General features: G+C 65.1%; 57 protein-coding genes, 2 tRNA genes and 1 pseudogene (1 of these 60 running past the window's edge). 5 read left to right on the top strand and 55 right to left on the bottom strand.

What is annotated here, in order from left to right; genetic code table 11:
• Positions 1 to 412 precede the first annotated feature (412 nt).
• The 31 genes and pseudogenes from rplQ to rpsL all read right to left on the bottom strand — a co-directional run bounded on the left by rplQ (position 413) and on the right by rpsL (position 18,949).
• A complete protein-coding gene (gene rplQ, locus L2D01_06375) occupies positions 413 to 826 on the bottom strand; it encodes a 50S ribosomal protein L17 (protein ID WBQ11403.1) in 414 nt (137 codons plus the stop codon).
• Positions 827 to 874: 48 nt separating this feature from the next.
• Positions 875 to 1,858 (bottom strand): DNA-directed RNA polymerase subunit alpha, encoded by a 984-nt coding sequence (locus L2D01_06370; protein ID WBQ11623.1) that lies wholly within the window; start codon positions 1,856 to 1,858, stop codon positions 875 to 877.
• Positions 1,859 to 2,002: 144 nt separating this feature from the next.
• A complete protein-coding gene (gene rpsK, locus L2D01_06365) occupies positions 2,003 to 2,392 on the bottom strand; it encodes a 30S ribosomal protein S11 (GenBank protein ID WBQ11402.1) in 390 nt (129 codons plus the stop codon).
• Between the two features lie 12 nt (positions 2,393 to 2,404).
• Positions 2,405 to 2,773, bottom strand: coding sequence for a 30S ribosomal protein S13 (rpsM, locus tag L2D01_06360; protein ID WBQ11401.1), 369 nt, complete (start codon positions 2,771 to 2,773; stop codon positions 2,405 to 2,407).
• A gap of 198 nt (positions 2,774 to 2,971) precedes the next feature.
• Positions 2,972 to 3,535 (bottom strand): adenylate kinase, encoded by a 564-nt coding sequence (locus tag L2D01_06355; protein ID WBQ11400.1) that lies wholly within the window; start codon positions 3,533 to 3,535, stop codon positions 2,972 to 2,974.
• Positions 3,532 to 4,851, bottom strand: coding sequence for a preprotein translocase subunit SecY (gene secY / locus L2D01_06350; protein ID WBQ11622.1), 1,320 nt, complete (start codon positions 4,849 to 4,851; stop codon positions 3,532 to 3,534). The genes L2D01_06355 and secY overlap by 4 nt, the downstream gene beginning before the upstream one ends.
• Positions 4,852 to 4,953: 102 nt before the next feature.
• Complete coding sequence (gene rplO, locus L2D01_06345) at positions 4,954 to 5,445, bottom strand: 50S ribosomal protein L15 (protein ID WBQ11399.1); 492 nt, start codon at positions 5,443 to 5,445, stop codon at positions 4,954 to 4,956.
• A gap of 30 nt (positions 5,446 to 5,475) precedes the next feature.
• A complete protein-coding gene (gene rpmD / locus L2D01_06340; GenBank protein ID WBQ11398.1) occupies positions 5,476 to 5,661 on the bottom strand; it encodes a 50S ribosomal protein L30 in 186 nt (61 codons plus the stop codon).
• Positions 5,662 to 5,673: 12 nt separating this feature from the next.
• Complete coding sequence (gene rpsE, locus L2D01_06335; protein ID WBQ11397.1) at positions 5,674 to 6,258, bottom strand: 30S ribosomal protein S5; 585 nt, start codon at positions 6,256 to 6,258, stop codon at positions 5,674 to 5,676.
• 13 nt (positions 6,259 to 6,271) lie between these two features.
• The gene (rplR, locus tag L2D01_06330) at positions 6,272 to 6,625 is read right to left on the bottom strand and encodes a 50S ribosomal protein L18 (GenBank protein ID WBQ11621.1); all 354 of its coding nucleotides are present in this window, start codon (positions 6,623 to 6,625) and stop codon (positions 6,272 to 6,274) included.
• A gap of 10 nt (positions 6,626 to 6,635) precedes the next feature.
• Positions 6,636 to 7,169 carry a 50S ribosomal protein L6 gene (rplF, locus tag L2D01_06325; GenBank protein ID WBQ11396.1) on the bottom strand — a complete coding sequence of 178 codons (534 nt, stop codon included), beginning with the start codon at positions 7,167 to 7,169 and terminating at the stop codon, positions 6,636 to 6,638.
• A gap of 15 nt (positions 7,170 to 7,184) precedes the next feature.
• Positions 7,185 to 7,583: a 30S ribosomal protein S8 gene (rpsH, locus tag L2D01_06320; protein ID WBQ11395.1), complete on the bottom strand. Its 399-nt coding sequence runs from the start codon at positions 7,581 to 7,583 to the stop codon at positions 7,185 to 7,187.
• Positions 7,584 to 7,595: 12 nt separating this feature from the next.
• A complete protein-coding gene (rpsN, locus tag L2D01_06315) occupies positions 7,596 to 7,901 on the bottom strand; it encodes a 30S ribosomal protein S14 (GenBank protein WBQ11394.1) in 306 nt (101 codons plus the stop codon).
• 50 nt (positions 7,902 to 7,951) lie between these two features.
• Positions 7,952 to 8,512, bottom strand: coding sequence for a 50S ribosomal protein L5 (rplE, locus tag L2D01_06310; GenBank protein ID WBQ11393.1), 561 nt, complete (start codon positions 8,510 to 8,512; stop codon positions 7,952 to 7,954).
• Positions 8,505 to 8,822, bottom strand: a complete 318-nt coding sequence (rplX, locus tag L2D01_06305; protein WBQ11392.1) for a 50S ribosomal protein L24 — start codon at positions 8,820 to 8,822, stop codon at positions 8,505 to 8,507. Before rplX ends, rplE begins: the two co-directional genes overlap by 8 nt.
• Before the next feature lie 2 nt (positions 8,823 to 8,824).
• Positions 8,825 to 9,193 (bottom strand): 50S ribosomal protein L14, encoded by a 369-nt coding sequence (rplN, locus tag L2D01_06300; protein ID WBQ11391.1) that lies wholly within the window; start codon positions 9,191 to 9,193, stop codon positions 8,825 to 8,827.
• A 43-nt stretch (positions 9,194 to 9,236) separates the two neighbouring features.
• Entirely contained in the window at positions 9,237 to 9,473 is a 237-nt protein-coding gene (gene rpsQ, locus L2D01_06295; GenBank protein ID WBQ11390.1) for a 30S ribosomal protein S17, read from the bottom strand.
• 4 nt (positions 9,474 to 9,477) lie between these two features.
• Positions 9,478 to 9,699, bottom strand: a complete 222-nt coding sequence (rpmC, locus tag L2D01_06290; protein ID WBQ11389.1) for a 50S ribosomal protein L29 — start codon at positions 9,697 to 9,699, stop codon at positions 9,478 to 9,480.
• Positions 9,700 to 9,711: 12 nt separating this feature from the next.
• On the bottom strand, positions 9,712 to 10,125 hold the full coding sequence (rplP, locus tag L2D01_06285; protein WBQ11388.1) for a 50S ribosomal protein L16: 414 nt from the start codon (positions 10,123 to 10,125) through the stop codon (positions 9,712 to 9,714).
• Positions 10,126 to 10,149: 24 nt separating this feature from the next.
• Positions 10,150 to 10,854, bottom strand: a complete 705-nt coding sequence (rpsC, locus tag L2D01_06280) for a 30S ribosomal protein S3 (protein WBQ11387.1) — start codon at positions 10,852 to 10,854, stop codon at positions 10,150 to 10,152.
• Positions 10,854 to 11,234, bottom strand: coding sequence for a 50S ribosomal protein L22 (gene rplV, locus L2D01_06275; protein ID WBQ11386.1), 381 nt, complete (start codon positions 11,232 to 11,234; stop codon positions 10,854 to 10,856). The genes rpsC and rplV overlap by 1 nt, the downstream gene beginning before the upstream one ends.
• Before the next feature lie 2 nt (positions 11,235 to 11,236).
• The gene (gene rpsS, locus L2D01_06270; protein WBQ11385.1) at positions 11,237 to 11,515 is read right to left on the bottom strand and encodes a 30S ribosomal protein S19; all 279 of its coding nucleotides are present in this window, start codon (positions 11,513 to 11,515) and stop codon (positions 11,237 to 11,239) included.
• 12 nt (positions 11,516 to 11,527) lie between these two features.
• Complete coding sequence (gene rplB, locus L2D01_06265) at positions 11,528 to 12,364, bottom strand: 50S ribosomal protein L2 (protein ID WBQ11384.1); 837 nt, start codon at positions 12,362 to 12,364, stop codon at positions 11,528 to 11,530.
• A gap of 24 nt (positions 12,365 to 12,388) precedes the next feature.
• Positions 12,389 to 12,682, bottom strand: coding sequence for a 50S ribosomal protein L23 (locus L2D01_06260; GenBank protein ID WBQ11383.1), 294 nt, complete (start codon positions 12,680 to 12,682; stop codon positions 12,389 to 12,391).
• Positions 12,682 to 13,320: a 50S ribosomal protein L4 gene (gene rplD / locus L2D01_06255; protein ID WBQ11382.1), complete on the bottom strand. Its 639-nt coding sequence runs from the start codon at positions 13,318 to 13,320 to the stop codon at positions 12,682 to 12,684. Before rplD ends, L2D01_06260 begins: the two co-directional genes overlap by 1 nt.
• Before the next feature lie 173 nt (positions 13,321 to 13,493).
• A pseudogene (gene rplC / locus L2D01_06250) lies at positions 13,494 to 14,141 on the bottom strand (50S ribosomal protein L3).
• 4 nt (positions 14,142 to 14,145) lie between these two features.
• A complete protein-coding gene (gene rpsJ, locus L2D01_06245) occupies positions 14,146 to 14,460 on the bottom strand; it encodes a 30S ribosomal protein S10 (GenBank protein ID WBQ11381.1) in 315 nt (104 codons plus the stop codon).
• 296 nt (positions 14,461 to 14,756) lie between these two features.
• A complete protein-coding gene (gene tuf, locus L2D01_06240; protein ID WBQ11380.1) occupies positions 14,757 to 15,932 on the bottom strand; it encodes an elongation factor Tu in 1,176 nt (391 codons plus the stop codon).
• A gap of 46 nt (positions 15,933 to 15,978) precedes the next feature.
• The gene (gene fusA / locus L2D01_06235) at positions 15,979 to 18,054 is read right to left on the bottom strand and encodes an elongation factor G (protein ID WBQ11379.1); all 2,076 of its coding nucleotides are present in this window, start codon (positions 18,052 to 18,054) and stop codon (positions 15,979 to 15,981) included.
• Positions 18,055 to 18,094: 40 nt separating this feature from the next.
• Positions 18,095 to 18,565 (bottom strand): 30S ribosomal protein S7, encoded by a 471-nt coding sequence (gene rpsG, locus L2D01_06230; GenBank protein ID WBQ11378.1) that lies wholly within the window; start codon positions 18,563 to 18,565, stop codon positions 18,095 to 18,097.
• Positions 18,566 to 18,577: 12 nt separating this feature from the next.
• The gene (rpsL, locus tag L2D01_06225; protein WBQ11377.1) at positions 18,578 to 18,949 is read right to left on the bottom strand and encodes a 30S ribosomal protein S12; all 372 of its coding nucleotides are present in this window, start codon (positions 18,947 to 18,949) and stop codon (positions 18,578 to 18,580) included.
• Positions 18,950 to 19,326: 377 nt separating this feature from the next.
• Here rpsL and L2D01_06220 point away from each other — a divergent pair, with 377 nt between their 5' ends.
• Positions 19,327 to 21,249, top strand: a complete 1,923-nt coding sequence (locus tag L2D01_06220) for a DUF3422 family protein (protein WBQ11376.1) — start codon at positions 19,327 to 19,329, stop codon at positions 21,247 to 21,249.
• A 76-nt stretch (positions 21,250 to 21,325) separates the two neighbouring features.
• Here the strand turns inward: L2D01_06220 and rpoC are convergent, their stop codons facing one another.
• The 16 genes from rpoC to L2D01_06140 form a co-directional block, all read right to left on the bottom strand.
• Positions 21,326 to 25,540: a DNA-directed RNA polymerase subunit beta' gene (gene rpoC / locus L2D01_06215; protein ID WBQ11375.1), complete on the bottom strand. Its 4,215-nt coding sequence runs from the start codon at positions 25,538 to 25,540 to the stop codon at positions 21,326 to 21,328.
• A gap of 93 nt (positions 25,541 to 25,633) precedes the next feature.
• Complete coding sequence (gene rpoB, locus L2D01_06210) at positions 25,634 to 29,713, bottom strand: DNA-directed RNA polymerase subunit beta (protein WBQ11374.1); 4,080 nt, start codon at positions 29,711 to 29,713, stop codon at positions 25,634 to 25,636.
• Positions 29,714 to 29,971: 258 nt separating this feature from the next.
• Positions 29,972 to 30,346: a 50S ribosomal protein L7/L12 gene (gene rplL / locus L2D01_06205; GenBank protein ID WBQ11373.1), complete on the bottom strand. Its 375-nt coding sequence runs from the start codon at positions 30,344 to 30,346 to the stop codon at positions 29,972 to 29,974.
• Between the two features lie 57 nt (positions 30,347 to 30,403).
• Positions 30,404 to 30,922, bottom strand: a complete 519-nt coding sequence (gene rplJ, locus L2D01_06200) for a 50S ribosomal protein L10 (protein WBQ11372.1) — start codon at positions 30,920 to 30,922, stop codon at positions 30,404 to 30,406.
• Between the two features lie 330 nt (positions 30,923 to 31,252).
• Positions 31,253 to 31,969: a 50S ribosomal protein L1 gene (gene rplA / locus L2D01_06195; protein WBQ11371.1), complete on the bottom strand. Its 717-nt coding sequence runs from the start codon at positions 31,967 to 31,969 to the stop codon at positions 31,253 to 31,255.
• A gap of 5 nt (positions 31,970 to 31,974) precedes the next feature.
• Entirely contained in the window at positions 31,975 to 32,406 is a 432-nt protein-coding gene (gene rplK / locus L2D01_06190; GenBank protein ID WBQ11370.1) for a 50S ribosomal protein L11, read from the bottom strand.
• Positions 32,407 to 32,533: 127 nt separating this feature from the next.
• Positions 32,534 to 33,067, bottom strand: coding sequence for a transcription termination/antitermination protein NusG (gene nusG / locus L2D01_06185; GenBank protein WBQ11369.1), 534 nt, complete (start codon positions 33,065 to 33,067; stop codon positions 32,534 to 32,536).
• Positions 33,068 to 33,073: 6 nt separating this feature from the next.
• Positions 33,074 to 33,364, bottom strand: a complete 291-nt coding sequence (secE, locus tag L2D01_06180) for a preprotein translocase subunit SecE (GenBank protein WBQ11368.1) — start codon at positions 33,362 to 33,364, stop codon at positions 33,074 to 33,076.
• Positions 33,365 to 33,419: 55 nt separating this feature from the next.
• Positions 33,420 to 33,495, bottom strand: a tRNA-Trp gene (locus tag L2D01_06175).
• 113 nt (positions 33,496 to 33,608) lie between these two features.
• A complete protein-coding gene (locus L2D01_06170; protein WBQ11367.1) occupies positions 33,609 to 35,111 on the bottom strand; it encodes a sulfotransferase in 1,503 nt (500 codons plus the stop codon).
• Positions 35,112 to 35,274: 163 nt separating this feature from the next.
• Positions 35,275 to 38,139: a TonB-dependent receptor gene (locus L2D01_06165; protein ID WBQ11366.1), complete on the bottom strand. Its 2,865-nt coding sequence runs from the start codon at positions 38,137 to 38,139 to the stop codon at positions 35,275 to 35,277.
• A 379-nt stretch (positions 38,140 to 38,518) separates the two neighbouring features.
• Positions 38,519 to 39,406 carry a methyltransferase domain-containing protein gene (locus L2D01_06160; GenBank protein ID WBQ11365.1) on the bottom strand — a complete coding sequence of 296 codons (888 nt, stop codon included), beginning with the start codon at positions 39,404 to 39,406 and terminating at the stop codon, positions 38,519 to 38,521.
• Between the two features lie 137 nt (positions 39,407 to 39,543).
• Entirely contained in the window at positions 39,544 to 40,719 is a 1,176-nt protein-coding gene (tuf, locus tag L2D01_06155; GenBank protein ID WBQ11364.1) for an elongation factor Tu, read from the bottom strand.
• Positions 40,720 to 40,864: 145 nt separating this feature from the next.
• A complete protein-coding gene (locus L2D01_06150; GenBank protein ID WBQ11363.1) occupies positions 40,865 to 42,262 on the bottom strand; it encodes a putative 2OG-Fe(II) oxygenase in 1,398 nt (465 codons plus the stop codon).
• Positions 42,263 to 42,364: 102 nt separating this feature from the next.
• Positions 42,365 to 42,438: transfer RNA gene (locus L2D01_06145), tRNA-Gly, on the bottom strand.
• A 61-nt stretch (positions 42,439 to 42,499) separates the two neighbouring features.
• Positions 42,500 to 43,270, bottom strand: a complete 771-nt coding sequence (locus L2D01_06140) for a ubiquinone biosynthesis protein COQ4 (GenBank protein WBQ11362.1) — start codon at positions 43,268 to 43,270, stop codon at positions 42,500 to 42,502.
• Positions 43,271 to 43,547: 277 nt separating this feature from the next.
• On the opposite strand from L2D01_06140, the gene bfr reads away from it, so the two are divergent.
• Positions 43,548 to 44,027 carry a bacterioferritin gene (gene bfr / locus L2D01_06135; GenBank protein WBQ11361.1) on the top strand — a complete coding sequence of 160 codons (480 nt, stop codon included), beginning with the start codon at positions 43,548 to 43,550 and terminating at the stop codon, positions 44,025 to 44,027.
• A gap of 49 nt (positions 44,028 to 44,076) precedes the next feature.
• On the opposite strand, the gene gor is transcribed toward bfr, so the two are convergent.
• From gor to L2D01_06110, 5 genes are all read right to left on the bottom strand, one after another.
• Positions 44,077 to 45,468, bottom strand: coding sequence for a glutathione-disulfide reductase (gene gor, locus L2D01_06130; GenBank protein ID WBQ11360.1), 1,392 nt, complete (start codon positions 45,466 to 45,468; stop codon positions 44,077 to 44,079).
• 91 nt (positions 45,469 to 45,559) lie between these two features.
• A complete protein-coding gene (locus L2D01_06125) occupies positions 45,560 to 47,065 on the bottom strand; it encodes a DEAD/DEAH box helicase (protein WBQ11359.1) in 1,506 nt (501 codons plus the stop codon).
• Positions 47,066 to 47,734: 669 nt separating this feature from the next.
• Complete coding sequence (locus L2D01_06120) at positions 47,735 to 48,199, bottom strand: hypothetical protein (GenBank protein WBQ11358.1); 465 nt, start codon at positions 48,197 to 48,199, stop codon at positions 47,735 to 47,737.
• A gap of 306 nt (positions 48,200 to 48,505) precedes the next feature.
• Positions 48,506 to 49,150, bottom strand: coding sequence for a peroxiredoxin (locus L2D01_06115; GenBank protein ID WBQ11357.1), 645 nt, complete (start codon positions 49,148 to 49,150; stop codon positions 48,506 to 48,508).
• Between the two features lie 124 nt (positions 49,151 to 49,274).
• Complete coding sequence (locus L2D01_06110; GenBank protein ID WBQ11356.1) at positions 49,275 to 49,757, bottom strand: Rrf2 family transcriptional regulator; 483 nt, start codon at positions 49,755 to 49,757, stop codon at positions 49,275 to 49,277.
• Positions 49,758 to 49,868: 111 nt separating this feature from the next.
• Here L2D01_06110 and L2D01_06105 point away from each other — a divergent pair, with 111 nt between their 5' ends.
• Together L2D01_06105 and L2D01_06100 are read left to right on the top strand one after the other, a co-directional pair.
• Positions 49,869 to 50,156 (top strand): hypothetical protein, encoded by a 288-nt coding sequence (locus L2D01_06105; protein ID WBQ11355.1) that lies wholly within the window; start codon positions 49,869 to 49,871, stop codon positions 50,154 to 50,156.
• 92 nt (positions 50,157 to 50,248) lie between these two features.
• Complete coding sequence (locus L2D01_06100) at positions 50,249 to 51,940, top strand: FAD-dependent oxidoreductase (protein WBQ11354.1); 1,692 nt, start codon at positions 50,249 to 50,251, stop codon at positions 51,938 to 51,940.
• A 5-nt stretch (positions 51,941 to 51,945) separates the two neighbouring features.
• On the opposite strand, the gene L2D01_06095 is transcribed toward L2D01_06100, so the two are convergent.
• The 3 genes from L2D01_06095 to L2D01_06085 form a co-directional block, all read right to left on the bottom strand.
• Positions 51,946 to 52,977, bottom strand: a complete 1,032-nt coding sequence (locus L2D01_06095; GenBank protein WBQ11353.1) for an endonuclease/exonuclease/phosphatase family protein — start codon at positions 52,975 to 52,977, stop codon at positions 51,946 to 51,948.
• Between the two features lie 122 nt (positions 52,978 to 53,099).
• On the bottom strand, positions 53,100 to 54,953 hold the full coding sequence (locus L2D01_06090) for a RiPP maturation radical SAM C-methyltransferase (GenBank protein WBQ11352.1): 1,854 nt from the start codon (positions 54,951 to 54,953) through the stop codon (positions 53,100 to 53,102).
• Between the two features lie 3 nt (positions 54,954 to 54,956).
• Positions 54,957 to 55,220, bottom strand: a complete 264-nt coding sequence (locus L2D01_06085; protein ID WBQ11351.1) for a hypothetical protein — start codon at positions 55,218 to 55,220, stop codon at positions 54,957 to 54,959.
• 329 nt (positions 55,221 to 55,549) lie between these two features.
• On the opposite strand from L2D01_06085, the gene L2D01_06080 reads away from it, so the two are divergent.
• A protein-coding gene (locus L2D01_06080) for a tryptophan-rich sensory protein (GenBank protein WBQ11350.1) crosses the window boundary here: on the top strand, positions 55,550 to 55,648 show its beginning. It continues 378 nt past the right edge of the window; only the first 99 of its 477 coding nucleotides appear in the window; its start codon is at positions 55,550 to 55,552; its stop codon lies off the right edge, out of view.

Below are 55,648 nucleotides of genomic sequence, written 5' to 3'. Positions count from 1 at the left end.
GCCTGAACAGGGTGTGAAAGATGACCGATTAGGTCAGGCGGTGAAAAGACGACGCCATAGCCATGCATGTCTCCTCCCCCCGCTTGCGTGCAGGGCAGTCGTATTTGGACCGGAGCTGCCGGATTTCGGTGAAGGCGGCGCCATCCGTTCTCCCTCCCCCTTGGGGGAGGGCCGGGGTGGGGGGCATGCAGTCTCAGCCATCGCCACGTCACCCGTCACCGCCTCACACCCCACCCCCGTCAGACGCCTTCGGCGTCTGACCCCCTCAAGGGGAGGGAGAAAGCGTGCATGCCTCAAATGCCAGAGCCCTGCCCCGCAAGCGGGCGGAGAAAGCGCCCAACACACGCCCGAAGCAAAAAGGCCGCCCGGAACGCCCGGACGGCCTTTTCAATACATCGTTCTGAGAGGCAGCCTAGTCTGACAGCGCTTCTTCGAGGCGGGCGCGGTCGATGGCGCCTTTGGCTTCGGGATCGCGGTCGACCAGCTCGATCACGGCCAGCGGGGCGTTGTCGCCGTGGCGGAAGCCGGCTTTCAGGACGCGGGTATACCCGCCCTGACGCTCCTGGTAGCGCGGCCCCAGGGTCGCGAACAGCTTGGCCACCTGATCCTTGTTGCGGATCTTGGCGATCGCCTGACGGCGCGCGTGCAGATCGCCGCGCTTGGCCAGGGTGATGAGCTTGTCCATGATGGGCTTCAGCTCTTTGGCCTTGGGCAGCGTGGTGACGATCTGCTCATGCTCGATGAGCGAGGACGCCATATTGGCGAACATGGCGCGGCGGTGGCTCGCGGTCCGGTTCAGTTTGCGGTGGGCGACGCCGTGGCGCATGATACTTCTCCTTAAGTCCGGTCAAGGGACGCCTCGCGGCGCTTCTGACTAGATCTGATCCTCGTATTTTTTGGCGAGATCGTCGATATTTTCAGGCGGCCAGTTGGGCGCCTCCATGCCCAGGTGCAGTCCCATCTGGGCCAGGACTTCCTTGATCTCGTTGAGCGACTTGCGGCCGAAGTTCGGGGTGCGGAGCATTTCCGCCTCGGACTTCTGGATGAGGTCGCCGATATAGACGATGTTGTCGTTCTTCAGGCAGTTGGCCGAACGCACCGACAATTCCAGCTCGTCGACCTTCTTGAGAAGGGCCGGGTTGAAATCGAGATCCGGCTTGTCGGTCCCTTCGGTGCGGCCCTGATTGGGCTCTTCGAAGTTCACGAACGCCTGCAGCTGGTCCTGAAGGATGCGCGCGGCGTAGGCCAGGGCGTCTTCGGGGCGCAGGGCGCCGTTTGTTTCGACTTCCAGGATCAGCTTGTCATAGTCCAGCACCTGGCCTTCACGCGTGTTCTCCACGCGGTAGGCGACGCGCTTGACCGGGCTGTACAGCGCATCCACGCCGATGAGGCCGATGGGCGCATCTTCAGAGCGGTTGCTCTCGGCCGGCACATAGCCCTTGCCGGTATTGACCGTCAGGACCATGCGCACTTCAGCGTCATCATCGAGGGTGCAGATCACCAGGTCCTTGTTGATCACGACGATATCGCCGGTCTCTTCAATATCGCCGGCCTTGACCTCGCCCGGGCCCTTTTTCTTCAGGGTCAGGCGCTTGGGGCCCTCGCCCTGCATGCGCAGAGCAACCTGCTTCAGGTTCAGCACGATGTCGGTGACATCCTCGCGCACGCCCTTGATGGAGGAGAACTCGTGCAGGACGTTATCGATCTGAACCGCCGTCACCGCCGCGCCCTGCAACGAGGACAACAGCACGCGCCGCAGCGCATTGCCCAGCGTCGTGCCGAAGCCGCGCTCGAGCGGTTCGGCCACCAGCTTGGCGTGACGCGACGGGTCGAAGCCGGACTGGATTTCCGGCTTCATCGGGCGGATCAGTTCCTGCCAGTTTTTCTCAATCACGGACAACACCCCTTTAAGGTGGAGGGCGCGCCAGCTTCCCAAAGAAGCCGCGCGCCCGAAATCAGCGGTCTTGTCAGCGCGCGGGAATCGCGCGCTGAGCCCCAGGCATTAGACCCGGCGGCGCTTGGGCGGACGGCAGCCATTGTGCGGGATCGGGGTCACGTCGTGGATCGTCGTGATCACCAGGCCCACAGACTGCAGCGCGCGCAGCGCGGATTCACGGCCCGAACCCGGACCGGAAACCTTCACTTCCAGCGTCTTCACGCCGTGCTCCTGCGCCTTGCGGCCCGCATCTTCAGCGGCGACCTGCGCGGCGTAGGGGGTCGATTTGCGCGAACCCTTGAACCCCATGGTCCCCGCCGAGGACCAGGAGATCGTATTGCCCTGGGCGTCGGTGATGGTGATCATGGTGTTGTTGAAGCTGGCGTTCACATGCGCCACGCCAGCGGTAATATTCTTGCGCTCGCGGCGGCGTACGCGGGACGGTTCCTTGGCCATGGCCCTCGTTCCTTATTTCTTCTTGCCAGCGATCGGCTTGGCGGGACCTTTACGCGTGCGCGCATTGGTATGGGTGCGCTGACCGCGAACAGGCAGGCCGCGCCGGTGGCGCAGGCCGCGATAGCAGCCGAGATCCATCAGGCGCTTGACGTTGACTGCCACCTCACGGCGCAGATCGCCTTCGACCATATGATCCGCGTCGATCGTTTCGCGGATCTGGAGCACTTCAGCGTCGGTCAGCTGATTGACCCGCTTCTCGGGGGCGATGCCCACCTTGTCGCAGATCTCGGCAGCCTTGGTTGCGCCGATGCCATGGATATAGCGCAGCGCGATGGTCACGCGCTTGTTGGTCGGAATGTTGACGCCGGCGATCCGTGCCACGACGCTCTCCTTGTCCTCATCAGCCCACGCCCGCGAAGGAAGCCGCACCGCGCAGCCACAACGGTGACGGCGGATGCGGTATCTGCCCCTGCGAGCGAAGGGCGGTTCTTATAGGCGCCGCACCGGTTTCGTCAACCGGGATGAGCGGCGCCGCCTCAGTTTCCACCACGCCGGGGCGGTTCCCCGGCGCAGCCTTTGTTATTGGTCCAGCACCTCGGCGATGCGCGCTGCAACAGCGTCCATCGACCCGGCCCCGTCCACATCGACCAGCTTGCCCTGAGCCTGATAGTACGGGATCAGCGCAGCCGTCTGGTCGTTGTAATTCTTCAGCCGGACGCGGAACGCCTCGACCGTATCGTCAGCGCGGCCCTCTTCCTCGGCGCGCTTTTGCATGCGGGCGACCAGCTCGTCCTGATCGACGACCAGGCGCACGACCTTTTCGATCGGCGCATTGCGCCCGGCCAGCAATCGGTCCAGCGCCTCGGCCTGGGCCACCGTGCGCGGGAAGCCGTCAAAGATGGCCCCGCCGGCCGCCTCCGCCTCGTCCAGGCGCTCTTCGATCAGGGCGATGACGATCTCGTCAGAGACCAGATCGCCCCGGTCCATGATGTCAGCCACGCGCTTGCCCAGCTCGGTTCCGGCCGCGCGCGCGGCGCGCAGCATGTCGCCGGTGGCCAGCTGCACCCAGCCGCGTTCGGCGACCAGGCGCTTGGACTGCGTGCCTTTGCCAGCGCCCGGCGGTCCGAACAGGACAATGTTCATCGCTTGCGCCCCCGCAGCTTGGTCTTCTTGATCAGCCCCTCATACTGGTGGGCCAGAAGATGGGACTGGATCTGCCCGACTGTGTCGAGGGTCACCGAGACCACGATCAGCACCGCAGTGCCGCCGATATAGAACGGGATGGACGGGTTCTGGGCGCGCAGGATTTCAGGCAGCAGACACACCGCGGCCAGATACGCCGCACCGATCACCGTCAGGCGCGTCAGCACGTAGTCGAGATATTCCGCGGTGCGCTTGCCCGGCCGGATGCCCGGCAGGAAGCCGCCATACTTCTTCAGATTGTCCGCGACATCATCGGGATTGAAGGTGATGGAAGTGTAGAAGAAGGTGAAGAATACGATCATCACGCCATAGAAGGCGATGAACGCCGGCTGGCCGGGGCCGAGCAGCGCAACGATACCCGTCAACCAGGCCGGACCGGACTGCGCCGAAAAGCCAGCCGCAGTCGCGGGCAGCAACAGCAGAGACGACGCGAAGATCGCCGGGATCACGCCCGCCGTGTTCAGTTTCAGCGGCAGGAATGAGGACTCTCCGCCCATCATGCGGTTACCGACCTGGCGCTTGGGATACTGGGTGAGCAGGCGGCGCTGGGAGCGCTCGATGAACACCACAAAGGCCAGCACGGCCAGCAACATGGCGATCAGACCGATCACCAGGCCGGCGTTCAGGTCGCCCGTGCGGCCCTGCTCCAGCGTCTGGAACAGCGCGCGCGGCATTTCAGCGATAATGCCTGCGAAGATGATCAGCGACACGCCATTGCCCACGCCGCGCGCGGTGATCTGTTCGCCCAGCCAGAGCAGCAGCATGGTGCCGCCGACCAGCGTGCTGACTGTGACCACCAGGAAGAAAATCCCGGGGTTCTGCGCGATGGTGTTGCCGGTGGTGGGATCAGGCTGCTGCATGGCGATCGCGATGGCGAAGCCCTGCGCGGCGGCCAGCACCACGGTGAGATAGCGCGAATACTGGTTGATCTGCTTGCGGCCCTGCTCGCCGCCTTCCTTCTTCAGCCGCTCAAGGGCCGGCACGGTGGCCGCCATCAGCTGCATGATGATCGAGGCGGAGATGTAGGGCATCACGTTGAGCGCGAAGATCGCCATGCGCTCCACGGCGCCGCCGGAGAACATGTTGAACATGCCCAGCACGCCGCCGCTCTGGTTCTGGAACAGCGTCGTGAACTGGACCATGTCGATGCCCGGCAGCGGCACATAGGTGCCGATGCGGTAGATGATCAGAACGCCGAGCGTGAACAGGAGCCGCTTTTGCAGCTCCTTGGCCCGGGCGAACGCCCCGAAATTCATGTTCGAGGCGAGTTGTTCGGCGGCTGACGCCATGGCGATCGATCACTCCCTCGTGCGAGACGCGCCGGCCCGGACGATATCCGGGCCGGCGCCTGTCCGGCTTTACTCGGTTTCGGCTTCGGCTTTGACGGCTTTGACGATGGTCACGGTCACAGACCCGCCCGCCTTTTCAACCGCCGCAATGGCCGGGGCGGAGCCGCCCGCCACCGTCAGGGCGATCTTGGCCGTCAGGTCGCCGCCGCCGATCAGGCGCACGCCGTCCTTGGCGCGGCGGATCACGCCGGCAGCCTTCAGAGCGGCCGCATCAACCGGCTGGCTCGCATCGAGACGGCCCGCGTCGATGGCGGTCTGGATGCGGCGCAGGGTGACCTCTGCAAAGCGCGCCCGGTTCGGCTTGGTGAAGCCGCGCTTGGGAAGACGCTGGTGCAGCGGCATCTGACCGCCTTCGAAACCCTTGATGGCCACGCCCGAACGGGACTTCTGGCCCTTGACGCCGCGCCCGCCGGTCTTGCCGGTGCCCGAGCCGATGCCGCGCCCGACGCGCGTGCGCTCTTTGGTGGCGCCGGGATTGTCGCGCAATTCATTCAAGCGCATAGCAATTCTCCTTCAGAAGCAGCCGCTTGGCTACTCCACGATCTCAATCAGGTGGGCGACCTTGCGGATCATGCCGCGCACAGACGGCGTGTCTTCAAGTTCGCGCTCGCGCCCGATCCGCCCCAGGCCCAGACCCTTGAGGGTCGCAGCCTGGATCGGGGGACGACGGGTCGAAGACCCGGTCTGGCGCACGCGAATGGTTTTGGCAGCAGCCATATCGCCCTCCTCTTAGGACTCGATCGCTTCGGGCGAGCTCGCCCCGTCCTGGCGGCGCTCCACCAGATCAGCAACCTTCAGACCGCGCTTGGCGGCGATTGAGCGCGGGCTGTTCTGGGCTTTCAGGGCCTGGAACGTGGCGCGCACCATGTTGTACGGGTTGGACGAGCCGGTGGATTTGGCCACCACGTCCTGAACGCCGAGCGATTCCAGCACGGCGCGCATCGGACCGCCGGCGATCACGCCGGTGCCCGGAGGCGCCGAACGCAGGATCACCTTGCCCGCGCCCCAACGCCCGTGGGCGTCATGGTGCAGGGTGCGGCCTTCACGCAGCGGCACGCGGACCATCATCTTCTTGGCTTCTTCCGTCGCCTTGCGGATGGCTTCGGGAACCTCGCGGGCCTTGCCCTGGCCGAAGCCGACGCGGCCCTTCTGGTCGCCCACGATGGCGAGGGCGGCGAACTGGAAGTTCCGGCCCCCCTTCACCGTCTTGGCGACGCGGTTGATCTGGACGAGCTTGTCGACCAGTTCCGGTTCCGCGTTGTCCTCGTCCCTGCGGCGGCGGTCGCGGCCGCCGCGATTGTCTTCACGAGCCATGGCGTTCGCTCCCTTAGAAGTTCAGGCCGCCCTCGCGGGCAGCGTCAGCGAGCGCTTTGACGCGCCCGTGGTACATGTAGCCGCCGCGGTCGAACACCACGTCGGTCAAGCCTTTTTCCTTCGCACGCTCGGCGACGAGCTTGCCGACGGTCTCGGCCGCACTGACCGTGGCGCCGTTGGCTTCCTTGCCCTGTTCGAGCGAGGACGCCGCGGCGACCGTCAGGCCGTTCGCATCGTCGATGATCTGCGCGTAGATGTGCTTGGACGACCGGAACACGGACAGGCGCGGCCGGCCATTGGCCAGTTTGCGGATCCGGGCGCGGGTGCGCTGCGTGCGGCGGCGCATTTTCTCAGCAGAGGATTTCATCACCAGGACCCTATTTCTTCTTGCCTTCTTTGCGGCGCACTTGCTCGGTCGCGTACTTCACGCCCTTGCCCTTGTAAGGCTCGGGCGAACGGAACCGGCGAATTTCCGCCGCAGTCTGGCCAACCGCCTGAGCGTCCGGCCCTTCGATCTTGATCTCGGTCGGCTTGGGCACCGTGATCGTGATCCCCTTGCGCGGGGTGTAGATCACGTCATGGGAGAAACCCAGGGCCAGCTTGAGATCGCTGCCCTGCATTTGGGCACGATAGCCCACGCCCACAAGCTCCAGGCTCTTTTCAAAGCCTTTGGTGACGCCCAGAACCATATTTTTCAGGCGCGCGCGGGCTGTGCCGTACATCGCCTTGGCGGTTTTGGAGTTCTCCACCGGCGACACCGTGAGCGCACCGTCTTCGTGACGGATGCTCACGCTGGACGGCGCCGAGAAGCTCAGCTCGCCCTTGGGGCCCTTCACCATAACCAAGCCTGAATTCACCGACGCCGTAACGCCGCTGGGAATTTCAACAGGCAGCTTGCCTAGTCTCGACATGTTAGCCTCCTGTTCCTAGCTGACGTGGCAAAGGATCTCGCCGCCGACATTCTTCGCGCGCGCAGACGTATCGCTCATCACGCCCTGGGGGGTCGAGATGATGGCGATGCCAAGCCCGTTCTGAACCAGCGGCAGGTCGCGCACCTTGCGGTATTCGCGCCGTCCCGGCTTCGACACGCGCTGGATCTGGGAGATCACAGGCGCGCCTTCGTAATATTTCAGCTCGATGTCGAACTGCTTGAAGCCGCGCGCGTCCACACTCTCGGTGTAGCCGCGGATATAGCCTTCATCGAGCAGCACGTCGAGCACGCGGCCCCGCAGCGCGGACGCCGGCGTGGAGACGCTGGTGCGCTTGCGCATCAGAGCGTTGCGGATGCGGGTCAGCATATCGCCGAGCGGATCGTTCACAGACATGTCCTGACCTCCCTACCAGCTCGACTTGACCATGCCCGGGATCATCCCGTGGCTGGCCAGTTGACGCAGCGCGATGCGCGACATCTTCAGCTTGCGGTAATACGCGCGCGGACGGCCGCTGATCTGGCAGCGGTTGCGAATGCGCGACGGCGCGGAATTGCGCGGCAGACCGGCCAGCTTCAGCTGGGCGGCAAACCGTTCTTCCACCGGCTTGGACTGATCTCGGGCGACCGCCTTCAACGCGGCGCGGCGGGCAGCAAAACGCTCCGCCAAACGCTGACGCTTCTGGTTACGCTCGATAGCGCTCTTCTTGGCCATTCAAATCTCTCCTGCGTGCGGCGCCACCGTGGCGCCGCGCTCCTGCTGCGTCAGTTCGTGAACGGGAAATCGAACTCGGCCAGCAGGGCCTTCGCTTCCTCATTGGTATTCGCGGTGGTGCACACGATGATGTCCATGCCGCGAATCTTGTCGACTTTGTCGTAGTTGATCTCGGGGAACACGATGTGCTCCTTGAGACCCATGGCGTAGTTGCCGCGCCCGTCAAAGCTCTTGCCGTTCAGGCCGCGGAAGTCCCGCACCCGCGGCAGAGCCACCGTCACGAGACGGTCGAGAAACTCGTACATACGGTCCTTGCGAAGCGTCACCTTGGCGCCGATCAGCTGCTCTTCACGCAGCTTGAAACCGGCGATCGAGGTTTTGGCCGCCGTGGCCACCGGCTTCTGACCGGAGATCATTTGCAGATCGGCCAGCGCGCCCTGGATTTTCTTGGAATCCTGCGCCGCTTCGCCAACGCCCATATTGATCACGACCTTGTCCAGGCGCGGGATCTGCATGTCATTGGCATAACCGAATTTTTCCTTCAGACGCGCGCGAATTTCCTCGCGGTAGCGCGTCTTCAGGCGCGGTTCGTACGTTGCGATGTCAGACATCGATCACCTCGCCGGACTTCTTAGCCACGCGCACTTTCTTGCCGTCCTTGCCCGTCTTGAAGCCGACACGCGTCGCTTCACCGGTCTTGGGGTCGGCCAGAGCCACGTTCGACACGTGGATGGCGGCGTCTTTTTCTTCAATTCCGCCAGCGCTGGTCTGGGTGGCGCGCTGGTGGCGCTTCACAGTGTTCACGCCGGACACCACAACGCGGCTCTCGGACGGAAGCACCTTGGTCACTTCACCGGTCTTGCCCTTGTCGCGGCCGGTCAGGACGACGACCTTGTCGCCTTTCTTGATTTTTGCGGCCATGGCTACAGCACCTCCGGCGCCAGGGAGACGATTTTCATGTGCTGCTTGGCGCGCAGCTCACGCGGCACCGGTCCGAAGATCCGGGTGCCGATCGGCTCGTTATTGTTGTTGATCAGGACAGCGGCGTTCGTGTCGAAGCGGATCACCGATCCGTCACGGCGCTTGATGTCCTTGGCGGTGCGCACGACCACAGCCTTGCGCACATCGCCTTTTTTCACACGGCCTTTGGGAGTGGCTTCCTTGATCGAGACGACAATGATGTCGCCCACGCCCGCATAGCGCCGCTTCGCGCCGCCGAGCACCTTGATGCACTGCACGCGGCGGGCGCCGGAATTATCGGCCACCTCCAGATTGGTTTGCATCTGGATCATTGGAAGGTCTCCGTTATCGGACGACCGCCCCTCAGATCAGGCTTCAGGCCTGATCGGGGACGATCTCCCACCGCTTGAGTTTCGATTTGGGCGCGCATTCCTGGATCTGGACGCGCTCGCCCACCTTGCCCACGCCATTTTCATCATGGGCGTGGTATTTCTTTGTCCGGCGCACGGTCTTGCGCAGCAGCGGATGGAGGAAGGTGCGCTCGACGCGCACGATCACCGTCTTTTCCTGCTTGTCGCTGACCACGACGCCTTGAAGGATGCGCTTCGGCATAACCTCAGCTCCCCTGGGTTTGAAGCGCGCGCCGGCGCTGATCCGTCTTGATCCGGGCGATATCCCGGCGGATCTGCATAAAGCGCGCGGTGTTCTCGAGCTGGCCGGTGGCCCGCTGGAACCGCAAATTGAACTGTTCTTTCTTCAGCTTGAGGAGCGAGTCCTGAAGCTGATCGTCGCTCAGGGCGCGCACGTCTTCGCCGGTAAGCTGTTTGGCTTTGGCCATCTGCGCTCTCCCTTACTCGCCCGGACGGGTGACAACCCGGGTCTTGATCGGCAGTTTGGCTGCGCCCAGGCGCAGCGCCTCGCGCGCCACATCGTCCGGCACGCCGTCAATCTCGAACATGATCCGGCCCGGCTTCACGCGGGCGGCCCAGAACTCGGGCGAACCCTTGCCTTTACCCATCCGCACTTCGGTCGGCTTTTTCGACACCGGCACGTCCGGGAACACACGGATCCACACCCGGCCGGCGCGCTTCATGTGACGCGTGATGGCCCGGCGGGTCGCTTCGATCTGGCGCGCGGTCACGCGCTCAGGCTCCATGGCCTTCAGCCCGTAGGAGCCGAAGTTCAAGGTAAACCCGCCCTTGGCCACGCCGCTGATGCGGCCTTTGTGGGCCTTGCGGAATTTGGTGCGCTTCGGTTGAAGCATGGTGACAGCTCCCTTGTTCCGCTCTTACGCCGCTTGCCGGCCCGACCGGTTGCGCTGCTCGCCAGAGTCGAGCATGCGCTTTTCCTGGGCCATCGGATCGTGCTCGAGGATCTCGCCTTTGTAGATCCACACCTTGATCCCGATAATGCCCATCGCGGTCTTGGCTTCGGCGAAGCCATAATCGATATCGGCGCGCAGCGTGTGCAGCGGCACCGAGCCTTCGGAGTACTTCTCGACGCGCGCGATCTCCGCGCCGCCCAGACGGCCGCCGACCATGATCTTGCAGCCCAGAGCGCCCATGCGCATCGTGGTCTGGAGCGAGCGCTTCATCGCGCGGCGGAACGCGATACGGCGCTCCAGCTGCTGGGCGATGCTCTCGGCGACCAGGGTGGCGTCCACTTCCGGCTTGCGCACTTCGACCAGGTTCAAAAACACCTCGCCGTCGACCATTTTCGAGATTTCCTTGCGGAGCTTCTCGATGTCGCCGCCCTTTTTACCGATCACCACACCCGGACGCGCCGTGTGAATGGTGATGCGGCACTTCTTGTGCGGGCGCTCGATGATGATGCGCGAGATCGACGCGGTCTTGAGCTTGTCCTTCAGGAAGGCGCGGATCTTGATGTCTTCATGCAGCAGATCGGCATATTCCTCGCCCTTGGCGTACCAGCGCGAGTCCCAGGTCCGGTTGATGCCCAGACGCAGGCCGATCGGATTGACTTTCTGACCCATCAGACGGTCTCCTCAACTTCGCGCACGACGATCGTCAGCTCGGAGAACGGCTTCAGGATTTTGGCGCCGCGGCCGCGTGCGCGGGCCCGGAAGCGCTTCATAACCAGGTTCTTGCCGACATAGGCCTCGGACACGACCAGCGAGTCGATGTCGAGACCGTGATTGTTTTCCGCATTGGCGATCGCGGATTGCAGCAGCTTCTTCACGTCCGCCGAGGCCCGCTTGCGCGAGAACTCGAGGTCGTTGAGCGCACGCTCCACCTTCTTGCCGCGGATCATCGTGGCGATGAGGTTCAGCTTTTGCGGGCTGATACGCAGCATGCGCAGCTTGGCGCGCGCTTCGTTATCGGCGACCCGCCGGGGGTTCTTCGCCTGACCCATGGCTACTTCCTCTTCGCCTTCTTGTCCGCCGCGTGGCCGTAATAGGTGCGCGTCGGAGCGAACTCGCCCAGCTTGTGGCCGACCATCTCTTCCGAGACGACCACCGGGATGAACTTGTTGCCGTTATGAACCTGGAATGTCAGGCCCACGAATTGCGGCATCACCGTCGAGCGGCGCGACCACGTCTTGATCGCCTGCTTGCGCCCGGCAGAGTGCGCAGCGTCGGCTTTCTTCAGGAGGTGCCCGTCAACAAACGGGCCTTTCCAGACAGAGCGAGGCATGTCAGCCGTCCCCTAGCGTTTCTTGCGCTCGTGGCGCGAGCGGATGATGAATTTACTGGTCGATTTGTTCGACCGCGTACGCGGACCCTTGGTCGGCTTGCCCCACGGGGTCACCGGGTGGCGGCCGCCCGAGGTGCGGCCTTCGCCGCCGCCATGCGGGTGGTCGACCGGGTTCATGGCCACGCCGCGCACTGACGGGCGCTTGCCCATGTGACGCTTGCGGCCGGCCTTACCCAGATTGATGTTCAGATGGTCCGCGTTCGACACCGCGCCGATCGTGGCCATGCAATCCTGATGCACCGCACGCAGCTCGCCGCTCATCAGGCGCAGCTGGGCGTAGCCCGCATCGCGGCCGACCAGCTGGGCGTAGGCGCCGGCAGACCGCGCGATCTGACCGCCCTTGAGAGGCTTCAGCTCGACATTGTGCACGATCGTACCGACCGGCATCGCTTTGAGCGGCATCGCGTTGCCCGGCTTCACGTCCACACGCTCGCCGGCCAGCACGCTGTCACCCACCGCCAGGCGCTGAGGCGCCAGGATGTAGGCGAGCTCCCCGTCTTCATAGCGGATCAGCGCGATGAAGGCGGTGCGGTTGGGGTCATACTCCAGCCGCTCGACCGTGGCGGGCACGTCGAATTTGCGGCGCTTGAAGTCGATCACGCGATACAGGCGCTTGGCGCCGCCGCCGATGCGGCGGGCGGTGATGCGCCCGGTATTGTTGCGGCCGCCCTTCTTGCGAAGGCCCTCGACGAGGGTCTTCTCCGGCTTGCCGGCGTGCAGTTCGCTGCGGTCCACCAGCACAAGCGCGCGGCGGCCGGGCGAGGTCGGCTTGAAGAATTTCAGAGCCATGGTCTCTCTCCTTCGTGCGCGCGTCTAGAGGCCGGTGGTGACGTCAATGGAGTGACCGTCTTCGAGGGTCACAACCGCTTTCTTGACGTCGTCACGCCGGCCCTTAATGCCGCGGAATTTCTTGGTTTTGCCCTTCTGGACCAGGGTATTCACGGCCTTCACTTTGACCTTGAACAATTCCTCGACCGCCTCGGCGATGTCTTTCTTGGTCGCGGTCAGGGGCACGCGGAACACCACCTTGTTGTCTTCCGACAGAAGGGTGGACTTTTCCGTGATCACCGGCGCGATCAGAGTGTCGTAATGACGCGGAGCGGGCATCACGCAGCCTCCTGCGGCGCGAGCCGCTCGTTGATCTTGTCCAGAGCCGCACGCGTCAGCACCAGGGTGTCCCGGCGCAGCACGTCATAGACGTTCAGCCCCTGAGCGGGCAGCACGTCGATGAGCGGCACGTTGCGCGCGGCGCGCGCAAAGTTCTCGTCCAGCGTCTCGCCGTCGATGATCAGCGCATTGCTGAGACCGAGCTTGGCGAACAGGGCGACCAGATCGCGGGTCTTGGGCGCATCCAGGCGCGCCTCGTCCAGCACGATCAGCTGATTGCCGCCCGCCTTGGCCGACAACGCATGGCGAAGGGCCAGCGCGCGGACCTTCTTGGGCAGGTCGGTGGCGTGCGAACGCACGCGCGGCCCGTGGGCCACGCCGCCGCCGACAAAGTTCGGGGCCGAACGCGCGCCGTGACGGGCGCCGCCAGTGCCCTTTTGCTTATACATTTTCTTGGTCGTGCGGGCGATCTCGCTGCGTTGCTTGACCTTGTGATTACCGGTCTGGCGCTGCGACAGTTGCCATTTGACACAGCGGTGCAGGAGGTCAGCGCGGATCTCGGCGATGCCGAAAATATCCGCGTTCAGCTCAACCGACCCGGCCTTGCCGGCGTCCAGCTTGACGACGTCGATCTTCATTGGTTGGACCCTTCATTCCCGGCGTCAGCCTCGGCGGCGCGGATCTGGTCTTCAGTCGGCGCGCCTTCAGAGACCATGTCGGCTTCCGGGCTGCCCGGAACCGGCGAGTCGATGTCCTCGGCCGGCGCGGTGCGCAGGGCGGCCGGGTAAGGCAGCTCCAGCGCGCCGGCGCCTTTGACGGCGTCGCGCACTTCAACCCACGAACCGGCGGAGCCCGGAACCGCGCCCTTGATCAGGATCAGACCGCGCTCGGCGTCGACACGCACCACTTCCAGCCCTTGCGTGGTCACACGCTCGGAGCCGAGATGGCCGGCCATTTTCTTGCCCTTGAACACCCGGCCCGGATCCTGGTTCTGACCGGTGGAGCCATGAGCGCGGTGCGAGACGGACACGCCGTGCGAGGCGCGCATGCCGCCGAAATTCCAGCGCTTCATGGCGCCGGCGAAACCTTTACCGATGGTGATGCCCGCGACATCGACCTTCTGGCCCGGCACGAAGTGCTCGGCCGAGAGCTCGGCGCCGGCTTCGACCAGAGCGTCCTCGCTGACGCGGAACTCGATCAGCTTGCGCTTGGGCTCGACCGAAGCCTTGGCGAAATGGCCGCGCATGGCTTTGGTGGTGCGGCTGGCCTTCGCCTTGCCCACGCCCAGCTGCAGGGCGGTGTAGCCGTCACGTTCGGTGGTGCGCTGGGCGACGACCTGAATGCCGCCGTCCAGGTGCAGCACGGTGACCGGCACGTGATTGCCTTCCGGCGTGAACACGCGTGTCATGCCGAGCTTTTTGGCCACGAGGCCGGTGCGCAATTTAACTGCCTGGCTCATCGCCTTACGCTCCCAGCTTAATCTCGACGTCCACGCCAGCCGACAGGTCGAGCTTCATCAGCGCGTCGACGGTCTGGGGGGTCGGGTCGACGATGTCGAGCACGCGCTTGTGCGTGCGAATCTCGAACTGCTCGCGCGACTTCTTGTCGATGTGCGGGCCGCGCAGCACGGTGAATTTTTCGATGCGCGTGGGCAGCGGGATCGGCCCGCGCACGTTCGCGCCGGTACGCTTCGCCGTCGACACGATCTCGCGGGCCGACGAGTCGAGCACGCGGTGATCAAACGCCTTGAGGCGAATGCGGATATTCTGTTGCGCCATTGGTCCGGTCCCAACATGCGCAAGGGCCGCGCCAAGGGCCGGATCGCCCCCCGCAGCACTCGCGCGCCAAATTGTGTTCGCTTCAGGAGTTGCGTTTGCCCGCAACGGGCACAGCCAACTCGTCAGAGGGAGGGTGATTACTCTCCCCTGCCCCGCCCGTCAACACCTTGCAGCCAGATTGCTGCGTCCCGGCGGGGGCTTGTGCAGCGCCGTGAGCACTTTCGTTCCGCCCCCAACGCAGCGCGGCCCGGCTTTGGGGCCGGGCCGCGTCGCAGTGTGTCAGATGGGGCCGCCGATTACTCGACGATCTTGGCCACCACGCCGGCGCCGACCGTGCGGCCGCCTTCGCGGATGGCGAAGCGCAGCTTCTCTTCCATGGCGATCGGGGTGATCAGTTCGACGTTGATCTCCACATTGTCGCCCGGCATCACCATCTCGGTGCCTTCCAGAAGGCTCACCACGCCCGTCACGTCCGTCGTGCGGAAGTAGAACTGCGGACGGTAGTTGGTGAAGAACGGGGTGTGACGCCCGCCCTCTTCCTTGGTCAGGATATAGGCTTCAGCCACGAACTTCTTGTGCGGCTTGATCGTGCCGGGCTTGCACAGCACCTGGCCGCGCTCCACGCCCTCGCGGTCCACGCCGCGCAAGAGAACGCCGACGTTATCGCCCGCCTGGCCCTGGTCGAGCAGCTTGCGGAACATTTCCACGCCCGTGCAGATCGTCTTCTTGGTGTCGCGCAGGCCCACAATCTCGATCTCGTCGCCCACTTTCACGATGCCGCGCTCGACACGCCCGGTCACCACCGTGCCGCGGCCCGAGATGGAGAACACGTCTTCGATCGGCATCAGGAAGGGCTGGTCAATGGCGCGTTCCGGGGTCGGGATATACTCGTCCACAGCCGCCATCAGCGCCTTGATCTGGTTCTCGCCGATCTCCGGCTGCGTGCCGTTCATCGCGTGCAGGGCCGAACCGGCGATGATCGGAATGTCGTCGCCCGGGAAGTCGTAGGACGACAGAAGCTCGCGCACTTCCATCTCCACCAGCTCCAGAAGCTCGGCGTCGTCGACCTGGTCGACCTTGTTGAGGAACACCACCAGGGCGGGCACGCCCACCTGACGGGCCAGCAGGATGTGCTCGCGCGTCTGCGGCATCGGGCCGTCAGCCGCGTTCACCACCAGAATCGCGCCGTCCATCTGCGCCGCGCCCGTGATCATGTTCTTCACATAGTCCGCGTGGCCCGGGCAGTCGACGTGGGCGTAGTGCCGGCCCGGCGTCTCGTACTCGACGTGCGCCGTCGAGATCGTGATCCCGCGCGCCTTCTCTTCGGGCGCCCCGTCAATCTGGTCATACGCCCGGAACTCGCCGAAATACTTCGTAATCGCAGCCGTCAGCGTCGTCTTGCCATGGTCAACGTGACCAATCGTGCCAATGTTGACGTGCGGCTTGTTACGCTCAAACTTACCCTTGGCCATTGTCTTGTCCTGTTCTTCTCTGGTTGCTCTCGACGGCGCCAGGCCGTCAGGCGATCTTGGAGATCACATCCTCGGCCACGGCCTGCGGCACGGGCTCGTAGTGATCAAACTGCATGGTGAACTGGGCGCGGCCCTGAGTGGCCGAACGCAGGTTGTTCACGTACCCGAACATGTTCGCCAGCGGCACCATGGCGTTCACCACCGTGGCGTTGCCGCGCATCTCCTGGCCCTGGATCTGGCCGCGCCGGGAGTTCAGGTCGCCGATCACCGAACCGGTATAGTCGTCCGGGGTGACCACTTCGACCTTCATGATCGGCTCGAGGAGCTTCATCCGGAAGTTCGGCTTGGCTTCGCGCATCGCGGCGCGGGCCGCGATCTCGAACGCCAGCACGCTGGAGTCCACGTCGTGATAGGCGCCGTCGACCAGGGTCGCCGTGAAATCGATGACCGGGAAGCCGGCCAGCAGGCCGTTCTCGCGCACCGAGTTGATGCCCTTTTCCACGCCCGGCACGTATTCCTTCGGCACCGAACCGCCGACCACCTTGGATTCAAAGGCAAAGCCCGAACCCGGTTCGCCCGGCGCGAAGCGCACCTTGATGCGGGCGAACTGGCCCGTACCGCCGGTCTGCTTCTTGTGGGTGTAGTCGATCTCGTAGGCCTGACCCAGCGTTTCGCGGTAAGCCACTTTGGGCTGGCCGACATTGGCCTCGACCTTGAACTCGCGGCGCATGCGGTCGACCAGGATGTCCAGGTGCAACTCGCCCATGCCGGCGATGATGGTCTGGCCCGATTCCTCGTCGGTCTTGACGCGGAAGGACGGATCCTCCGCCGCCAGACGCGCCAGCGCCATGCCCAGCTTTTCCTGGTCGCCCTTGGATTTGGGCTCGATGGCGATCTCGATCACCGGCTCGGGGAACTCCATGCGCTCCAGAATCACCGGAGCGGCGGGATCGCACAGCGTATCGCCCGTGGTGGTGTCTTTCAGGCCCGCAATGGCGACGATGTCGCCAGCGAAGGCTTCCTTGATGTCTTCACGCGAGTTGGCGTGCATGAGCAGCATGCGGCCGACGCGTTCCTTCTTGTCCTTCACCGTGTTGAGCACCGAGGTGCCCGTGGTGATCTGGCCCGAATAGATGCGGCAGAAGGTCAGCGAGCCCACGAACGGGTCGTTCATGATCTTGAAGGCCAGCATGGACAGCGGCGAGGCGTCAGAGGACTGGCGCTCGATCTCGGCTTCGGTGCGCGGATCGATGCCGCGAATGTTCAGCACGTCCACCGGCGAGGGCAGATAGTCCACCACCGCGTCCAGCAGGGGCTGCACGCCCTTGTTCTTGAAGGCCGTACCGCACAGGACCGGGTTGAAGGCCAGCTGCAGCGTGCCCAGACGGATGAGGCGCTTCAGGGTCGCGATGTCCGGCTCATTGCCTTCCAGATAGGCTTCCATGACCCCTTCATCGAGCTCCACCAGGGTCTCGACCATGTATTCACGGTACTCGGCGGCCTTGTCGGCGAGATCAGCCGGAATTTCTTCCTCACGCCAGGTGGCGCCGAGGTTTTCCGATTCCCAGATCAGCGCCTTCATGGTCAGAAGATCGACCAGGCCGACATACTCGGTCTCCGCGCCGATCGGCAGCTGGAGGCAGAGCGGCTTGGCGGCCAGGCGCTCCTTGATCATCTCGACGCAGCGGTAGAAATCGGCGCCCAGCTTGTCCATCTTGTTGACGAACACCATGCGCGGGACCTTGTACTTGTCCCCCTGGCGCCAGACCGTCTCGGTCTGGGGCTCCACGCCGGCGTTGGCGTCCAGCAGCGCCACAGCGCCGTCGAGCACGCGCAGGCTGCGCTCGACTTCAATCGTGAAGTCCACGTGGCCGGGCGTGTCGATGATGTTCAGACGCTTGTCTTTCCAGAAGCACGTTGTGGCGGCCGACGTGATCGTGATGCCGCGCTCCTGCTCCTGCTCCATCCAGTCCATGGTCGCGGCGCCGTCGTGGACTTCGCCGATCTTGTGGGACTTGCCGGTGTAAAAGAGGATCCGCTCGGTCGTCGTGGTCTTGCCCGCATCGATGTGGGCCATGATGCCGAAATTGCGGTAGTCCTCGATCTTGTAGTCGCGGGCCATGGGGAGTGTCCTTCAGGAACAAAAAATAACGCGCGCCGGCTTACCAGCGATAGTGGGCGAAGGCGCGGTTGGCTTCGGCCATGCGGTGCGTGTCTTCACGCTTCTTCACCGCAGAACCGCGATTGGAGGCCGCGTCCATGAGCTCGGCGGCGAGCCGCTCGCGCATGGTGTTTTCGTTACGCCCGCGGGCCGCCGAGGCCAGCCAGCGGATGGCCAGCGCCTTGCGGCGGTCGGGACGCACATCGACGGGCACCTGATAGGTGGCGCCGCCAACCCGGCGCGAGCGCACTTCGACTTCCGGCGCGACATTGTCGAGCGCGTCATGGAAGGTGCGCACCGGCTCGCGCTTGGTCTTCGCTTCCACGATTTCCAGGGCGCCGTAAATGATCGCTTCGGCGGCCGATTTCTTGCCGTCGACCATGATGTAATTCATGAACTTGGTCAGATCGCGATCGCCGAACTTCGGGTCAGGCTGAATTTCGCGCTTTTCGGCGCGGTGACGGCGGGACATGGCCGTATCTCCTTATTTGGGACGCTTCGCGCCGTACTTCGACCGGCGCTGGCGGCGCTTGGGCAGGCCTTGGGTATCAAGGACGCCGCGCAGAATGTGATAGCGCACGCCGGGAAGGTCTTTCACACGCCCGCCGCGGATCAGCACCACAGAGTGCTCCTGCAGGTTATGGCCTTCGCCCGGAATGTAGCTCACCACCTCATAGCCGTTGGTCAAACGGACCTTGGCGACTTTGCGCAAGGCCGAGTTCGGCTTTTTCGGGGTGGTGGTGTAAACGCGGGTGCAAACGCCGCGGCGCTGCGGGCAACCCTCGAGGGCCGGCACCTTGTTGCGCTTGGGCTTGTCTTTCCGCGGCTTGCGGATGAGCTGATTGATCGTCGGCATAAGGCCCTTGTCCGTTCCTGTTCGCGGCTTCGCGAAAGCCCTGGCGGCATGACGCGAAAAACCCGTCCGGTCGCGACGGCCTGGGCCGTACGTCCGCGGACGGTCGTGAAAGCGTTGTGTCCAGTATTCCCGGCGACGTTTAGACGGTCACAACAGACCGGCTACGGCTCACCCCCGGAAAACGAGCGCGGAACCTACTCACCGCCCCTGCCCGCGTCAAGACGCACGCACGGGGATTTTTACAGGGTGGGCGAGGCGAGCCCTTTATGCTCCCGGGAGCCAATTGAATGCAAGCTTGACGCGCATGGGAGGGCGCGCCACCCTTGAAGCGGGGTGTCCGTCCGCTCAAGGGACGGCGCATAGGGGGACGTTCCACCATGACCCGATCCGGCGACTGGCGCGACAGCGCCTTCGTTGATCGCGAACGTGCGGTCGATGAAATCCATTTGCGGGCCAGCTATCCGATCCGGCCCTATGCCCGCGTCAGCCATATGATCCGGGTGTTCAACTCACCGTCAGATATGTTTCGGGAAGAGCTTTATAATCTGTGTCATGAAGCCTTGGCCAAACGGCGCAAATGGTTTGCTGGCCGCATTGAAGGCCCACTACCAATCGAGCTGCTCACACCCCAGGTCGATCAGGCGAGCTCAGACCGCAAGGCCATCGAGAAGACGATTTCCGACCGCAGGCGCGCCGCGCAGGACAGGCAGGACCTGACCAAGGATGCGATGCGCGCTCTCCGCACCTCACCTCCCGACCGCAACCGGGTAATCAGCGCCTTTGGCGCCGAAGGAGAGCCCGAACGGTCGCATGCGTTGGTGCTGGCCAAATTCAAGGAGTGCATGAAGCGGATTGGCGCTCGCGAAAAGGAGTCGCTGGCCGGACAATCGCGGGCGGCCCGAGACGAAATGAGTCGGCTTGCCGCGCTCTATGGGCCTGGTCGGCCCCTTGATCCGACGCAGTGTCATGGTCGAGATCCTGCAGACGCGCGCGCGGATGGCCGCGAACCCTTTGAGCGCCTGTCGCCTTTCGTTCCGGGCGGGGGGCCGTTCGATCCCATTGCCCGCTTCAGCGCGCGCCGACTTTGGCTGACTTTGTGGCGTCATCCTGGGCAGGCGCCTTCAGCCGAACCCAAAATCGACCAGCTACGTTTAAGCTGGGAACTTTACGACGCGAACCACAATTTCACAATCTACGAAGACTTTCGGGACCTGGTAGAGGCGCAGGACAGTGGGTTTTTTGCGTCAATTGAAGACCCGCGCGTTGTGGAGACCGGCCAGACCGCCCTACGTTCGGCGAATCTCGCGATCAAGGCGCTAACACACGATGACCCGTTCAAGTGGAAAGGCGAGCTGTTCGCCCTGTCCCACTTCTTCATCCTGCCAATGCGGGACGTGTTGAGTGCGCGCCTTTCTCCCGAGGCGGCTGCAACGATGGCGGGGCGCCTTGAGGAGGCCGCCCGCTTGCGTACGCCAGAGGCTGCGGCGCATGACCCGGAACTCGTTGCGCTTCTCGAATCCGAAGCGCGGCGATATTTCTCCTTCCCCGACAAGACCCGCGCGACCGGGGACCGCAGCGACTTCATCATGACCCTTGTCCATGGCGGGGCGGCGATCCTCGTATCTGATCTGCGCCCGCACAGCCGCACGGAATTTTACCTGGAAAGGGCCGCGCGCACGCTGATCTTCGACATTGCGCTGAACGACGAAGAACGCGGCCGACTCTTGAAGAGCTGCACTGATCTGGCGACTTACCGGATGCTGGGCGTGCGCAGCTATTCTAATTTCTTTCCGGCGCAAGAAGTATTCAACGACATATCCGAAGAGCTCAGCGAACGAACCTTCCAGCTCCAGCGGCCAAATCGGAATCAGCGCACGCGAACCGAAGACGATCAGCGCCAACGGCTGCGCGAGATCGGAACCATCTCCGAACGGGTAGCGGCGATGAATTTCTTCATTACAGATGGGGTCAACGGCGCAGCTTCCCAAGCCATGAACTATGCCCGGATGGCGCAAGACAGGCTGGCGCGGCTCGAGGAGACCCGGATCCGCGGATACCAATCCGCAGAAGACGTGTTCGCGAGGTTTTTATCCTCGGCGCTGAACGCTGAGCGGTTCGCGGACCGCTATGAACAGGTTCGCCGCCGGATTTCAGAGACGAATGACCTGCTGAGGGCGGAGCTCGATATCGAGATCCAGAATCGAATCGGGAACCTCACCTGGGGCACTGTGCTGCTAGGCTTTATCGCAGTCCTGGCAGCGATCATTCACTTGGCGATTGCGATCCTTTCCGCACCCTGACCACCACCCTTGAAAAAACGCCCGCCGGATCACTCCGGCGGGCGCTTCCAGTCTCAAGCCAGTTTCAGCCTGACAATCAGGCGTCGCTGTCCGCTTCGGCGTCGGCGGCTGCGGCGATTTCGGCCGGCAGGGCTTCGGCTTCGGCTTCCGCCTCGGCGGCGGCTTCCTGTTCGGCGATGCGGGCGCGGTCGCGCTTGTCGGCGTCGACCTGGTACTGGCGCATGGTCCCGCCGGTGCCCGCCGGGATCAGGCGGCCCACGATGACGTTCTCTTTCAGGCCTTCCAGCATGTCGACCTTGCCCTGGATGGCGGCTTCGGTCAGCACGCGGGTGGTCTCCTGGAAGGAGGCCGCGGAGATGAAGGAGCGGGTCTGCAGGCTCGCCTTGGTGATGCCCAAGAGCACCGACTCGCCCGTGGCCAGCTTCTTCTTCTCTTTTTGCAGGCGTTCATTGGTTTCGATGAACTCGATCTTGTCCACGTGCTCGCCGGCCAGATAGCCCGAATCGCCCGCTTCGAGGATCTCCACCTTCTGCAGCATCTGGCGCACGATCACTTCGATATGCTTGTCGTTGATCGGCACGCCCTGCAGGCGGTAGACCTCCTGGATCTCGTTGACGAGATAGCTGGCCAGCGCTTCCACACCCAGAATCCGCAGGATGTCGTGGGGCGCCGGGTTGCCGTCGATCAGGTACTCGCCGCGCTGGATGACATCGCCTTCCTGCACGGACAGGTGCTTGCCCTTGGGCACCAGGTATTCCACCGGCTCGCCGCCCTCGCCTTCCGGCGTGATGGAGATGCGGCGCTTGTTCTTGTAGTCGCGTCCGAAGTCCACACGGCCGGTCATTTCGGCGATGATCGCGTGATCCTTGGGACGGCGGGCCTCGAACAGCTCGGCCACCCGCGGCAGACCGCCGGTGATGTCGCGCGTCTTGGCGCCTTCGGTCGGGATGCGCGCCAGCACGTCGCCGGGGCGCACCTCGTCACCGTCCAGGATCGACAGGATCGCGCCCACCGAGAGCATGTAGTTGGCCGTCTGCCCGTTGGGCAGCTTGACCGGTTCGCCCTTGGCGTCGGTGACCACGATGGCCGGCTGGATGTCTTTCGACTTGGCCCCTGTACCGCGCCAGTCGATCACCACTTTGGAGGCGATGCCGGTGGCTTCGTCGGTGTCGTCCTTGACCGACAGGCCATCGATGGCGTCGATGAACTTCACCTTGCCGGCCACCTCGGTGACGATCGGCATGGTGTAGGGGTCCCACTCGGCCAGACGGTCGCCGCGCTTGACGCCCTTGCCCGCATCCACACGCAGACGCGCGCCGTAGGGCAGCTTGTAGCTTTCCATCTCCTGGCCGTCCGGCCCGGTCACCGCGATCTGCATGTTGCGCGTCATCACGATGAAGTCGCCTTCGGCGGTCTTCACGGTGGACCGCTCGGTGAAGGTCATCTTGCCGTCGTGGCTGGCTTCGATGAAGGACTGCTCGGACACCTGCGCCGTCCCGCCGATGTGGAAGGTGCGCATGGTCAGCTGGGTGCCCGGCTCGCCGATGGACTGGGCCGCGATCACGCCGATCGCCTCGCCCATATTCACCTTCGTGCCGCGCGCCAGGTCACGGCCGTAACAGGCCGCGCACACGCCCACGCGGGTTTCGCAGGTGAGCGGCGAACGCGCCTTCACCGACACCACGCCGGCTGCTTCGATGGCCGCGCACAGATCCTCGTCCAGATACGTGTCGGCGGGCGCAATGACCTCGCCGCTGGACGGGTTCTTGATGTCCTCGGCCGTGGTGCGGCCCAGGAGGCGCGCGCCCAGCGACACCGACACTTCGCCGCCTTCGATCACCGCGGTCAGCTTGATGCCTTGCGAAGTGCCGCAATCGGGTTCGGTGATGATGCAGTCCTGGGCCACGTCCACCAGGCGGCGGGTCAGATAGCCGGAGTTGGCGGTTTTCAGCGCCGTATCCGCCAGGCCTTTCCGGGCGCCGTGGGTGGAGTTGAAGTATTCCAGAACCGTCAGCCCCTCCTTGAAGTTGGAGATGATCGGCGTCTCGATGATCGACCCGTCCGGACGCGCCATCAGGCCGCGCATGCCGGCCAGCTGTTTCATCTGGTTCTTGGAGCCGCGCGCGCCGGAGTGCGCCATCATGTAGACCGAGTTGACCTCGCCGCGCACGCCTTTGAGCGGATCGGAAATCTCTTCCATCATGGCGTCGGCCACCTTGTCGGTGCACTTGGCCCACGCGTCGACGACCTTGTTGTACTTCTCACCCTTGGTGATCAGCCCGTCCACGTATTGCTGCTCGTACTCGCCGACCAGCTTGCGGGTTTCGCCCACCAGCACGGCCTTGGCCGCCGGGATCAGCATGTCGTCCTTGCCGAACGAGATGCCCGCGCGGGCCGCTTCACGGAAGCCCAGCTGCATGATGCGGTCGCAGAAGATGACCGTCTTCTTCTGGCCGGTGTGACGATAGACCTCGTCAATCATCGTGCCGATGGCCTTCTTGGTCAGCAATTCGTCCAGCAGTCTCGGCCCGAGCAGCTGGTGGCGGGGCATGTGCTCCAGGATTTTCATCCGGCCCGGAGTGGTCTCGATCACCTTGGTGACCTGATTGCCTTCGGCGTCGATATAGGCGTAGCGGGCCTTCACCTTGGAGTGCAGCGTGACCACGCCGGCGTCCAGCGCCGCTTCGATCTCGCCCATGGTGGCGAACACCATGCCCTCGCCCGGCTCGCCATCCTTGACGATGGAGAGATAGTACAGGCCCAGCACGATATCCTGCGACGGCACGATAATCGGCTTGCCGTTGGCGGGCGACAGGATGTTGTTGGTCGACATCATCAGCACGCGCGCTTCCAGCTGGGCCTCAAGGCTCAGCGGCACGTGCACGGCCATCTGGTCGCCGTCAAAGTCGGCGTTGAACGCGGCGCAGACCAGCGGGTGCAGCTGGATGGCCTTGCCCTCGATCAGCTTGGGTTCGAACGCCTGGATGCCCAGACGGTGCAGGGTCGGCGCCCGGTTCAGCAGCACCGGGTGCTCGCGGATCACCTCGTCGAGCACGTCCCACACTTCGGGGCGTTCTTTCTCGACCAGCTTCTTCGACTGCTTCACCGTGCCCGACAGGCCCTTGGCGTCAAGACGCGCATAGATGAAGGGCTTGAACAGTTCCAGCGCCATTTTCTTGGGCAGGCCGCACTCGTGCAGCTTCAGCTCGGGACCCACCACGATCACCGACCGGCCCGAATAGTCCACGCGCTTGCCCAGCAGGTTCTGGCGGAACCGGCCCTGCTTGCCCTTGAGCATGTCGGCGAGTGATTTGAGCGGACGCTTGTTGGCGCCCGTGATCACCCGGCCGCGCCGGCCGTTGTCGAACAATGCATCGACCGCTTCCTGAAGCATGCGCTTCTCGTTGCGGATGATGATGTCCGGCGCGCGCAGCTCGATGAGGCGCTTCAGGCGGTTATTCCGGTTGATCACCCGGCGGTACAGATCGTTGAGGTCGGAGGTGGCGAACCGGCCGCCGTCCAGCGGCACCAGCGGGCGAAGCTCGGGCGGGATGACCGGAACCACGGTCATGATCATCCATTCCGGCTTGTTCTTCGACAGCATGAAGGATTCCAAGAGCTTGATGCGCTTGGAAAGCTTCTTCAGCTTCAGCTCCGACCCGGTCTCGAGCATGTCTTCACGCATGCGCTCGACTTCTTTGGGCAGGTCCATGCCGATCATGATCTCGCGGATCGCCTCGGCGCCGATGCCGGCGGTGAAGGCGTCCTCGCCATACTCGTCGACGGCCTCGTAATACTCTTCCTCGGTCAGAAGCTGGTGCTTCTGCAGCGGGGTCAGGCCCGGCTCCATGACGATATAGGCTTCAAAGTAGAGCACGCGCTCCACGTCCTTGAGCGCCATGTCCATCATCATCGAGATGCGCGACGGCAGAGATTTCAGGAACCAGATGTGCGCGACCGGCGCGGCCAGCTCGATATGGCCCATGCGCTCGCGGCGCACGCGCGCCAGCGTGACTTCCACGCCGCACTTCTCGCAGATAATGCCCTTGTACTTGATGCGCTTGTACTTGCCGCACAGGCACTCATAGTCCTTGATCGGACCAAAGATGCGCGCGCAGAACAGGCCGTCGCGCTCGGGCTTGAACGTGCGGTAGTTGATCGTTTCGGGCTTCTTCACCTCGCCGAAGGACCAGGAGAGGATTTTCTCCGGGCTGGCCAGCGAGATCCGGATCCGGTCAAAGGCGGGGCCTTCGACCGACGGATTGAAGATGTTCATGACCTCTTGGTTCATCGGTCCGTCTCCTTGACGGTGGCGGCGGCGGGGGCCGGAGGGGCCGGCTTCCCGCCGCCATGACTGAGGGGCGCTGCGAAGGGGTGGACGGGTTTACTGGTTGACCAGCTCCACGTTCAGACCCAGCGAGCGCATTTCCTTGATCAGCACGTTGAAGCTTTCCGGGATACCGGCCTCGAAGGCGTTGTCGCCGCGCACGATGGCCTCATAGACCTTGGTGCGCCCGGCCACGTCGTCGGACTTCACGGTGAGCATTTCCTGCAGCGTATAGGCCGCGCCATAGGCCTGCAGGGCCCACACTTCCATCTCGCCGAAGCGCTGTCCGCCGAACTGCGCCTTGCCGCCCAGCGGCTGCTGGGTGACCAGCGAGTACGGGCCGATGGAGCGGGCGTGGATCTTGTCGTCCACCAGGTGGTGCAGCTTCAGGATATGCTTGACGCCGACGGTGACCTTGCGCCGGAACGGCTCGCCGGTCAGGCCGTCATAGACGGTCGACTGGCCGCTTTCGTCCAGGCCGGCTTTTTTCAGGTACTCCACCACGTCGGGCTCGCGAGCGCCGTCGAACACCGGGGTCGCGATGGCGATCCCGTTGGTCAGATTGCGCGCCAGCTCGGCCAGGTCCTCTTCGGACTCGGGCAGTTCCTGATCCTCGCCGTAGGCGTAGCGGATCGACTTGGCCAGATCTTCGGCCTTGCCGTCGCGCTTGTAGGCCTCATAGGCCTCGCCGATCATCTTGCCCAGACCCTTGCAGGCGAAACCCAGATGGGTCTCCAGGATCTGACCCACGTTCATGCGCGAAGGCACGCCCAGCGGGTTGAGCACGATATCCACATGGGTGCCGTCTTCCATGAACGGCATGTCCTCGATCGGGATGATCTTGGAGATGACGCCCTTGTTGCCGTGACGGCCGGCCATCTTGTCGCCGGGCTGTATCTTGCGCTTGATGGCGACGAACACCTTGACGATCTTCATCACGCCCGGCGGCATCTCGTCGCCGCGCTGGACCTTCTCCACCTTGTCCTCGAAGCGCCGGTCAAGCCGGGCCTTGGACTCGTCGTACTGGCGCTTCAGGCCCTCGACTTCGGCCATGGCCTTCTCGTCATCCAGGCCGATCTTCCACCATTGCGAGCGCGGGGTCTCGTCCAGGGCGGCCTCGGTGACCGCACCCTTCTTGAAGCCCTTGGGACCAGCGACGGCGGTCTTGCCCAAGAGGATTTCCTGCAGACGCGAGAAGATGTCGCGCTCCAGGATCGCCAGCTCGTCCTCACGGTCCTCGCCCAGGCGCGCAATTTCCTCACGCTCGATGGAGATGGCGCGTTCGTCCTTCTCCACACCGTGGCGGTTGAACACGCGCACGTCCACCACAGTGCCCGTCGCGCCCGGCGGCAGGCGCAGCGAGGTGTCGCGCACGTCCGACGCCTTTTCACCGAAGATGGCGCGCAGGAGTTTCTCCTCCGGCGTCATCGGGCTTTCGCCTTTCGGGGTCACCTTGCCAACGAGAATGTCAGCCGCTTCCACTTCGGCGCCGATGGCCACGATCCCGGCTTCGTCGAGATTGCGCAGGGCCTCCTCGCCGACGTTCGGGATGTCGCGGGTGATTTCTTCGGGCCCGAGCTTGGTGTCGCGGGCCATCACCTCGAACTCCTCGATATGGATCGAGGTGAACACGTCATCGCGCACGATGCGCTCGGACACGAGGATGGAGTCCTCGAAATTATAGCCATTCCACGGCATGAAGGCGACGAGGATGTTGCGCCCCAGCGCCAGCTCGCCCAGATCGGTGGACGGGCCGTCAGCGATGATGTCGCCGGTCTGCACCCGGTCGCCCACCTTCACGATGGGACGCTGGTTGATCGAGGTCGACTGGTTGGACCGCTGGAATTTGGACAGGCGGTAGATGTCGACGCCGGACTGGGCCGAGCCGATATCGCCGAGCGCCCGGATCACGATGCGCTGGGCGTCGACCTGCTCGACGACACCGTCGCGGCGGGCCGCGACAGCAGCGCCTGAATCGCGCGCCACCACATCTTCCATGCCGGTGCCCACCAGCGGCGCTTCATTGCGCAGAAGCGGCACGGCCTGACGCTGCATGTTCGAGCCCATCAGGGCGCGGTTGGCGTCGTCATTTTCCAGGAAGGGGATCAGCGCGGCGGCCACGGAGACCACCTGCTTGGGCGACACATCGATATAGTCCACGTCCTCGCGCGGTACCAGGGTGGCGTCGCGGTTCTGGCCGACGCGGCAATTGACGAACTCGTTCGCCAGCATGCCGTCATCGCCGACGGTGGCGTTGGCCTGGGCGATGGCGAAGCGCGCTTCCTGCATGGCGGACAGATAGTCCACCTGGTCGGTGAGCTTGCCCTTCTCCACCTTGCGGTACGGGCTTTCAATGAAGCCGTACTTGTTGACGCGCGCAAAGGTCGACAGCGAGTTGATCAGGCCGATATTCGGGCCTTCGGGCGTCTCGATGGGGCAGATGCGGCCATAATGGGTCGGGTGCACGTCGCGCACTTCGAAGCCCGCACGCTCGCGCGTCAGACCGCCCGGCCCGAGCGCCGACAGGCGGCGCTTGTGGGTGACTTCCGACAAGGGGTTGGTCTGGTCCATGAACTGGGACAGCTGGGACGAGCCGAAGAACTCGCGCACCGCCGCCGCCGCCGGCTTGGCGTTGACCAGGTCATGGGGCATCACGGTCTCGATATCCACCGAGCTCATGCGCTCCTTGATGGCGCGCTCCATGCGCAACAGACCGATGCGGTACTGGTTCTCCATCAGCTCGCCGACCGAACGCACCCGGCGATTGCCGAGATTGTCGATATCGTCGATCTCGCCCTTGCCGTCGCGCAGGTTCAAGAGCACGCGCAGCACCTCGATAATGTCCTCGCGGCGCAGCACGCGCACATCGTCCGGGCATTCGAGATCCAGGCGCATATTCATCTTCACCCGGCCGACCGGCGACAGGTCGTAGCGCTCGGGGTCGAAGAACAGGCCGTTGAACAGCGCGTCGGCGGTTTCCGGCGTGGGCGGCTCGCCCGGGCGCATGACCCGGTAGATGTCCACCAGCGCCTGCTCGCGCGTGTCGTTCTTGTCGGCGGCCAGCGTGGTGCGCATATAGCCGCCCACCGCAACGCCATCGATGTCAAGCACGTCGAGGGTCTGCACGCCGGCTTCGGCCAGCGCTTCGAGCACTTCTTCGGTCAGCTCGTCGCCGGCCTCGGCGAAAATCTCGCCGGTCTCGACATTGACCAGGTCCTCGGCCGCGTAGCGCCCAACCAGGTCGTCAGCCGACACCAGAAGCTGCGTCAGGCCGTCTTCAGCCAGCTTGTTGGCGGCGCGCGCGGCGATCTTCTTGCCCGCCGGGGCCACCACTTCGCCAGAGCGCGCATCCACAAGGTCGCGCACTGGCTTCACGCCGCGCCAGCGTTCCTTGAGATAGGGCAGCGTCCAGCCTTCCTTGACGCGCTCATAGGTGATCCGGTCGTAGAACGTGCCCAGGATCTCTTCCTTGTCCATGCCCAGGGCATAGAGCAGCGTCGTGGCCGGCAGCTTGCGCCGGCGGTCGATGCGCACGTGCAGGATGTCCTTGGCGTCAAATTCCAGATCGAGCCACGAGCCGCGATAGGGAATGATGCGCGCGGCGAACAGGAATTTGCCAGACGCGTGGGTCTTGCCGCGGTCATGGTCGAAGAACACGCCCGGGCTGCGGTGCATCTGGGAGACGATCACCCGCTCGGTGCCGTTGACAATGAAGGTGCCCTTGTCGGTCATGAGCGGGATATCGCCCATGTAGACATCCTGCTCCTTGATGTCCTTGACCGAGCGCGCACCGGTTTCCTCGTCCACATCAAACACGATGAGGCGCATCTTCACCTTCAGCGGCGCAGCATAGGTCAGGTCGCGCTGGATGCATTCCTCGACGTCGAACTTGGGCGCCTCGTACTCATAGGAGACGAATTCCAGCACCGCGCGCTCGGAGAAATCCCGCACCGGGAACACCGATTTGAACACCGCCTGCAGCCCTTCATCGGGGCGCCCGGCCGAGCCGATTTCCTTCAGCAGGAACTGCTCGTAGGAGTGTTTTTGAACCTCGATCAGGTTCGGCATCACCACAGCTTCGGGGATGCGGCCAAATGATTTGCGGATGCGCTTCTTGCCCGTGAACGACAGACCCATTTTCGCTCCCTATCGCCGGTCTTGCCCGGCGCCTTGCGCTCCCGGGGACCAGGCCCCCGGCATCCGTTCCGGTCGTCGCCGCCGCCCCGTGCGGGCGTGCGGCGTGCGCCCGCCGCCTGGCTCCGGAACGGACACCCAGGCGGCGCTTCAGGCAGTGCGGACGCCGCTACGGACGCACGGGGAAGCCCCATGCGCCCGCAAGGCGTTCGCCAGATATCCCGGCTACGGCGCGGTAAGGCGCCGTTGGCCGCAACATCCTTACTTCAGCTCGACTTTGGCGCCGGCGTCTTCGAGCTGCTTTTTCAGTGCCTCGGCTTCGGTCTTGGAGGCGCCTTCCTTGACGGTTTTGCCGCCGGCTTCGACCAGATCCTTGGCTTCTTTCAGGCCCAGGCCAGTGATGGCGCGGACTTCTTTGATGACGTTGATTTTCTTGTCGCCCGCTTCGAGCAACACAACGTCAAATTCGGTTTTCTCTTCCGCAGCAGCGCCGCCGGCGTCGCCGGCCGGAGCGGCATAGGCCACGGCGGCAGCCGCCGCCTTGATGCCTTTGGACTCGAGAATGTCGTTCAGTTCCTTGGCTTCCAGAATCGTCAGGCCCAGGAGTTCGTCAGCAAGTTTGGCCACATCAGCCATGATAATATTCCTTCGCGTTGGTCAGGGTTGTTCGGGTTCGAGTGTGCGGAGACGACGTCAGCTGCTTGCCTGTTCGCGGATCGCCTCGATCTGGCCGGCCAGGGTGGACCCTGGCGCGTTGAGCCGCGAGATGATCTCGCTGGCCTGGCCCATGAGGCGGGCTGCGATGGCGCCGATGAGTTCTTCGCGCGACGGCATCTTGGAGAGCGCTTCGACGCTTTTGGCGTCGGAGAAAATATTCTCTTCCATGAAGCCGCCGACGATTTCGAACTTGGGGTTCGATTTGGCGAACTCGACGACAACCTTCGGCGCTGCGGTGAAGTCCTCAGAATAAGCGATGGCGATCGGGCCCTGGAACATGTCCGAGGCCTCTTCACCCTTCTGGCCCTTCAGGGCGATCTTGGCGAGCCGGTTGCGCACGACTTTCAGTCGTCCGCCCTTGGCGCGCAGTTCGCCGCGCAGCTTGGTCATTTCCGCAACGGTCAGGCCCGAATAGCGGGCCAGGACGACAGATCCGGAAGCGGAGAAAATCTCCGTGAGCTCCCCGACCGCCGTCACTTTGGTCGTACGATCCATTGCGGTCTCCCTTCGTTCGGACCACCCACCGCGGGCGGCCCGTCAAGCCGCCGCGCCAGACGCCCGCCCGTGATAAGGGGCAGGACGCGCGAGCGCGGACTTGCCTGCCCCAGGGCTCGAACCAGCATCCCCGGCTCGCGCCGGACAAACTTGGTCTCGCTCTGTCTCACCCGGGGCCGTGTGAATTAAGAGCGGCGCTTGTGACGCCCCTCCCCCGGGATCTCGGACAGGTCGGACCGGATGTGACGGCATGTGCCGCCGCGCCCGGTCCTGACCCCGCCGCCCGGCCAGGAGCCGGAGGGCGGAAAACTCTTGTCGAAGCAGCCCTGATCAGGCCGCTTCGGTCGGGGCGCCTGTGGACGCCTCGGTCACATCAACTTTCACGCCCGGCCCCATGGTGGAGCTGAGCGAGATGCGCCGGACATATTGTCCCTTGGCGCCGGCCGGCTTCGACTTCACCAGGCCCGCCAGCAGCGCGCGGATGTTTTCCACCAGCGCGTCCTGCGAGAAGCTCGCCTTGCCCACGCCGGCATGCACGATGCCCGCTTTTTCCACGCGGAACTCGACTGCGCCGCCCTTGGAGTTGGCCACAGCCTTGGCCACGTCCATGGTCACGGTGCCAACCTTCGGGTTCGGCATCATGCCGCGCGGACCGAGCACTTTGCCCAGACGTCCCACCAGCGGCATCATGTCCGGGGTGGCGATGACCTTGTCGAAATCGATCTGGCCGGCGGCCACGGTTTCGTACAGGTCCTCGGCGCCCACCACGTCCGCGCCGGCTTTCAGGGCTTCTTCAGCCTTGGCGCCCTTGGCGAACACGGCCACGCGGACCGAACGGCCCGTACCGTTGGGCAGCGACACCACGCCGCGCACCATCTGGTCGGCGTGACGCGGGTCAACACCCAGATTCACGGCCACTTCGATGGTCTCGTCGAACTTCGCCGTGGCGCGTTCCTTGACCAGGGCCACCGCCGCTTCGAGCGTGTGGTCCTTTTCGCGGTCAATGCCGTTACGCGCCGCAGCAATCCGTTTTGCAATCTTCGCCATGACGCCTACTCCACCACTTCGATGCCCATGGAGCGCGCCGAACCCTCGATGATGCGGGTGGCGGCGTCCAGGTCGGTCGCGTTCAGATCAGCCATTTTCGTCTCGGCGATTTCACGGCACTGGGCGCGCGTCACCTTGGCGGTCGGCGCGGTCTTGCCGGCCGTGGCGGAGCCTTTTTGAACCTTGGCGGCCTTCTTCAGGAAGAAGCTCGCCGGCGGGGTCTTGGTCACGAACGTGAAGGATTTGTCCGAGTACACCGTGATGGTCACGGGAATCGGCGTGCTCTTCTCGATCTCTTGCGTCTTGGCGTTGAACGCCTTGCAGAATTCCATGATGTTCACGCCGCGCTGACCCAGCGCCGGCCCGATGGGCGGCGACGGGTTGGCTGCGCCGGCGGGAACTTGCAGGTTGATGTAACCTGTAATCTTTTTCGCCATAGCCCTTCCTCCAATGACGCGGACCGATGCCGCGCCTGTACGTCACGAGGGACTCAATGTCCCCCAAGGGTGGCGCGGTACGGCCCCGGCATGGTCTTCGCCGCAGCCTCCCGCACCGTCGCTTCGCTCAGTTCGCTTTTTCGACCTGAGTGAATTCCAGCTCGACCGGGGTGGCCCGGCCGAAAATATTGATGGCGACCTTCAAGGTCTCCTTGCCGTCATCGACATCGTCGACGGTGCCGACAAAGCCCATGAACGATCCGTCCGTCACGCGCACGCTCTCGCCGATATCGAACGAGATGGTGGAGCGCGGCCGTTCGGCGTCGTCCTCCATCTGGCCCATGATCCGCTTGATCTCGATTTCCGGCACCGGCAGCGGGCGCTTGCCCGAGCCCAGGAAACCGGTCACGCGCGGCGTGTTCTTGACGAGGTGATAGGCCTCGTCCGTCATATCCATTTTCACCAGCACATAGCCGGGAAAGTATTTGCGCTCGGCGTTGACCTTGCGGCCGCGGCGCACTTCAACGACCTCTTCGGTCGGCACGATGATTTCCTCGAACCGGTCCTCAAGACCCTTGAGGACGGCTTCGGACCGGATCGCTTCGGCCACCTTCTTTTCGAAGTTGGAATAGGCGTTGACGATGTACCATTTGGCGGACATGCGGCGTCAGGCTCCAAGACCGAGGAGATTGCGGATGATAAAGCCGAGCGCGCTGTCGACCGCGAAAAAGAAGATCGCCGCGATGACCGTCATGATCAGCACCATGACGGTGGAGATGAAGGTCTCGTTACGGCCCGTCCAGGTGACCTTGCGGCCCTCCTGACGCACTTCGGCGAAGAAGCGCAGCGGGTTGAACGGCTTCTTGGGCGCAGGCGCAGTCGCTGCTCCGCCCGAAGTCCCGCTTCGGCCGCTGGCGGCCGGTTTCGCCGGCGGGCGGTTTTTCGTGTCTCGCGCCATGGCGTCAGACCATCTTTCTCAATCGCTGGCGCCAGACGCGAAGGACTGGCGCGCCTGGCAGGGGCGGAGGGGCTCGAACCCCCGGCCTGCGGTTTTGGAGACCGCCGCTCTACCAGCTGAGCTACACCCCTGTGTCGCACGCAGGCTTAACGCGGCGCGTTGACGCCCGCCTTCGCCAGAGCCGGTGCTTTTACATCGCCTGCAGCGAGATGCAAACAGGGCGCTGCAAAATTTCTGCACCCGGTTATCCCCGGTCCGCAACCAGCCCCGCGCGCGCCAGCGCCGCGAAGGCCTCGCCCATATGGGGCGCCCACGCGCGCCAGCGCCCGGACGAGTGCGTATTGACCGGACTGCGCACCTGCCAATAGCTGGCGGTCTTCACCGTGCCGGGCCGGGCGTGGAAGTCCAGAAGATCATCCTGGGCCGGCAGATCCAGCCAGCCAGTGAGCCCTGCCAGCGTGTCATCGGGCGCGCGCACGAAGGCGTCATAGTCCAGATCAAAAATCGCCTGCGGGTACAGCGCGCGCCAGTGATCCATGATGCGCGCCTGCAGACCCATATAGTGGGCGATATCACCGGGATCGCACGCATAGGCCGCCGCGCGCGGGTCGAGATGCTGGCCGAAGATGGACACCATCACATCGCGCCGGTCGCGCACGGTATGAATGATCTTCGCCTCGGGGAAGAGCTGGAGGATCAGGCCAATCAGCAGGAAATTCTGCGGCCGCTTGTCGGTGTAGCGCAGACCCGGCCGGGGCGCGTGCATCGCCGCCAGACGGTCACGGTAGCGCTGCGCCGCCGCGCGTGCGCCCGCCGCATCGAGGCGCCCGGCGCCGGCGGGAAAGGGCGCCAGATCCCGCGCCGCCAGGCGCTGCAGGAAGGGCAGCTCGCCGAACGCGGCCACATTGCGATGCATGGACAGCACCCGCTCGGCCAGCGACGAGCCGGACCGGTGCAACCCGCAGATGAAGATCAGGTCTGCACCCCCTTCGCCGTCCCTCACCCCGGCCGGACGCGCGGCCGGAAAGGCGTCGATGAGCGCCTGTGCATTGGCCTGCGCGCGGGCGCGATCATAGCGCGGATGCGCCGCCGCCGCGATGGCGTTGGCGCGCGTATAGGCTTCGAAAGCGGGCGCGATGCGGCCAGCGCGCTCAAGCACCTGGCCCAGAGCGAAGCCCAGATTGGCGCGGGTCTCGGCCGGCGCGCCGCCCGCGCCCTCAAACGCCGCCTGCAGGGCGCGCGCCGCAGGCCCGGACGCCCCCTCCTCCATGGCTTCTAGGCGCAACAGGCGGGCCTGTGCGTCGCCGGCATGGGCGGGTCCGGCGCCGGGCCCTTGGTCCAGGACGCGGCGGTAACACGCCAGCGCCTCACGCCGCTCGCCGCGCTCTTCATGCAGATTGCCGAGATTCATCAGGGCCGGCGCAAAGTCCGGGCGCAGGTCCAGCGCCGCTGTCAGCTCCGCCATGGCGCCGGTATCGTCGAGCAAATCGTCAGATAGGATCACCGCGCGGTTGAGATGGATCATCTCCGGCTCGGCGCCGCCCAGCGCCAGGGCGCGGGCATAGGCGTCCAGCGCAGCGCGCGGCTCTTCGTTCTGGCGCAGGTAATAGCCCAGATCGAACCAGAAATCGGCAATGTCAGGGCAGGCTTCCACCGCGGCCCGGCAGGCGGCGAGGATGCCGGAGAGCGCGCCGCGCGCGGCGGCGCTGCGAATCTGCGCCTCGGCTGTGCTGCGGGTCAGGCTCATGGTCTCAATGGAAAGCGGGTGTCCAGGGCGCGGCCATTAAAGCAAGCCGTCCACGCGGCGGCGAGCGCCGGCTTCACACCCGATGCGCGCCGCACAAAAGAAAACGGCGGCGGGCAGAGCCCGCCGCCGCAGTCTTGTACGCGTCCTGAAGAACGCGCCGCGATCAGTAACGCAGATTGACGCGGGCGAACAGGAAGCGGCCGACCTGATCATAACCGCCAATCGAGTTGGCGTTCAGGGTCAGCGACCCGCCGACCATCGGCGGCTCACGGTCCATCACGTTGTTCACACCCACCGTCAGGGTGGTGTTCGAACGAAGGTCGAACGTACCCGTCAGGTCGATATAGTTGAACGAACCGAGCTCATTGCCATTGGCGACCAGGATCTGGTCGGTCGTGGCAGGCGAGCCGTCAGTGCTGACATAGTCCATGGCGCCGGTATGACGCCAGCGCACCGAACCGCTCCACCAGCTGCCCATGTCGTACGTCGCACGCAGGGTGTGACGCCATGTCGGGGTCTGGCACGAGGTGTTGATGTTGCCGGCGCAATCGAACGTCGCGTCCGGGTTCACGCCCGGCAGCGGTTCGATTTCCTGCTCCAGAGCAACCGAGCCATTGAAGTTGATGCCCAGATTGCCGCCCAGGAATTCGGTGGCGTAGGCGGCCGTGAAGTCAATGCCCGACCAGGTCAGATTGCCGAAATTGTCGTTCAGGTTTTCGACAAAGCCGGACGTGGCGAGGTTGGAGCCCAGCCACAGATCGCCGGTGGTGGCGTTGCGGTTGACCTTGTCGCACAGGAACGGATCACCGGTCAGACCGCAGAAGCGCAGGATCGTACTGGCGCCGATGGTGCCGATCCGGTCTTCGATCGCGATGTGGTAGTAATCGACCGAGACCGACAGGTTGGACATCGGCGACGCAACGAAGCCGAAGGTCCAGGTGTCGGCCGCCTCAGGCTGCAGGGTCTGGTTGCCGCCGGAGAACTGGTTGTACTGGTTCGCCGGGCTGCTTTGAATGTTGCCGTACGTGCCAGAAGCCGTGGGATTCAAGGGATCAAACGGAGCAACACCCGTATTCACACACTGAGCCTCAGTGAACTCCGGCGCAGCGCCGGCGCAGGGATCCTCACCACCCCACAGCGAGATCTGCTGCTGTGCGAACAGTTCGTTGACGCTGGGCGCGCGGATGGCGCGGTTATAGCCGCCGCGGAAGCGCAGGATGTCCGACGGCTCCCAGTTCAGACCGACCTTGTAGGAGCTGACGCCGCCCGAGGTGTTGTAGTTCGAGTAGCGGTAGCCCAGATCGGCCGAGAGGTTGGCGAACAGCGGGACACCCGCCTCAGCGTAGAACTCGGTCACGTCGAAGCCGCCATCGATCGGCGGACGCGGGCCGCCGAGACCGGCGAAGTTGCCCGAAGACATGTTGGCGTCCGCGGTCACAGCGAACTCGCTGCGGCGCCATTCAGCGCCGATCACCATCGAGACCGGCTCAGCGGCGCCGGGGAACACGATGCCGGTATCGCCGGTCACGTAACCACCCACCGAGTAGATCGCCGTGCGGCCCGTACGAATGCCGACGCCGCCCAGGGCAGCCGCTGATTCCGGGGTCACGCCCGGTCCAATGCCGAACACGTCATAGCAAGACGCCGTGTTGAGCAGGGCCGGATTGAGGCAGTTCAGGACGTTGGTTTCGATACGCGACGGGATGAAGTCGTTGACGTTGGCTTCGTTCGACGAGTTGGAGCCATACATGAACGAGGCGTTGTACGCCCAGCCATTGCCGAAATCGCCCTCGGAGCCCGCGACGATGCGCAGCGAGTTGGATTCGATGGCCGAGATACGCGGGCCGCCTTCATTGTTACGCTTGCCGATATAGACGCCGACTTCGTCAGCCGGGTTCAGGCCCAGATCGGCGCACATCGTGCCGAGCAGCGGGCTGGCGCAATCAAACTCGAAGAAGTTCACGAAGAACGTGCCCGACTCCGCGATCTGCACCTCGGTGTTGGTCTGCGCAAACATGATGTCCACGAACGGGCGCAGCATCGGGCTGACCTCGTAGGACAGGAAGGAGCCGGCCGTCCAGCGCTCGTCCGGGCGCTGGAAGTGGTTGATCGGCGCATAGTTGTACAGCGGCGCCGTGCCCGTGGTCCACGGACCGGTCGCCTGGTTGGCGAAGCCGACATAGTCCGGGTGCAGAAGGAAGAAGCTCGGGATCGGCGCGGTCGACGAGCCGCCGCACGACGTGCCGGCCGCGCTCAGGGCGCAGGACGAATAGTCGCGCGCACCCTGGCGCAGCTCTTCGTTCTGGCGATAGGTGAAGTAAGCCGACGCATGGCCCGCGCCGCCAGCAAAGCTGGAGCCCATGGCGAAGTCGATGTGATAGGACTGACCGTCAAGGCCCGAGCTGCCCGTGGGGTAGTCGAACCCGCGCGCATCCATCAGAGGCGTCAGATAGGTGTTGCGGTTGTTGTGCTGATAGGCAGACGCGCCAACCGTCAGCGACACGCCTTCGAAATTGCGGTCGATGATGAAGTTCACAACGCCGGCCATGGCGTCCGAACCGTACACCGCCGAGGCGCCGCCGGTCAGGATTTCCACGCGCGACAGCATCGCAGCCGGGATCTGGTTCAGGTCAGGGGCTTCCGAACGGATGCCGCCCGGCTGAAGGCGCTGGCCGTTGACGAGCACCAGGGTGCGCGCGGTGCCGAGGCCGCGCAGGTCAGCGGTGGCGAAGCCGGTCGTCGGGTTCACAGTGAACGCGTCGAAGCTCGGCGCCATTTGCGGCAGGGTGTTCAGCAGGTCTTCGACCCGCGTCGTGCCCGACAGGTTGAAGTCCGACGCGTCGACCGTGGTCACCGGGCTGGACGAGACGAGGTTGGGGTTGAGGATACGCGTGCCCGTGACACGCACGACATCGCTGGTCGGCGCCTGAGCGCCGTCTTCTTCCTGCGCGAGCGCAGGCGCGGTGGCGGTCAGGCCCCCGATCAGCGTGCTTGCCAGCAGGCAAGACTTGAAAATGCTTCGCTTCACTTCTGTTTCTCCCCGAGTGAGTAGCGGTTCCCTGAAGGCGACGCCGCAGAAAGCTGATCTGAAGCGAACGCCGACCCTGAAGACGGAACGTTCCGTCACGATCGCGACGCTAGTTGTCGCCGGACTGTCACGTCAACCTTGCCGAACTGTCATGAAGGCAGAATACCAACATTCTTTCATATCTGTGGCCTGTGAGCACCACTCTGCAGACGCCGCTCCGGCGCCGCCGCTTGACGTTCCGGTGCAGATTTCCCGCCGCAATCGGGCGGTAAAGCCCCGTGAGCGCGTGACCTTACGCCCGCCGGCGCGCTTCGCAATTCGGGGCGCGCAGAGTCACCGCCCCAACTATCTCAAATGAATGGGCATACTCTTTGGCGCATTACTCAGGTTCGACTCGCCCCGATATCCACCAGCCCACGGGCCGGCCGGCGTTGTCACGCACAGCTTCGGAACCGTCTGTGGACAACCCGGCGGCGCGCGCCGTCTGCGCCAGCGCCAGCGCGCCGGCCTCGTCCAACGATGCTTCAGTCATCAATGTGAGCCGTGCGCAGTGCGCGGAGACTTCGTTCAGAACGGTCTGAGCATTCTCGATCAGATAGGGCGGCGGGAAGCGGTCTTTCTTGTTGAGTATTTCGGCCAGAAAGCTCATCGCCCAATGGGTGGTTTCGTCAAGCGGGCGGGCGGTTTCCTCGGTGAACAGGCGGCGCACGGTCTCGAACGCCTGGGCCTCGCCCTGCCCGCTCGCGCGCGCCTCGCCCAGGGCGCGCACCTGCGCGGCCAGCCCGCCGGGCGCGATCAAGCTGGAAGCCCGCGCAATCCGCGCACGGGCCGCGGCGACCGCCTCGCCATCACGCGCATGGGCGAGCACGCCCAGTCGCCCGCCCGGCGCCAGCACCCGCGCCGCCTCGCGCAGCGCCGCGCCTGTGTCGGCGTATTCCAGCCCGAACTGGGAGATGGCCGCGTCAAACGATCCGGCTTCGAAGGGAAGCGCTTCCAGCGCTGCGCCGGCCACCACGTGCGCGCCCTCAATGGGGGCCAGCGTGTCGGCATAATCGGCGCCGGTCACCTCAAAGCCATGGGGATGGTCGACCGCCAGCCGGGTCAGCGCCCCGGCCCCGCAGGCGAGATCGAGCACCCGGGCGCCTGGCGCCAGCGCATCGAAAAACTCTTTCCAGACAAACCCGCTATCGAAGGGTTTGCCGGCCGCGAAACAGCTATGGGTCTGGCCCGACGCCCAATACCGGCTCCAGGTCTCGCGTCCGTCCATGGCAGGCCTCCCCGTCTGGTTCGGGCGCCAGCCTAGCGCCCTGCCCCGCGCCCGTCAGCGCACACGGCGCCTCCAACGCAGCGCGGCCCGGCTTTGGGGGCCGGGCCGCGTCGCAGTGTGTCAGATGGGGCCGCCGATTACTCGACGATCTTGGCCACCACGCCGGCGCCGACCGTGCGGCCGCCTTCGCGGATGGCGAAGCGCAGCTTCTCTTCCATGGCGATCGGGGTGATCAGTTCGACGTTGATCTCCACATTATCGCCCGGCATCACCATCTCGGTGCCTTCCAGAAGGCTCACCACGCCCGTCACGTCCGTCGTGCGGAAGTAGAACTGCGGACGGTAGTTGGTGAAGAACGGGGTGTGACGCCCGCCCTCTTCCTTGGTCAGGATATAGGCTTCAGCCACGAACTTCTTGTGCGGCTTGATCGTGCCGGGCTTGCACAGCACCTGGCCGCGCTCCACGCCCTCGCGGTCCACGCCGCGCAAGAGAACGCCGACGTTATCGCCCGCCTGGCCCTGGTCGAGCAGCTTGCGGAACATTTCCACGCCCGTGCAGATCGTCTTCTTGGTGTCGCGCAGGCCCACGATCTCGATCTCGTCGCCCACTTTCACGATGCCGCGCTCGACACGCCCGGTCACCACCGTGCCGCGGCCCGAGATGGAGAACACGTCTTCGATCGGCATCAGGAAGGGCTGGTCAATGGCGCGTTCCGGGGTCGGGATATACTCGTCCACAGCCGCCATCAGCGCCTTGATCTGGTTCTCGCCGATCTCCGGCTGCGTGCCGTTCATCGCGTGCAGGGCCGAGCCGGCGATGATCGGAATATCGTCGCCTGGGAAGTCGTAGGACGACAGAAGCTCGCGCACTTCCATCTCCACCAGCTCCAGAAGCTCGGCGTCGTCGACCTGGTCGACCTTGTTGAGGAACACCACCAGGGCGGGCACGCCCACCTGACGGGCCAGCAGGATGTGCTCGCGCGTCTGCGGCATCGGGCCGTCAGCCGCGTTCACCACCAGAATCGCGCCGTCCATCTGCGCCGCGCCCGTGATCATGTTCTTCACATAGTCCGCGTGGCCCGGGCAGTCGACGTGGGCGTAGTGCCGGCCCGGCGTCTCGTACTCGACGTGCGCCGTCGAGATCGTGATCCCGCGCGCCTTCTCTTCGGGCGCCCCGTCAATCTGGTCATACGCCCGGAACTCGCCGAAATACTTCGTAATCGCAGCCGTCAGCGTCGTCTTGCCATGGTCAACGTGACCAATCGTGCCAATGTTGACGTGCGGCTTGTTACGCTCAAACTTACCCTTGGCCATTGTCTTCAGACCCTTACGCTGGTGCTGTGCATGGAGCGGCCTGCTTGCCGGACGCCCTTGAAAACTGAGGGCGGGGCATAACGCCCGCGCGCCGCGCATGCAAGTGTCAAACGCGGCCCCGCCATGCAGGCTCAGGCATGCGCGCTCAGGCCGGCACGATATCCATGGCCATGGTCAGGCGCGCCTGTTCGCCGCCGAACCGGACGGTGCCGTGCCACATGTACGAGGGAAACAGGACAAGCATGCCCGGTTCGGGCTTCACCCAGTGCTGCGCGCTCTGGGCCGGCGTGACCGGAACACCTGCCTCGCCAAAGCGGATCCAGCCCTCGCGCCCGCCCGCGCCGACCGCATCTGGCAGCGCCACATAGAAGGCCGACGAAATCCAGCCATCGGGGTGGACATGATCGGTATGGAACCCGCCCGGCGTCAGCCAGACCGACCAGACGCCGTGAATGCGCCAGCGCCCCGCCCGGCGCCGCCGCAAGGGATCACCGCCCTGACCCAGTCCCTCGATATACGCGTCCACCAGCGGGTCCAGCGCGTGGCGGAACGCCTGGATGGCGGGGCTCTGCACCGACAATATGTCCGGGCGCTGGCTGCCATGGCGCACCGACTGTCCAAACGGGTGGGTGCGGTAGGGATGGGCGGCTTTCAGCTCGGTGGCGAGATCAGAGAGATACGCCTCCTTGCTGCTCCAGCCCGGCGGCGGCGCGATCGTTTGCGGGCGCACCAGCGCGTCATAGTCATAGAGCGCGTCAAAGCGCGGATCGCCGCGCATGCGCCAGGCCATGGCCTGCAGATTGACCGCGTTCTGATTGTCCGGCGCCAGCGACAGCAGGCGTTTGGCCGCCGCATCCGCCCCGTCGCTATCGCCCTCGGCCAGGCAGACATGGGTCCAGGCTTCCAACGCGGTGAACTCACGCGGCGCGATCTGCAGCGCCTGACGCGCCCGCGCCCGCGCCGCCTCCAGCCGCCCGGCCCGGGTGAGCAGATAGACCGCCGCGCATTGCAGCACGAGCTGGCCCGGCTCGCGCGCCGCCAGCGCCTCAATCTGCGCGCACGCGCCCTCAAGATCGCCCATATAATCGAGCGCGCGCGCCCGCACATATTCCAGAGGTCCAAAGCCCGGCCGGGCCGCGATGTCACGCTCCAGCGCGCTCAGCGCCTGCCCCCGGTCGCCGGTGCGCATCCAGATCAGCTGGCAGCGCTCCAGCTGGGCGTCCACCATGGCGCCATTGATGGCGCACGCCGCGTCATAGGCCTCCGCCGCTGCATCAAGTGCGCCCAGCTGCATCAGCGCGCGCGCCAGCACAACCCGCGTCTCGCCCGCCTTCAGCCCCAGCGCGATGGCCCGGCGCGCATTGGCGGCGCTGGCCTCGTGACGCCCGCAATCGCCCTGGCTGGCGGCGAGGTTATGCAGCGCGACCGGATTGTCGGGATAGGCCGCCGCAGCCGCCTCATGCACCGCCAGCGCCTCGTCGAGACGCTTTTGCGCCTTGAGCGCATCGGCGCGCGCGCACAGGGCCTGCAAGGATTCGGGCATGCGGCGTCCTCCCACGGCGGCACAGCGAGCCGCGCGCGGCAGGCGCCGTCAAGGGCCGGGGCGCAGAGTTCGCCCTTCAAATCATCAAGTGGCGAAAAAATCTGGAGCGGGTGGACGGGATCGAACCGACATATTCAGCTTGGAAGGCTGACGTTCTACCATTGAACTACACCCGCGAGGGACCGGTTTGATACAAGCTGATCGCCCGCGCGTCGAGACCTTCGGCGCCAAGCCTGTTCAAACGCGCGCCGTGATCGGCTGGGGTCCGGTCCAGGCCGCCAGCGTGTCGCGGTAGAGCGGATCGGGCGTAATGGACAGGGCCGCACGCGCCTCATCCAGCGGAAGGGCGAACAGGGCTGACAGATCCTGCACCGGCATCGGTCTGGCCGCACGCGCCATGGCGGCTGCGTTGCGCATCATGCGCCCCACAGGCCAGCGCATGATTTCCGAACGGATGCGCAGACCCGCCATGGCCCCCAGCAGCCGCGAACCGCGCGAGCCGGTCTGCACGCCGGTGAACACCAGCAGCAAAGCCTCGCCCAGCGGGTTGCGGCCATAGCCGGTGAGCACGTGATACAAATCATGGGTCAGGCTCATGGACCACATATAGGCGCTGAACTGCGGGTAATCGCGGTCCAGCATCTCGTAATGGCCGGGATTCACCGCCACCGCCGCCTCGTGCACGCCCAGCGGGTCGAGGCCTTCGCTGTCAAGATAATGCAGATAGGCCGCCGCGAACGTGCCCGGCCCGTGGGCTTCCAGCTGCGCACGGCCGGTGAGCGCATCGGCCAGGCTCTGGCGGTTGGCGATCACGCCGCGGCCATACGCGCTGTCGCAAAAGCGCCGGAAGCTGTCTTCGCCCGTGCGCCCCTGGGCGGCGGAGAAGAAGCGGAAGACGTGGCGGGTGTCTTCAGGATCATTGACCAGATCGCGAAATGCCCCGAGCGCGGCCAGCGGGCGCAAGGGCTGGAACGGAAAGGCGTAAGCGCCGGTTGAAGACGCGGCCATGTCGGCTTCCTTCGGTAGTCGGGGCGATGATCGGGCGGCTAGCCACGAGCATACTCCGGCGGAAGACAAAAGTGAACGCCGTTCACATCGGGGGCGCCGCCACGGTGCCCGCGCGCAGCGCGTCGCCAGCCTTCCAGGGCCCGCCCCTGCAAACGCGTCTCAGTTGAGGCGCGCGAATGCTTCTCAGTGACTTGTCAAATATCTTTCAATCACTTGGCCGCCACAGAATCGATGTTACATTGAGCCTCAACCTGTTTCCTGCACCGGAGCCGAATCCATGAAGGGCGATCCCAAAGTCATCGAGCACCTCAACAAGGCGCTGAAGCTGGAGCTGACCACGGTCAACCAGTACTTCCTGCATGCGCGCATGCTGAAAGATTGGGGCTTTTCGCGCCTTGCCAAGGTGGAATACGAAGAATCCATCGACGAGATGAAGCATGCCGACGCGCTGATCGAACGCATCCTGTTCCTGGAGGGCCTGCCCAATGTGCAGGATCTGGGCAAGGTGCTGATCGGCGAGACGGTCAAGGAAATCCTGGAATGCGATCTGGAGGCCGAGCGCCGCGCGCATCCGATCTACAAGGAGGCCGTGGCCTATTGCGAAAGCGCCGGTGACTATGTCTCGCGCCAGCTGTTTGATTCCATCCTGAAGTCCGAGGAGGAGCATATCGACTTCCTCGAGACCCAGCTGGGCCTGATCGAGAAGATTGGCGAAGACCGCTACATGCAGTCCCAGATGGGCGGCCATGACGACTGACGGCGGGCCGTCAGACCCCTTTGATCAAAACCGTGTCAGGCGCGGCGGATCATTCCGCCGCGCTTAAAGTCGGGTCGGTCCATTTCTCGCGCATCGTCACCAGCTCCTCGGCCACCGTCGGATGCACCGCGCAGGCCGCGTCGAACTGGGCCTTGGTGAGTTTGGCTTTCACCGCAATGCCCACCGCCTGGATGATCTCCGGCGCGTCATCACCGACAATGTGCACGCCCACCACCACCTGATCCGCGGCGCGCACCACCAGCTTCATCAGCATCCAGTCGGGCTTCTCGGTCAGCATGCCCTTCATCGGGCGGAACTTGCTCTTGTAGATATCGATCTTGCCATGGATGCGCCGCGCATCGGCCTCGCTCAGCCCCACAGTGCCGACGGGCGGCTGGGTGAAGACGGCTGACGCAATATCGCTGTGGTCAAAGGCGGTTGGCCGGTCGTGAAACACCGTCTGGACAAAGGCCATCGCCTCGCGGATCGCGACGGGGGTGAGGTTCATCCGGTTGGTTACATCGCCCACGGCGTAGATGTGGTCCACGCTGGTGCGCGAGTATTCATCGACCTTGATCGCGCCATTCTCCAGCACCTCCACCCCGGCGGCCTCAAGCCCCAGCCCGGCGGTATAGGGGTCGCGCCCGGTGGCCAGCACCACGGCGTCTGACTCCAGGGCGTCGCCGGTATCGAGATGGACCGTATGGAAGCCCTCACGCGCTGATGGTTCGATGGCTGTGAACACCGCATGGGTCACCACCCGCACGCCGCTCTCTTTCAGCTGTTCGTGGACAAAGGCGCGCACATCATCGTCAAACCCGCGCAGCACCGTGTCGCCGCGATAGACCAGGCACGTCTTCACCCCCAGCCCGGCGAACACTTGCGCAAACTCGCACGCGATATACCCGCCCCCGGCGATGACCAAGTGCTCGGGCAGTGTGTCGAGATGGAATAATTCATTGGAGGTGATGGCGTGCTCGGCGCCGGTCACGCCTTCAGGCCGGTTGGGGACGCCGCCCGTGGCGATCAGGATATTGCGCGCGGTCACCGTGCGCCCGGATTTGACTAGGCGGATTTCGTGGGGACCGGCCAGCTCGGCGCGGTCCTCGATCAGCTCCACGCCAGCATTGGCGAGGTTTTTGGCGTAGATGCCCGACAGGCGGTCCACCTCGCCCAGCATGGATTCGCGAAAGGCCGGCCAGTCAAAGCGCGCCTCGCCGACGGTCCAGCCATAGCCCTCGGCCTGGCGGAAAGTCTTGGCGAAGCTGGAGGCGTAGACCATGAATTTCTTGGGCACGCAGCCGCGGATGACGCAGGTGCCGCCCGGCCGGTATTCCTCGGCCACCGCTGTCTTGGCCCCGGACAGGCTGGCGAGGCGCGACGCGCGCACCCCGCCAGACCCGGCGCCGATGGTGAAAAGGTCGTAGTCGAAATCGGCCATGGGGCGCCCCGTGCTGCGTCAGTGTCCTGTAGGGACTAACTGACGGCCCGGAGCCCCCTGGTCAATTCACGCGTCTGCGACCGATCGCCGTTTACGAGGCGTGAGCGCGCGGCTTGCTGCGGTTCTGACCGCCGCTCTGGCCGCCTTGACCACCCTGGCCGCCACGGCTTCCACCCTGACCGCCACGATTGCCGCCCTGACCACCGCGATTGCCGCCGCCCGGACCCGAGCGGCTGCCGCCGCCCTGGCCATTGCGATTGCCGCCGCCCTGGCCGCTGCGGTTTCCACCGCCCTGACCGCCGCGCTCGCCGCCGCCCTGGCCGCCTTGAGCGCTGCGTTCACCGCGCTCACCGCGATCAGCGCCGCCCGAACCCGCAGCGCGCGGACGTCCGCCGCCACCACCACCGCCGCCGCCGCCGCCGCGTTTCTGCTGCGGACGCGCCGGACGCGACGCGGACCCACGCGCCACCGGCGGCGCTTCGTTCAGTCCGGCGATGGGTTTGCCGGTCAGCTTCTCGATGTCTTTCAGCAGGCCCCGCTCATCGGGCGCCACCAGCGACACAGCACGGCCCGTCGCGCCGGCGCGCGCGGTGCGGCCGATGCGGTGGACATAGCTTTCAGCCACGTTGGGCAGCTCGTAATTGACCACCAGTTCGATGCCGTCGACATCAATGCCGCGCGCGGCGATGTCAGTGGCCACCAGCACGGGCGCAGCGCCCGACCGGAACGCCGCCAGAGCACGCTCGCGCTGGCCCTGCGTCTTGTTGCCATGGATGGCCGCGGCCTTGTGGCCGTATTCCACCAGGCGCTTGGTGACCTTGTCGGCGCCGCGCTTGGTGCGCGTGAAGATGATCGCCCGGCGGCCCGCTTCGGGGGCGAGCAGATCGATCAGCGCGTCCGGCTTGGCGCCGCCATCCACATAGAACACGTTCTGGGTGATGGCTTCGATGGGGCGCGAGGGCGCCGACACCGAGATGGTGGCCGGATCGTCCAGGAAGTCGTCCGCCAGCTGGCGGATCGCCTGGGGCATGGTGGCCGAGAACATCACCGTGGTGCGCGGGCGCGCCGCAGCCTGCAGGATGCGGCGGATCGCCGGCATGAAGCCGAGATCGAGCATCTGGTCGGCCTCGTCCAGCACCACTGTGCGGGTCAGGTCCAGACGCAGCTTGCCCGCCTGCATGTGATCGAGCAGACGGCCGGGCGTGGCCACCAGCACGTCAACGCCGCGCGCCAGCGCGCGGATTTGCGGGCCGGCCTTGGCGCCGCCATAGACCACGGTGTGGGTCAGGCCGGTGAATTTGCCATAGGCGGCGACGGACGCGCCGATCTGGGCGGCCAGTTCGCGCGTCGGCGCCAGGATCAGCGCGCGGCACGACAGGCCCGGCGCTTTCTTGTTGTCCGCCAGAAGGCGGGTGAGCAGCGGCAGCACGAAGGCCGCCGTCTTGCCGGTGCCGGTCTGGGCCAGGCCGACCATGTCGCGCCCGGTGAGAAACAGCGGGATGGCGCGCGCCTGGATCGGGGTCGGGATTTCATACCCTTCCGCAGTCACGGCACGCAAAACGGGCTCGGCCAGGCCGAGCTGAGCAAAAGTGGTCAAAGCACATTCCTTCTGACCGGGGGCGCGCACGCCAGCCGGCCATTTCAATCAGTTATGGGAAAGCGTCCGCGCAGATCAGCCGCCGTCGACGGGCCTTCAAGGCCCTCGCCCGGACTGAATCATGGCGGCCCATGGCCGCCTTGCCGATCCGATCGAAGCACGTGGGCGGTTTCATCCGCCTCTACGCCCGCGCTTCATGCGATGGGCGCTCTATGACCGGGTTTGATGGCGAAAGCAAGGCGGTAGATGGGATGGGGGGCGCTTCTGTCTTCACCGCTTGCGGCGAGGGTGATCGCATATGAGCAGGCGGGCCGGCTCATCCGGCCTCGCGGTGAATGGCTCAGGCCGCCGCCTTGCTTTCCTTTGCCGCTTGTGGGGAGAAGACGGTCCGTTTTCCAGCGCAATGCGACCCCATCTCCCCATCGTTCCTTGCTGAGCCATTTTCGCAAGCGTCGCTGGCTGTCAAGGGCGACCGAGCTTTGCTCGGTCGCCGCACAGCGGCGGCCCGAAGGGCCGTCCTTGACTGCCTGCGATCGCCTTGCGGTTTCTTCCAGCATGGAACGATGGGGAGAATTGACCCCCGGGGCGCCTCAGGCTGGAGCCGGCCCCGGGCATCGCCTCAAGACAGAGACTCGCCTTGCCGCTGAGGTAAAGGGGATCAGGCCCAACCTAAAACGTCAGCACCGCCGCGTTGGGATCCAGCAAGCGCGCCGCCATGGCGTCGGGCGAGGCGGGCGTCACACCGTCGATCAGGACCGAGGAGTCGGCGCCCAGGCCCGGCAGGTAGATGGCGCACACCTCCACCGTCACACCGTGGTCGCCCATCAGGGTCTGCAACAGGCCCTGCGGGCTGGCGCCGCGCGGCGCCTGGCCGTCCGTGGCGCTGGCGGGCGCGTCGCGCAGGGCGATATCCCCGGCCGGTCCGCACAGCATGACATGCGCCTGCGCGCCCTGGCGCACGGAGGCGGCGGTCAGCACCATGGCCATCAGCTGGGTCTGCGGATCGGCGGCGGTGACAATGGTCACCAGCTGGCGCGGGGCCTCAGCGGACTCCGCTGCGTCCTGTGTGTCAGCGCTGGCGCAGGCGGCGGCAGGGATCGCGGCGAGCGCGAGCGCGAAAACGAGATGTTTCATTGGAAATCCTCCGGTGTTGGGACCGGCGACCGAGGCAGCAGGGCTGCCTGGGATCACACGGCGAGCGCCTCGGGACCAATGCCACGACGCGGATATAGTCGTATATCATATACGTGTTTTAGTCAAAGGCGCATCGCCCGGTATGGATGGCTGTCTTTGCGGCCCGAAGGTCATGAGCGCAGCGAGCCAGGCCATCGATTGGCCCTATAGCGCAAGACAGCCACCGGCGGCATGGGCGAACGGGACGGGCGCCACGCGTCCGCCCTGTTCATTGGGTCATTCAAGATTGGGCTGTGAGCCAGGTCGTCACAGCTCGCGTGTCGAGAAATACCAGTCAGTGGTGTCATACCCTTCAGAGGCCCGCGCATCCGCTGCAGCCGAAGTTGCCGGCGGCGGCACGATCACCCGGTCACCCGGCTGCCAGCCTTCAGGCGTAGCCACTTTCTCGCGATCTGACGTCTGCAGCGCCTGCACAAGGCGGACAAACTCCTCAATCGAGCGGCCATTGGACATGGGATAATAGACCATGGCCCGCAAAACCCCCTCGGGGTCGATCAGAAAGGTGGCGCGCACCGCCGCCGTGTCCGAGGCGCCCGGCTGGACCATGCCATAAGCATGGGCGACATTCATGGACAGGTCGGCGATGATCGGAAAACCGATCTCGACGCCAAACTTCTCCTTGATGTTCCGGACCCAGGCGATGTGGGCGTAATGGCTGTCGATCGACAGGCCCAGCAACTCCACATTCAGCGCCGAGAACCGGTCCTGCGCCTTGGCGAACGCGATGAATTCGGTGGTGCACACCGGCGTGAAATCCGCCGGGTGCGAGAACAGAATCAGCCATTTGCCCTTGTAGTCGGCGAGGGTTTTGCGGCCGTGGGTGGTCGGCGCGTCAAACGCCGGGGCCGGCTCGTTCAGACGGGGCAATTGCACGGGGGCGAAGTCAGTCATGTCTTCATCCTTTACAGACATCGCGCCGAACCAGTGCGGCGCGTTGACAGGACCATCGCATAAAAAGTCATATTTGAAATACTCATTAAAGGGATGGAGGATATAGACCGGCCCTATAGGCCTGTCACGACCGGGGCTGAGCCGGCGGTGCACCGGCCGGTTCGGGCGCGCCATCCCGGCCTGCCAGACGGTCCAGCAACACCGGCCGGTTGCTGGCGATATCGGCGATCGTCACCTGGTCCAGCTCGGCGAGAAAGGCTTGCATCGCCCGCTTCATCGCCGCGGACAGCCGGCACACGCCGATCAGCGGGCAGGTGTTGGTGTCGCTGTTGAAGCATTCCACCAGCTCGATCGGACCTTCGGTATGGCGCACCACCTCCCCGACGGTGATGGAGTCTGCCCGGCGCGCCAGCTTCACACCGCCGCCCCGCCCGCGCACCACCTCCAGAAAGCCCTCGCGCGCCAGCGTGTTGGCCGCCTTGAGCAAGTGGTGGCGCGAGATCCCATGGGCGCGCGCAACCTGCTCCATCTGAACATGATCGGGGGCGCGCAACGCTGCGAACTGGAGGATTCTAAGGGCGTAGTTGGAAAATTGAGTGAGCTTCATCGCACTTCCCCGCGCGTCAGTTTGTCATACCCTAGAACGCTTTCATCCCGGTTGGGACCATGATTGCCTGTCGCGCCGCCCGGGTACCGCCACCCGCAGGAAAGTCCGTCCATGCCCCCGCTGATCCGCTTCATCCTGCGTCACGGCCTGATCGGCTTTTGCATCGGGATCGCCTTCACCGCCCTGATCCTGGTGCTGGACGTGGGCGCGATCCGCACCCTCACCCGCGCCAGCACAGAGGGCACGGTCCTGCGCCTGATGCTCGCCTTCCTGATCTCGTCCACCTTCATCAGCGTCCAGATCGGCATCGCCGTCATGTTCCCGCCCAGCCGCAAGCATGACCCCATGGCGCCGCCGGACGAGGGCGAAGACGAGAACGGGAACGCGCCGCCGCGCTGAGACGGCGCCGCTGTTGATTGCCCTCTGGAACTCCACCCACCGCCCCGCCATATTCGCCTGTGACGGCGCGATCGCCGCAGCGGGAGCGGACGATGGGAGCGACGACGCAGCCAGCCAGCACGCCGGACATCAATTACACCTTCAATGACGAACAGCTTGCCCGCCTGATGGCCTGGGGCGAAGTGCGCCGCCATGCCGAGGGCGCGGTTCTGTCCGCCTTTGGCGAGCGGTGCACCGACATGCTGGTCACCGTGTCGGGGGAAACCCACATCTTCATCGATTCCCCCACCGGTCCGGTGCGGCGCGGCTGGATGGAGCGCGGCCAGTTTGCGGGCGATATCGCGGTGCTCACCGGCGCGGCGGTGATGGGGCGCACCGTCATGGGCAAGGCCGGCGAGGTGCTGCACATTCCCTTCGCACGCTTCCAGCGCTTGCTGGTCGAAGACAGTGAGCTGTCCGACATTTTCGTGCGCGCCCTCACCGCCCGGCGCGCCTTTGCGGTGTCCACGCGCTTCGGGGCCCTGATCGTGATCGGCGCGCCCTATGACCGCCAGCTCTTCGCCATGCGCGATTTCCTGACCCGTCAGGGCGCGCCCCATACCTGGCTGGACCCCGACACGGACCCGCTGGCCGAACCGGTGATGGAGGCGATGGGGCTGACCCGCAGCGATTTGCCCGCCGTGGTGCTGGGCGCGGCGCAGGTGATGCGCCATCCCGATGTGGACGCGCTGGCCGCGGCGCTGGGCTATGGCGTCCTGCCCGAGGAGGGCGAGGTGGATGTGGTGGTGGTCGGCGCCGGGCCGGCGGGTCTGGCCGCCTCGGTCTATGCCGGGTCTGAAGGCCTGTCGGTGGTGACGCTGGACGCCGAGGCGCCGGGCGGCCAGGCCGGCGCCTCGTCCAAGATCGAAAACTATCTGGGCTTTCCCACCGGCGTGTCGGGCCGCGAGCTCGCCGAGCGCGCCGCCGTCCAGGCCCAGAAATTCGGCGTGCGCCTCGCCGCCCCCGTGCGCGCTGCGGCGCTGGAGCCGCGCGCCGATGGCCGCTACGCCCTGCGCATGCGCGACGGGCGCACGCTGATCGCCCGCGCCGTGGTGATCGCCACCGGCGCGCAATATCGCCGCCTGCCGCTGGACGGTCTCGAAGCGATGGAAGGCGCAGGGATCTACTACGGCGCCTCGGCGCTGGAGGGTCAGCTGTGCGCGGGCGCGGAAGTGTGCGTGGTGGGCGCAGGCAATTCCGCCGGTCAGGGCGCAGTGTACCTCGCCCGCACCGCAAAGCGCGTCCACGTCATCTACCGCCGCCCGGATCTGCGCGAGACCATGTCGGAATATCTGGTGCGCCGCCTTGAAGAGACGCCCAACATCACCCTCCACCCCGGCAGCGAGATTGCCACCCTGCATTCCAATGACGCCGCCCGGCCCGAGGATTTGCGCCTGACCGCCCTCACTCTGGACGCCCCCGGCGGCCCGGTGCGCCTGGACGCCCCCTTCGCCTTCCTGTTCATCGGCGCCGCGCCGTTCACCGGCTGGCTGCCTGAACCCGTGGCGCGCGATGCGCGCGGCTTCGTCAAGACCGGCGCCGCGCTGGCCGACGCCGACCTCGCCGCCGCGGGCTGGCGCCGCCAGCGCCCGCCCAGCCCGTATGAGACCAGCCTGGAACGCGTCTACGCCGTGGGCGATGTGCGCGCCGGCTCGGTCAAACGCGTCGCCAGCGCCGTGGGCGAAGGCTCGGTGACGGTCAGTGATATTCATGCCGCGCTGGCGGAGATGGGGGCGGGCGGGTGAGCTCCTTACCGCCGCGCCGCGAACTCGCACCAGAGCGGCAGGTGATCGCTCACCCGCCAGCTCATGGATTGGGCGGTGAGTTTCGGTTCGGCCTGGAACAGTAAATCCCTGAAATTGAAGCCCCCGGCGCTGAGGAATTCCATGCCCAGTTCAAAGGCGCCTGATTTTTCGCAGAACCAGGCGATCTGGTCGTAGTATTTCGGCGGCTTGCCGTCGGCCTTGAAGCTGACCGTGCGCGGCAGGCCGTCGAGCTCGGGCGGCACGTAGAGACCGGTGGAGCGGAAGGCCAGATCATTCACATCGCCCTGCTGGTCGATATTGAAATCGCCCAGCACCATCAGCGAATGGCCCCAGCTGGCGGTGTCCTTGGCCCAGTCTTTCAGCCAGGCGGCGATGGCTTTCAGCTCCGGCGTCCGGTCGGCATAGCCCTTGCCGTAGAGGACGTGCATGGTGACGAGAATGAAGGTCTCGCGCCCCGACTGGAAACTCACCGCATACGGGCTGCGGGCGAACTGGCGGAAGGGCGATCCGGGCTCCACGCCCAGCCGGGCCAATACCCTGTCATCGTCCGGCACGGTCAGCTCGCCGGCCAGGCCAGACAGCCGCACCCGCGCAGCGTCGAACACATAGGCCATGCGCTCATTATTCCCGGCCGCGCCGCGATTGACGTCGGTCATCAGAAACTGCCAGCCTGGCCCCAGCGTCTTCATCAGTTCGCGCAAGCTTTTGAACTCGCCGCGCACCTCCTGCAGCGCAATCACGTCAAACCGCGACACGATCTCGGCGATGTAGGCCAGGCCCCGCCAGTTGCGCTTGGGGCTGTCATCATCACCCGATCGCCAGGCCTCCGTGAGCCCGCCAAAGGCGCGCACATTCCAGGTCGCCACCAGAAGATTGCGCCCCACCGCCCGCTTGGCCGGGATCTGCAGGTCCAGCGCGGCGCGCAAGGCCGCCATCTCCTCGCGCATGGCCGCAATGGAGCGGCTTTCTTCCGCGTCTTCCGACGCCGCCTTGCGCCAGTCCGGCAATCCACTCATGCCCGCCTCCCCACCAAACCACGCGAAGAGTTTACACGCAAAAGGGGCGGAGCGGGAGGGGGAGCGGAGGGTGGAGTGGGAGGCAATCCTCTACCGGCCGGGCGGCCAACGGCCCGCCGCCCTCACCACGCGGCGCTGGAGGGCTCGGCGCAACACACCGCGCCGAAACGCCCGTCCACCGGCGCCAGATAGTTGAGGTCCAGCGCCTGACGGACCTGCGCATCCAGGTCACGGGCGCCGTGCAGGACAATGTGCGCCTGGGCGCGGCTGACGATCTCCGCGTCACGCACGGCGATCGGCCGGGTGTCCGCCACCAGGAACCGGTCCCCGCCCAGCTCGAACAGCGAGAAGACCGGCGGCGTTCCGTCCTCCCAGAGTTTGCGCCAGGCCTCGACCTCGGCCTCCAACGCCTCCAGCAATGCCGGCTCGCGGCGCAGCGCAGAGTCATACTCGCCTGTGAAGTGATAGGCGATCTGCGCCAGGTCCGCCCCGGGAAACAGCTCCTCATAGACCTCGATCGGTCTGAGATCCGTTATTCCGTGACGCTCAGGTGCGCTGTGATAGGGGCTGAAGCGGTCGAGACTGATCGTCGACACGCCCGTGGGCGGGGCGAGATGGCAGACATGGGCCATGATCGCCAGCATCGCGTCATAATCGTCCGCGCTGTCTCCGGGAAAATCGGCCAGCACGTTCCAGACAATGTCCACGCCGCAGGCGCGCGCATGGCGCATGCAATCAATATTGGTCTGGGCGCTGGCGCCCTTTTGCATCCGTTTCAAAAGCCCGGTCGACAGCGATTCAATGCCCGGCTGGATAGACCGCACCCCGGCATCGGCGAGCAGTTTCATTTTTTCGCGGGAAATATTCGACTTCTGCTCGTAAAATATACTTAGTTTCTTTTCATGTTCAGTCAAAGCGGGAAGCAAAGTCGAAAAATAACTGTGCGGCATGATATTGTCGACCATGATGATCTTGTCGACATTGTACTGCGCGCTCAGCGCATGGATTTCGGCCTCGACCTTGGCCGGGTCCTTGATCCGGTGGTTCATGCCATTGGCGTTCAGCCCGCAGAATGTGCAGTGATGCTTGGCGCCCCACCAGCAGCCCCGGCTGGTTTCATACGGGATGCGCAATTCTGATGAATCCAGCCCCTCAGGACAGCCGGGCGCCATCACCAGCGCCTCGAACTGGATGAAGAAGCTGGCATAGTCTGTCGCAGTCAGCTCGTTGAGCGCATTGTTATTTTCGCCCTGGAACAACGCCGGGGCCGGGCGTTCCCCCAGAACGGTTTCGTCGATGAAGCGAAGGAAGGACTCCTCGGATTCCCCGACAAAGACGTGATCGACCGCCGGCTCGAAGGCCTGGATCGCCGCGCCCATGGGTCCGTCCGCATTGGCGCCGCCCAGCAGCGTCACCCGGTCCGGCGCCAGCGTCTTGAGCCGGGTGATCAGCGACAGGCTGGCCAGCGTCTGTTCGAATGTGGTGGAGAACCCGGCATGGCGCGCCGGCGAGGCGGCCAGCCGCACCGCAACGGCATCCGACCACTGCGCGGCGAGCGCCTGAACCTCTTCAAACGGCGCCGCCTTGCCGCCCGCCAGGTCGCTCCAGCATTGCGGCGCCGCGCCGGGGTGGGAGGCTGTCCTGTGATACGCGCGCCGGAACAGGCGCTCGCCGGCCATGTCGCCAGTGCGTGTGACGCACAACTCCCTGTAGAAGGCCGGACCCACCAGGCGCGCAAAGGACAGGTTGGCGTAAAGCACGCACGCCCGCACGCCACGGCTATGGGCCAGATCGGCCAGGATGTGAACGCCCAGAGACGGCCAGTCAGGACTGGCGAAGGGCGGCACCACCAGAATCAGGTCCGCCTCGCGCCAGTTCGCGGCGTCGAACAGCCGGTCCACACTCTCCTGCACCTTGTCCGCGCCCGCAATCGGGGCGTTCTGCCGCTCCAGCGCCCCGGACGCGGGCGGGGCCATGGCTCAGAATTTCTTCTTGACCGTGACGCCGACTTCAACGGACGCGAGCGATCCCGGCGCGCCGCCCAGCTTGTCGATGTCGGCCTTGATGCGCCGCGCCTCGACCGGGGTGATGGTGATGCCCTTGGCCGCCAGAGCGGCGGCAGGGTTATCGCTCAGCGCGCGTCCGAATTCGACCGACGCAGTGGGCGCGGCGACCAGGCGGCTGACAGCGGCGACATTGCGAGACGACAGGGAACTGATCGGCGAGGTGGGCTTTCGAGCCATTTCGGCCTCCTGAAATGCAAGCCTGATCGGAACGGCCCCATGCCGCTCTAATTGTATGCTGCAAATAAAATACCATTATGACTCTTTTTCCGCAACTCATGATTATCGCTTCGGCGCGTCTTTTGGCGAAGCCCTGGCCAACAGGGCGGGTCCTCGGCCGCCCGCCCTTGCCTGTCGCCTATTGACCGGCGGCGCCGTCCCCGGCGCAGATGAAGGCGGGATCGCCGCTGATGATCCGGATGCTCCCTGTCACCGCCCCCTTTCCCCCCTCATTGCCGCTCCCTCCCCCGCCCTCTACGGTGCCGCCTTCGCGCGGGAGGAATCGCACCTTGGATTATGTTCTGTTTGGCATTTTTCTGGCCACCTGCGCCGTGCCGGCGGCGGCGGGGGCGCTGTTCAAGCCGGGCGAGTGGTATCGCGGGCTCGAC

The sequence above is a fragment of the Hyphomonadaceae bacterium ML37 genome (genome assembly GCA_027627685.1).
In the GTDB taxonomy this organism is placed as follows: domain Bacteria; phylum Pseudomonadota; class Alphaproteobacteria; order Caulobacterales; family Maricaulaceae; genus Oceanicaulis.
This window is presented reverse-complemented; position numbering and strand designations above follow the sequence as displayed.

Excerpts from the sequence above, each read along its gene's own strand:
- rplQ (WBQ11403.1), bottom strand. The coding sequence starts at position 826 with ATGCGCCACGGCGTCGCCCACCGCAAACTGAACCGGACCGCGAGCCAC.
- L2D01_06370 (WBQ11623.1), bottom strand. The coding sequence starts at position 1,858 with ATGAAGCCGGAAATCCAGTCCGGCTTCGACCCGTCGCGTCACGCCAAG.
- rpsK (WBQ11402.1), bottom strand. The coding sequence starts at position 2,392 with ATGGCCAAGGAACCGTCCCGCGTACGCCGCCGCGAGCGCAAGAATATT.
- L2D01_06355 (WBQ11400.1), bottom strand. The coding sequence starts at position 3,535 with ATGAACATTGTCCTGTTCGGACCGCCGGGCGCTGGCAAAGGCACGCAG.
- secY (WBQ11622.1), bottom strand. The coding sequence starts at position 4,851 with ATGAATTTCGGGGCGTTCGCCCGGGCCAAGGAGCTGCAAAAGCGGCTC.
- rplO (WBQ11399.1), bottom strand. The coding sequence starts at position 5,445 with ATGCGCTTGAATGAATTGCGCGACAATCCCGGCGCCACCAAAGAGCGC.
- rpmD (WBQ11398.1), bottom strand. The coding sequence starts at position 5,661 with ATGGCTGCTGCCAAAACCATTCGCGTGCGCCAGACCGGGTCTTCGACC.
- rpsE (WBQ11397.1), bottom strand. The coding sequence starts at position 6,258 with ATGGCTCGTGAAGACAATCGCGGCGGCCGCGACCGCCGCCGCAGGGAC.
- rplR (WBQ11621.1), bottom strand. The coding sequence starts at position 6,625 with ATGAAATCCTCTGCTGAGAAAATGCGCCGCCGCACGCAGCGCACCCGC.
- rplF (WBQ11396.1), bottom strand. The coding sequence starts at position 7,169 with ATGTCGAGACTAGGCAAGCTGCCTGTTGAAATTCCCAGCGGCGTTACG.
- rpsH (WBQ11395.1), bottom strand. The coding sequence starts at position 7,583 with ATGTCTGTGAACGATCCGCTCGGCGATATGCTGACCCGCATCCGCAAC.
- rpsN (WBQ11394.1), bottom strand. The coding sequence starts at position 7,901 with ATGGCCAAGAAGAGCGCTATCGAGCGTAACCAGAAGCGTCAGCGTTTG.
- rplE (WBQ11393.1), bottom strand. The coding sequence starts at position 8,512 with ATGTCTGACATCGCAACGTACGAACCGCGCCTGAAGACGCGCTACCGC.
- rplX (WBQ11392.1), bottom strand. The coding sequence starts at position 8,822 with ATGGCCGCAAAAATCAAGAAAGGCGACAAGGTCGTCGTCCTGACCGGC.
- rplN (WBQ11391.1), bottom strand. The coding sequence starts at position 9,193 with ATGATCCAGATGCAAACCAATCTGGAGGTGGCCGATAATTCCGGCGCC.
- rpsQ (WBQ11390.1), bottom strand. The coding sequence starts at position 9,473 with ATGCCGAAGCGCATCCTTCAAGGCGTCGTGGTCAGCGACAAGCAGGAA.
- rpmC (WBQ11389.1), bottom strand. The coding sequence starts at position 9,699 with ATGGCCAAAGCCAAACAGCTTACCGGCGAAGACGTGCGCGCCCTGAGC.
- rplP (WBQ11388.1), bottom strand. The coding sequence starts at position 10,125 with ATGCTTCAACCGAAGCGCACCAAATTCCGCAAGGCCCACAAAGGCCGC.
- rpsC (WBQ11387.1), bottom strand. The coding sequence starts at position 10,854 with ATGGGTCAGAAAGTCAATCCGATCGGCCTGCGTCTGGGCATCAACCGG.
- rplV (WBQ11386.1), bottom strand. The coding sequence starts at position 11,234 with ATGGGTCAGGCGAAGAACCCCCGGCGGGTCGCCGATAACGAAGCGCGC.
- rpsS (WBQ11385.1), bottom strand. The coding sequence starts at position 11,515 with ATGCCTCGCTCTGTCTGGAAAGGCCCGTTTGTTGACGGGCACCTCCTG.
- rplB (WBQ11384.1), bottom strand. The coding sequence starts at position 12,364 with ATGGCTCTGAAATTCTTCAAGCCGACCTCGCCCGGCCGCCGCGCGCTT.
- L2D01_06260 (WBQ11383.1), bottom strand. The coding sequence starts at position 12,682 with ATGCCCGCTCCGCGTCATTACGACACTCTGATCGCGCCGGTGATCACG.
- rplD (WBQ11382.1), bottom strand. The coding sequence starts at position 13,320 with ATGAAGATCGACGTCGTCAAGCTGGACGCCGGCAAGGCCGGGTCGGTT.
- rpsJ (WBQ11381.1), bottom strand. The coding sequence starts at position 14,460 with ATGGCGCAACAGAATATCCGCATTCGCCTCAAGGCGTTTGATCACCGC.
- tuf (WBQ11380.1), bottom strand. The coding sequence starts at position 15,932 with ATGGCCAAGGGTAAGTTTGAGCGTAACAAGCCGCACGTCAACATTGGC.
- fusA (WBQ11379.1), bottom strand. The coding sequence starts at position 18,054 with ATGGCCCGCGACTACAAGATCGAGGACTACCGCAATTTCGGCATCATG.
- rpsG (WBQ11378.1), bottom strand. The coding sequence starts at position 18,565 with ATGTCCCGCCGTCACCGCGCCGAAAAGCGCGAAATTCAGCCTGACCCG.
- rpsL (WBQ11377.1), bottom strand. The coding sequence starts at position 18,949 with ATGCCGACGATCAATCAGCTCATCCGCAAGCCGCGGAAAGACAAGCCC.
- L2D01_06220 (WBQ11376.1), top strand. The coding sequence starts at position 19,327 with ATGACCCGATCCGGCGACTGGCGCGACAGCGCCTTCGTTGATCGCGAA.
- rpoC (WBQ11375.1), bottom strand. The coding sequence starts at position 25,540 with ATGAACCAAGAGGTCATGAACATCTTCAATCCGTCGGTCGAAGGCCCC.
- rpoB (WBQ11374.1), bottom strand. The coding sequence starts at position 29,713 with ATGGGTCTGTCGTTCACGGGCAAGAAGCGCATCCGCAAATCATTTGGC.
- rplL (WBQ11373.1), bottom strand. The coding sequence starts at position 30,346 with ATGGCTGATGTGGCCAAACTTGCTGACGAACTCCTGGGCCTGACGATT.
- rplJ (WBQ11372.1), bottom strand. The coding sequence starts at position 30,922 with ATGGATCGTACGACCAAAGTGACGGCGGTCGGGGAGCTCACGGAGATT.
- rplA (WBQ11371.1), bottom strand. The coding sequence starts at position 31,969 with ATGGCGAAGATTGCAAAACGGATTGCTGCGGCGCGTAACGGCATTGAC.
- rplK (WBQ11370.1), bottom strand. The coding sequence starts at position 32,406 with ATGGCGAAAAAGATTACAGGTTACATCAACCTGCAAGTTCCCGCCGGC.
- nusG (WBQ11369.1), bottom strand. The coding sequence starts at position 33,067 with ATGTCCGCCAAATGGTACATCGTCAACGCCTATTCCAACTTCGAAAAG.
- secE (WBQ11368.1), bottom strand. The coding sequence starts at position 33,364 with ATGGCGCGAGACACGAAAAACCGCCCGCCGGCGAAACCGGCCGCCAGC.
- L2D01_06170 (WBQ11367.1), bottom strand. The coding sequence starts at position 35,111 with ATGAGCCTGACCCGCAGCACAGCCGAGGCGCAGATTCGCAGCGCCGCC.
- L2D01_06160 (WBQ11365.1), bottom strand. The coding sequence starts at position 39,406 with ATGGACGGACGCGAGACCTGGAGCCGGTATTGGGCGTCGGGCCAGACC.
- tuf (WBQ11364.1), bottom strand. The coding sequence starts at position 40,719 with ATGGCCAAGGGTAAGTTTGAGCGTAACAAGCCGCACGTCAACATTGGC.
- L2D01_06150 (WBQ11363.1), bottom strand. The coding sequence starts at position 42,262 with ATGCCCGAATCCTTGCAGGCCCTGTGCGCGCGCGCCGATGCGCTCAAG.
- L2D01_06140 (WBQ11362.1), bottom strand. The coding sequence starts at position 43,270 with ATGGCCGCGTCTTCAACCGGCGCTTACGCCTTTCCGTTCCAGCCCTTG.
- bfr (WBQ11361.1), top strand. The coding sequence starts at position 43,548 with ATGAAGGGCGATCCCAAAGTCATCGAGCACCTCAACAAGGCGCTGAAG.
- gor (WBQ11360.1), bottom strand. The coding sequence starts at position 45,468 with ATGGCCGATTTCGACTACGACCTTTTCACCATCGGCGCCGGGTCTGGC.
- L2D01_06120 (WBQ11358.1), bottom strand. The coding sequence starts at position 48,199 with ATGAAACATCTCGTTTTCGCGCTCGCGCTCGCCGCGATCCCTGCCGCC.
- L2D01_06115 (WBQ11357.1), bottom strand. The coding sequence starts at position 49,150 with ATGACTGACTTCGCCCCCGTGCAATTGCCCCGTCTGAACGAGCCGGCC.
- L2D01_06110 (WBQ11356.1), bottom strand. The coding sequence starts at position 49,757 with ATGAAGCTCACTCAATTTTCCAACTACGCCCTTAGAATCCTCCAGTTC.
- L2D01_06105 (WBQ11355.1), top strand. The coding sequence starts at position 49,869 with ATGCCCCCGCTGATCCGCTTCATCCTGCGTCACGGCCTGATCGGCTTT.
- L2D01_06100 (WBQ11354.1), top strand. The coding sequence starts at position 50,249 with ATGGGAGCGACGACGCAGCCAGCCAGCACGCCGGACATCAATTACACC.
- L2D01_06095 (WBQ11353.1), bottom strand. The coding sequence starts at position 52,977 with ATGAGTGGATTGCCGGACTGGCGCAAGGCGGCGTCGGAAGACGCGGAA.
- L2D01_06090 (WBQ11352.1), bottom strand. The coding sequence starts at position 54,953 with ATGGCCCCGCCCGCGTCCGGGGCGCTGGAGCGGCAGAACGCCCCGATT.
- L2D01_06085 (WBQ11351.1), bottom strand. The coding sequence starts at position 55,220 with ATGGCTCGAAAGCCCACCTCGCCGATCAGTTCCCTGTCGTCTCGCAAT.